Origin of the sequence: Halococcus saccharolyticus DSM 5350 (genome assembly GCF_000336915.1) — an archaeon.
In the GTDB taxonomy this organism is placed as follows: domain Archaea; phylum Halobacteriota; class Halobacteria; order Halobacteriales; family Halococcaceae; genus Halococcus; species Halococcus saccharolyticus.
The window spans coordinates 1-56394 of record NZ_AOMD01000016.1 but is presented as its reverse complement, the minus strand read 5'-3'; the positions used below and the strand labels follow the sequence as shown (position 1 = coordinate 56394).

Below are 56394 nucleotides of genomic sequence, written 5' to 3'. Positions count from 1 at the left end.
GAACACTTTCTGCTCAGTCTTCCAGTCGCCGGTGCAGTACTCGCAGCGGTCGGCGATCGCTGTTCCTCGGGTCAACGAGCGGCGCTCGCTGGCTACGGGCTGAGTCTCGGCGTGCTGATCGACCTCGATCACTTCCTGCTCGCACGACTCCGTGTCGGCGACTGGCGACACGTCCGGAACTGTCTCCGGGACCCAAAGCGTGTGTTCTTCGATCAGAAGAACCTGTTCGAGGGCACCGGCGGGATGGCGAACCTCCGACTGCTGAGCCACGTCTTCATCGCTGGTCCCCTCACCGTGCTCACAGGATTGATCGATCGGCGACTCGGTATCATGACCGGTGCGGTGCTCTACGTCCACGTTCTCGCCGATCTCCTCCGAGACAACGAGATCGTTTAAGCGGCGATCGCGTCAAGCAGCAGGTTCGCACCGAGGTCTATCTCGCGCTCGGTGACGTCGAGCGGCGGGAGGACCCGGAGCGTCTTGTGACCACAGGCGAGCGTGAGCAGGCCGCGTTCGAACGCACGTTCGAGTGCGGCGTCGCGGGCCTCCGGCGTGTCGAATTCGAGCGCCAGCATCAGGCCCTTGCCGCGCACGTCGACCACTGGCTCGGGGTCGGCGTCGACGACGCGCTCGGTGAACTGACGGCCGCGTTCGGTCGCGTTCGCGAGGAGATCGTGTTCTTGGATGGCGTCGATCGTGAGCGCCCCCTGCATCGAGGAGAGGATGTCGCCCGCGCCCCACGTCGAGGAGAGCCGGCCTTCCTCCTCGGGGAACACGTCCGACCGCGAGATCGTCGCCCCGACTCGGAGTCCTTTCGCTGCGGTGATGACGTCGGGCTCGATCGGGTAGTGGTCCGCACCCCACCATTCGCCCGTTCGTCCCATTCCCGACTGGATCTCGTCGGCCACGAGCGCGATGTCGTACTCCTCACAGACCGCGGCGACTTCGGTCATGAACGCCTCGCTCGGTGGGTGATACCCCCCTTCGCCCTGGATCGGTTCCATGATGAGATAGGCGACCTCGTCGGGCGCGACCGAGCCGGCCGCTTCGCTCAGCATCCGACGGAGCTGTGATGTGTCCCCGGCGAAAAAGCCACACGAGCAGGAGTCGGCGTCACAGGATCGATCTCGGCAGAACGGCACGTCGTGGATCCCCGAAACTTCGGGAAAGTCGCGGCGGTACACCTGCTTCGATCGATTGAGCGAGAGCGCACCGAGCGTTCGGCCGTGGAACGCGCCTTCGAAGGTGATCCCATACGAGCCACCGCCGTCGTAGCAGATCTTGATCGCGTTCTCGACCGCCTCCGCACCGGAGTTCGAGAGAAAGACGCTATCCATCCCGTACTCGCCGGTGATGTCGGTCAGTCGCTCCATCAACCCTGCCGGCCCCGGGAAGTCGGGATCGTCGGCCGGTCCCGATCCCACATAAAAGTCGTGACCCGCGATCTTCAGCGGATCCACGAGATCGAACTCCGCCATCGGCTCCATGATCTTGGGGTTGTTGTACCCGAGCGGTGCGGCCCCGACGTGGCAGGTGAAATCCATCAGAACGTTGCCGTCGACGTCGGTGCAGAACGGGCCGTCAGCGGGGGCGGTCGGGTCCCAGACGAACTCGTAGACGTGGGTGCTCGGCGCGGCGACACGGTGCTGGCGATCGACCCACTCCGTGGCTCGCTCGCCCGGGAACCCCCGGACGCGTGGCTCCGCAGTATCACGGTCCATGTAGCCGTCGGACGGGCCGGGGTCTTAACTAATTCGTTGTGGTTCGGTCAATACTTGCATCAGACGTCGACGTACTGCGATTCCCACTCGCGGCGCGCGTCGATCTCGCGGCGGCCGCGGCGAGTGAGATCGTAGTAGTTGGTCCGCCGGTCGAGCTGACCCTTTTCGACCAGTCCCTTCTCGACCAGCGTATCGAGATTCGGATACAGCCGCCCGTGGTGTATCTCGGACTCGTAGTACTCCTCGAGCTCTTCTTTGACTGCCAGACCGTGTGGTTCGTCCTGGCCCGCGATGGTGTACAACAGGTCGCGCTGAAAGCCGGTGAGATCGTGCATGATATGATTCACCAATATGTGTTTGATTATCATAAATATGTCGGAACTGTCCACCGCCGGGAACGACGGTACCGAGCACAATACGTGATCCACATCGGATTTACGAGGGTTTCATCCGTCACTCGGTTCGATCGTATCAACCACTCACCAGCATCACCGTCACGATATATGAGAAGTCATGTCAGTGACGATCGATCGCAAGCGTCGCCACTTGGTTTCGTAGATCATAGGAAAGCAGCCGGCGCGGGAGAAAAGCCCGCGTCGGCGGCTTGCCGCCCTGAATTGGTCCCCGCTGACGCTTCGGCCCTCCAAGCGAAGCGTCACTCATACCCAACGGACAGTCACACTTAACGCTATCGGCCAGTGCTCACATATGCTCCTCTTCGAGCGCCCACCCGAGGGCGCGGCGGTAGTAGGTGAACATCTGCCTGACGCCCTCGTGGTTCATCTCCTCGTCGTCCAACTCCTCCATGAGAAACTCGTACTGGTCGCGAATCTCCTCTTCGGAGCGCATATCCCGAGTACGGGCGAGCGCGTCAAGAACCTTGACCCGTCGGTCGCAGCCGAACTACTCGCGCCGCGAGTGCTCGATGCCTCGTCGGGAATCTACACCAGTGGCCGGCGGTGACGCGCGGGAGCGCGCCCACGGCGCGCGACTCGCGCGAGGGATGAGCGAGTGAGCGCAGCGAACGAAGGAGTCGGCTGGGGAGGGTGTGGCTCGCGGTCTCTCACTAGTGTCGTGATCGTCGCGGACGAATCGGTATCGTCGTCAGATGTCGCGTCGGGTTGTCGAATTTGCCCGATGAACGACATTACGCTCGGTCGAGCCGCGAGAGGCCGTGCCAGACAGCGTTCACGAGACGCGTCTCGTCCTTCCCCTCGGCATCGTTCCAACCGTGGGCGAGCGCGTCCTCGATGACGTCGTGCGAGTGGTTCTCGAAGTTGTTCGCTCCTCGAAACGCTTCGAGCGCTTCGCGATCGGTCTCGTCGAACGATCCATCAGGCGTCGCACCGTCGAATCCTGCCGCGCCGAGCGCCGCCGCGACCGCTTCGGCAGTTTCGCCGTCGAGATTTCGGGTTTCGGCTGGCGGTTCGCGTTCGAGCAGCGTGACGTCGTACAGCCGGAAGACACGTTCGAGTTCGTCGATCGGGTGCTCGTGGTCGTCGACACGGACATCGATCCAGCGGTCGTTGCCGCCGTCGTACCCCCCGTCAGGTTTCACCACGTAGAGCGCCGCGCTCTGTTCGCCGCGCTTGTCGCCGCCGGCCTCGTTGCCCGCCTGCAGCGCGGCGATGAGTTTCTCGGGCAGACCACCCTCGGTGGTTTCGTAGGTCTCGGCCATCGCTTCGAGGGTGTCGGGGTTTTCGAGAATGTTGCCCTGGACGGTATAGGAGTCGCCCTGGATGTCGCCCGCGTACGCGAAGCAGTCCTCGCCGGTGAACGCCGCGACCGAGCCGTCCTGGCCCACGACGCCTGCCTGGCGATCGGGCGCGTCCTCGTCGGCTTCGGTCAGTCGCTCGACGACCTCGCTCGCCGAGTGGCCCTCGCGCAGCAGATCGAGTCCGTCGGGGCCGTAGGCGACGTTCGCGAAGCTCTGGGTCGCGATCGCGCCCGCGTCGGCGCTCGCGAACGGGACCACGGAGCCCACGCTGACGAACTTCGACTGGACCGCGACGCCCACCGCATTCTGGTCGGGATCTCGCGCGACGATCGAGAACGTGCTCGGCCGGGGAGTCGGCATACCACCGCGAGGCAGGCCACCGGCAAAAGTGTGGTTCCCGGTGGCTATCTCGGCTGTGCTGCTGCTGGGCAGAAGCGGTCGGCGCGCGGGAGCGCCGGAGGCGCGACTCGCGCGAGGGATGACTGAGCGAGCGCAGCGAGCGAAGGAATCGGTTGGGGAGGAGCGTGGCGTGGTGTGGAACGGTTGCTGGGATGGCTACTATCCGCGCGAGTGGAGCGAGCGGGAGTTTTTAGTCCAGGTTTTTGGACGGGGTCGGCGGAACCGGGAAGCGGTTCCGCCTGCTCGTGGGACGCGAAGCGTCCCACGCTGTTCGACCGAGCGTCATCAGAACGCTTCGCGTTCTGATTGGCAGTCAGAAATCTTCGATTTCTGACGACGCCCGGAGGCGCGAGGGAGGACCCCGTGTAAAAAAGTGGGTCGAAAGCGATTAACCGCCCCCGCGCACACCGCCGATGAATGGTCGGCAGCGTCGACGAGTCGGAGTCGCTGTTCTCTCTGCGCGAGATCCTCGTAATCGGGTGGATTGGGCTCACGTCGGTCGTCGCTGCCAACGTCATCATCAGATGGACCAACGGCGGATTGATCGAGAAGATTCAGGGCGCGACACCCACGTACTGGCCGATCAGTATTTTCACGTTCCGGCTGGGCCGTCTTCGACCGGCGTGGGCGATCGGCGCGACGGTTGCCGCGATCGTCGTGTTCGTCGTGACTGGTGCGTACTGCTGCCGGCGGAAGAACCGGCTCGCGCCGGTGATCGTGACGGGTCTCGTCCTGCTCGGCCTCTCGAATCTCGTCCACGGGTTCGACCACGGGTTCGTTGCCCCGCTCGCTACTCGCGAAGGATACTACCAGATGGCACCCGGTATCGCCGATCCGCTCGCGTTCATCCGGGACTACGAGGCGAATCAGCTCTCGTACGTCGTTCACGCGCGCACGCACCCGCCCGGATCGGTGCTCACGTTCACGCTGTTCGACCGGGTGTTCGGCTCACGCGCGCTCATTTCGGCCGCCATCGCGCTCGTCTCGCTGCCGACCTCCGCCGTCCTCCTCTACCGGCTCGTCGGGACGTATTACGAGCGCGACGTCGCGTGGTACGTCACCGTCCTGTTCGTCCTCCTGCCCGCGGTCCAGATCTACTATCTCGCCTCGCTCGACGCGATCATCGCCACGCTCATGCTGGGTGCCGTGTACTTCTTCACCCGCAAATCGTGGTTCGCGACCCTCGGAACGTTTGCGTGTCTGCTCGTGGTGTCGTTCCAGATGTTCCTGTTCGTCTTCCTCTTGCCCGTGTTGGCCGCTATCGCCCTCGATCGCCGCGAGAAGCGCGTCCCGTTCGTGGCGATCCTCATCGGTCTCGTCGGATGGTACGCCCTCGTCGACGTCGCGCTCGGCTACGACTACCTCCACTCGTTTCTGCTCGCCTCGAACCAGCAGAACCCCGAGGGATTCCTGCTCACGGCCAAACCGGCGTGGTACGTCTACAGCCGCTTGGAGGACATCGCCGAGCTCGCGCTCTTTTTCACACCCTTCCTTTGCCTGCTCGCGATCCGCGGCGCGCGGGCGCTCCGACGGGATGTGCTCGGCAGCGGCGGATGGCTCCCGGCGAACGCATCCGAGCGCGAACCCGTGCTGATCGCCGGGGTCGCCATCGGGTCGTTCGCCGCGCTGCTCGCGGCAGGGGTCTATCACACCGGCGAGACCGCCCGGGGTGCGATGTATCTCTATCCGTTCCTGTTGCTGCCGGTTGCGGCCGCGGTGAAGCGGACCGCCCCCGCCGAGCGCGAGCGGTGGCTGCTCGCTGCGGCGGTGTTCGGGCAGTCACTCCTGATGCAGCTCGTCGGCGGTTACCTATGGTGAACCTCCTCGATCGTTTCGATCTCTTCCCCCGGACGATCGCTTTTCGGCCGTGAGCGGTTGGCGAGCAGTGAGGGTACAGTCGAAGGCAGGATGTTCGACGACGTGGCGCATGAGTAGGTGGCGTCGGCCGCCGGTCACGCCGGGCACGTCGACGTCCGCCGCGGTGAACGTCGCCGGTAGCGTCGCGTACTGCTCCCGGAGCGCTGCAAACCCGTCGAACACCTTTCGATGGCCCGACGAATCCGCACCACGGCGCGAGACGACGTAGCTCCCGTCGGCCCGGTGGGTCCCGACCGTGTGGACGTACTCACAGCGCTCGGTTAGCGCCTCACCAAGCTCCGCACGGAGCGCGGCGGCTGCATCCCTGTCTACGGTGTGTGTCCGTCCGGGAAGCGAGACGACGACACGATCGCCGTCGGATCGAACCGATACTTCATCGCCGGAGAATTTCTCGATCAGGAGCGTGATCACTCCATGACATACGACTCGGAATTCCCCGTCGATCACAATAAACCCTCGTGGTCGTGCAGACGTTGGCCCACCGTTCCGTGGATGCCGTCCGTCGGGCATCACACTGCGATGAGCCAGTTTTTCACCCCCGCAGCCAAAGGAGCGGTATGCGCATCCGCGGGGAACGCGAGTGCAAAGACTGCGGGACGCGATGGTCGTACTACGAGACCGGGAACGTGAGCTGTCCAGACTGCGGCAGCCGTCGGAGCGTCGGCGTCGGCGACCGCACCCGTCACACTGCGAGCGCGGCGACGCTCGATCTCTCCGGCGCGCGCGACCGCCTCGACGCGAGCGTCAGTGACGATGCCGACGTCCGCGCGGCGGCCGAACGCGCAGTCGAGACGTGCCGGGCGTTCGTCCGCCAGCACGGGTTCATCGCTGCCGGCGAGTTCGAGCCGCTCGACGCGACGTATCTCGCCGCGCTCGAACTTCGCTATGTCGCCGAAGAGCTCTCGCGCACGATGCGGACCGACGACGCAGTAGAGCGATACTTCCTCTCGTTGCTGGACGGGGCCGATCGGGGCGAACGCCCGCCACCCGAAGACGTGCCGAAATCACTCCGCGTGGCCCGTGGGCTGGCGGCCGCCGAGGCCGTCGCGGCGTACCGCCGCGAGGCGGGGACGTATCTCGACGACCACCCCGACGAGGCTGCGAGTGCGGCGTTCGGGACGCTAACGGAACATCGAAAGCGCATCGCGGCGCTCGACGGTGACGTGACCCCCGAAACCGCCGAGCAACTCGTTCGGGCTGCACGCGACCTCGGTCGATATCTCCGAGAAGGCGACGAGAACGCGCTCGTGACCGCACGCGATCGGCTCGATCGACTTCGCGACGATATCTGACCCGCGACCCAGCAGGTGTCGGCAACAGCGTTTATTCGTTCGCCGTCGACCCCGCGGACGTATGACCGCGAAACGCCCACGTCGGAGGTACGGATCGTGACGCAGCTCGGCTACACCCTGTCGAGCGAGGAGTTCGGCCCGAACGAGTTGGTACAGCAGGCCGAGCGCGCCGAAGAGGCGGGCTTCGACTTCGTCAGTATCTCGGACCACTACCACCCGTGGCTCGAAGCCCAGGGCGAGTCACCGTTCGTCTGGAGTTCGCTCGGCGGGATCGCGGCGTCGGTCGAGGAGGTCGACGTTGCGGTCGGGGTGACCTGCCCCACGATCAAGACCCACCCCGCGATCATCGCCCAGGCGGTCGCCACGACGGCGGCGATGGTCCCCGAGGAGTTCTACTTCGGCGTCGGCACCGGCGAACTCCTGAACGAGCACGTCCTCGGCGATCACTGGCCCGAGCACCGCGTCAGAATGGAGATGCTCGAAGAGGCCGTCGCGGTGATGCGGAAGCTCTGGACCGGCGACCAGGTGAGCCACCACGGCGAGCACTACGACGTCCAGAACGCCCGGCTGTTCACCCTTCCCGACGAGATTCCACCCGTGTGCGTCTCGGCTTTTGGAGAACGTGCCGCGAAGGGGGCCGCCGAGTTCGGCGACGGGTTCTGGTCGGTCGGACCGCAAGACGTCCTCACTGACTGGGAGGCGGCGGGTGGCGAGGGTCCACGACTCACCCAGCTTCACGCCTGCGTCGCCGACAGTGAGGACGAGGCGGTGGCGACCGCTCACGAGCAGTGGGCGAACTCCGGGCTCCCCGGCGAACTCGCCGCCGAACTCCCGACGACGGCACACTTCGAGCAGGCCACGGAGATGGTGACCGAGGAGGACATCCACGAGGGCTCGATCATCACCGAGGAGGACATCCACGAGGGCTCGATCATCACCGAGCAGAACCCCGACGCCCACATCGAGAGTTTCCAACAGGCGATCGATGCGGGCTACGATCACGTCTACATCCACCAGATCGGCGACGATCAGGAAACCGCGCTCAATCTCTACGAGAACGAGGTGCTTCCGAGTTTCGACTGAGCCACGTCGCGGAACGACCGCGGCCCCCTCAGCCGAGTTCGCCGTCAAGCAGCCGAGTATAGAGGTCGCGGTCGAACGTGTTCTCGGGGAGCGAGTCGTGCCACGCGACGTCGTCGATCGCCTCGTCGGCGAGACCGGGATCGTCCGTCAGGGCCGTACTCTCGGGAGTCGCGTCGAACACCGCGAAATGGAAGACGAACGCATCGTCGCCGTCGGTGAACGTCTGTTCGGCGATCGCCGCGAGCCCGTCGATCCGTACCTCGACACCGGTTTCCTCGTACGTCTCGCGGACCGCACCAGCCGCCGGTGTCTCGTGAGCTTCGAGCATTCCGCCGGGGAGGAGCCACTGATCGTCGTGATGGACGAGCAGGAGTCGGCTATCGTGGACCGCGAGCGCGCCGACGCCCCAGCCCCGCTCGGCGCGAGCGCGTGCCGACGCTACCCCTTCGGCGTCGACCTCGAAGGTGTTCTCACTCCGGAACACGTCACCGTAGTCAGCAGCGAGCGCGTCGGGAGCCGGATCGGGTTCGATCATCGTCACAGCCGCTCGACTGCGATCGTGGCCACTCCTGAGATGTGACTCACTCGTACAGCGGGTGTCGGTCGGTGAGTGCGTCGACGTCGGCCGCAACCTCCTCACGCACGCTCTCGTCGTCGGGGGCGTCAACGACGCGCGCGATGCAGTCGGCGACCTCCTGGCAGGCATCCTCGTCGAAGCCCCGAGTCGTGAGGCCGGGCGTCCCGGCGCGGATGCCGCTGGCGACGAACGGCGAGCGGGTCTCGCCCGGCACGGTGTTCGCGTTCAGCACGATACCGGCCTCCTCCAGCGCCTCTTCGACTTCCTTGCCCGTGGTATCGGGATGCGAATCGCGGAGATCGACGAGGACGAGGTGGGTGTCGGTTCCACCGGAGACCAGCGAGAGACCGTGTTCGGCGAGGCGATCGCCGAGCGCCGCGGCGTTGTCGACGACCTGCTGGGCGTACGCCTCGAACTCGGGGTCGAGTGCTTCCCCGAAGCCGACCGCCTTCCCGGCGATGTTGTGCATCAGCGGCCCGCCCTGCATCCCTGGGATAATCGCGGAGTCGATCGCGTCAGCGTGTTCGTCGCTCGACATGATGATCCCGCCCCGCCCCGATCGGATGGTCTTGTGCGTCGAGCCGGTGACGAAGTCGGTGATTCCCACGGGTGAGGGGTGGATGCCAGCCGCGACGAGGCCAGTGATGTGGGCGATGTCCGCGAGGTGGTACGCCCCGACCGACTCGGCGGTGTCCTGGATGCGCTCCCACTCGACCTCTCGGGGGTACGCCGAGTAGCCCGAAACGATCATGTCGGGTTCGAACGCCTCGGCGTGGTCGGCGAGCGCCTCGTAGTCGATGTATCCCGTCTCGGGATCGGCCTCGTAGTTCTCGACCTCGTAGACCTGGCCCGCGAAGTTCTTCGGATGCCCGTGGGAGAGATGGCCACCGTGGGTGAGGTCGAGCGAGAGGATCTTGTCGCCGGGATCGAGCACGGCGAGGTACACCCCCATGTTGGCCTGGGAGCCGCTGTGGGGCTGGACGTTGACGTATTCGGCCCCCCAGAGCTCCTTCGCGCGGTCGATGGCGAGCCCCTCGACGTCGTCGGCGTACTCACAGCCACCGTAGTAGCGCTCGCCGGGATACCCCTCGGCGTACTTGTTGGTGAGCTCGCTGCTCTGGGCCTCCATCACCGCTTCGCTAACGTGGTTCTCGCTCGCGATCATCATCAGCGTCTCGCGCTGGCGGTCGAGTTCGCCGTCGAGCGCGTCGGCGACCGACGGATCGACCTCCCGAACACGGTCGTAGTCCATGACCGCACTCTCACCCCCAGGGTCAATATACTGTCGAAGGGAACAAGATTCAGCCTCTGCCTCTCCCAATCGACGACGAACCGATCGGCATCCCGCGCTTTCGCCGCCGATCTCGTAGGTCGCGCCACGACGACGAACCCCGCGGTGTCGCCGCTATCGCGCCGCTTATTCGGGTTGCGGTCGTACGCTCGTCCATGACCGAACTGAACGATCAGGTGTTCGCGGCGGCCCGACAGCGAGGACGTACCCTGCTGACCGAAGAACTCGTCGCGCTGATCGAGCGCCACCATCCCCACGACCGGCCGGGCGTCGCGCGCGAGGTCATGACGCAGTATTCCGACGCGCTCGCCGACGAGACGTCCTACGACTTCGACCGCGAGACGTTCGTCAATGAAGTCGACGGCCGCCTTGTCGACACCGAAACATGGCGGGACACCGACGCACTCTACGCGCTCGGGGACGACCGGGTGAGCCGGTATCCAGCGAGGTGGCACGACGCGCTCGGCGGATCGACGGACGTCCCCGAGTACGTCGAGTTCCTGCTGGAGGAAACCGACGGCTACCTCGACGACCTCGAATCGGGTGCGGCAGGTCGGGGTATCCCCGAGGACGAACTGCTCGATGTCGTGAGTGTGGTCGGTCGAACCGACCGCGAGACCGCGAAGGCAGCAGTCGAAAAGGGCCGGGAAGCAGGCGAACTTGCAGAGGATGCCGACCAGCATCCCGATGCACGCGTCCGACCCGCCGAATAGGGACTCTTTTGCGCCGGGAGCCGCTGGACCGCGCATGAACGTCGGTATCGTCGGCACCGGAGCCGTCGCGGACGCGGTTCGCGCGGCACTCGCCGACGCTGACGCCACGGTCGAAGCGATCGAACCCGATACGATCGGCACGACCGATCTCGGGATCGTGATCGATGAGGTGGGAGCCACCGTTTTCGAGCGCGCGAACGATCACGCCCGCGAGAGCGAAACACCGTGGCTCGTGGTCGAGCGTGGCGGCGTCGGCGACCGGGAAGTCTGCGAGGCGTCCGTCGCGGGATTCGGCCCCGAGACGGCTTGCTATGAGTGTCTATGTCGTCGTGTCGAAGCGAACGCCGACGACGAGTCGTCTGAAGACGATCCCGGCGAGAGCGAGGCGAACGAGTCCGGACTCGACGCCACGACGGCGTGGTTCGCGGGTGCGCTCGCTGGTACCGAGGCACGCCGGCTGTGTGCGGGCGAGCCCTCGCGAGTGCTCGGCGGCGTGATCGAGGTTCCTCACGCCGAACGCCGCGTGCTCCCGGTACCGAACTGCGGCTGTACGGGCGAGGAGGACCGGGACCGCGCGCTCGTACGCGATTTCGAGGAGCGCGCTCTCGACGACGCGCTGGCGCGTGCCGAGCGCGCGCTCGACGACCAGGTGGGGATCGTCCGCGAGGTCGGCGAGGCTGCCTCCTTCCCCGCGCCGTACTACCTCGCACGCACGGGAGAGACGGCGGGATTCAGCGACGCGAGCGCCGCGAGCGAGGCCGCTGGCGTCGCCGGCGACTGGGATCGAGCGTTCATGAAAGCGCTCGGCGAGGCGCTCGAACGCTACAGCGCCGGGATCTACCGCGACGCGGCGTTCACGCACGCAACGGCGGACGATCTCGACGATCCGATCCCGCCCGACACGTTCGTGTTGCCGGGCGATTCCACCGCAGAGCCCGCGACCGATGACGGCGAGGAACTCCCCTGGATTTCTGGCGAGCACCTCGACAGCGGTGCGTCGGTCCACCTCCCGGCGGAGTTCGTCGGGTTCCCGCCACCCGAGCGTCGTCACGGATCGCCGATCACCACCGGGCTGGGGCTCGGAAACTCGGGTTCGGAGGCGCTGTGCTCGGGGTTGTACGAGGTGATCGAGCGCGACGCCGCGATGGTGTCGTGGTACTCGACGTTCTCGCCGCTCGGTCTGGCAGTCGACGACGAGGCGTTCGCGACGCTCACCGCGCGGGCACGCTCGGAGGGGCTGAGCGTGCAGCCGGTCTTGTTGACCCAGGACGTCGACGTGCCGGTGGTAGCGGTCGCGATCGAGCGCGAGGAGTGGCCGCGCTTTGCGGTCGGCTCCGCCGCCGATCTCGATCCCGCCGCGGCCGCACGGTCGGCGCTCGCCGAGGCGCTCCAGAGCTGGATGGAGCTGCGCGCGATGGGACCCGACGCCGCCAACGCCGCCGAGGGAGCCATCGGTGAGTATGCGGAGTCGCCGGGCGTCGCGGCCGAGTTCTTCGACACGACACAGCACGTGCCAGCAGCGAGCGTCGGTCCCGATCCGGCCCCCACCGGAGCCGACGAACTCGGAGCGCTCGTCGAGCGCGTGACCGACGCGGGCCTCGATCCCTACGCCGCGCGGCTCACCCCACGAGACATCGAACAGCTCGGCTTCGAGGCGGTCCGCGTGCTCGTTCCGTCATCACAGCCGCTGTTCACCGACGAGGCGTACTTCGGCGAGCGCGCGCAGCGGGTGCCGCGCGAGTCGGGGTTCGAACCGCAGCTCGACCGCGAGTTCCACCCGTATCCGTGAGGTGCGTGGCGACTGCGGTGCGGGGCCTGGTGGATGAAGGGCGAGCGAACGAAGTGAGCGAGGGCTTCGGCGGTGCTGCACGGTGCAGAAAGCGCCAGCAGTTCTACTGCGAGTGAGCGCGGAGCGCGAACGAGCGGGGGTTTTTACTCCAGATTTTTGCAAGCGAGGGTTGGGCGAGCGAAGCGAGCGCAATCCCCCGCAGTGAAAAAGTGGGGTTCGTTAGATCCCGAACGTCGCCCGAAGCATGTCCCGGGTTCCGGGACCGAGACCGACGACGATGACGGCGAGCAGGAGCAGCAGCGAGTAGCGCGGGCTCTCCTCAATGATCCGGTCGTCGAACAGCCAAAGGATACCGACCGCGAGCGCGACCTTCACGACGAGAAACGGCCACGAGTCGCCGACTGCCTCGACGAACGACGGCGGAAAGACCGTCTCGGTGAAGCCGACGATGATCGCGTTGGCCGGGTGTTTCGCAGTGTACTGGAAGGGGAGCCCGATGACGTCCCACCAATCGGAGGCGAGGACGTTCGCCACACCGTCGACCGCCTGGGCCCAGAGGACGGCGAGACCGACGAACCCGGTCCCGGCGTTGATCGCGGGTTCGATCCGGTCGATGGCGAGATAGACCCCACCAGCGATCAGGGCTGCAAGACCGAGCGTGAGCACGAGCATCTGTGGGTAGAACCCCACGAACTCGGTAGCGGTGGCGAGGTACGTGAGGTAGCCGAGGACGGCCACGAGTGCGAGCGTCCCGAAGGCCGCGAGCGCACCGTAATACTCCTCAACGATGTCACGGCGGGAGAGCCAAAGCGCCGCGAGCAGCGCGACGAGCGTGACGAGAAACACCGTCACGTAGATGATCGGACTGATGATCAGCGTGTTCGTAGGGTAGGAGATCGCGGCGGTCGCGTCCGCCGGGACGGCGTCGTTCGCGTCCTCGACCACTCGGAGCGCGCCACCGAACAGCGTGAACGGCAACAGTGCGTACAGCAGCCGGCGGTCGGTCCCGACACCGAGACGTTTGATGAGCAGGAGCACGCCGATCAGCATGAACAGCAGGGTGAGCGCGTAGCCGATCTCGGAAATGATCGTGTAGCCCGGCTCGGCGACGACGGCTCCCTGCGCCGCGGCGGCCTGACACGCGTTCGCCTCGCCGAGTCGACTGACGACGCCATCGACGCGGACGGAACAGACGGCGTTGTGTGCGTCGGCGTCGATCGGGCCCCAGAAGTACTGCCAGAGGAACTCGGTGTACACCCGCTGTGGGAACGTGACTGCGCTCCCTGCGACGACGAGCACCACCGCGAGCGCCGCCGCGATCCACCCCCGAACGGGATCGACACGGTCCGCTATCGCTGCCATACCTGAGGCGGTTTCGCCGGCGGTTTCACGGTTCCGGTTACGCGCGTCGCAGACGCACAGCTTGTCGGGATGTGTTCGTCAGTAATGTTGCGAGGGCAAGATGCTCCATCTTGCCCGCACTTTCGTGCCGCAGCACGGCACGCAGTGCGAGGGACAGGATTTGAACCCGTGGACCTCTACAGGAGCGGAGCTTGAATCCGCCGCCGTTTCCAGACTTGGCTACCCTCGCACGCGCTCGCCTCTCGCCCGGCCGAGCGCTAAAGCGTTGCGGACGCCGGCCATGGCTCGGTCTTCGGGCGTCGGCTTCAAGCAACCGGAGTCGGTACTCGGAGTATGGACGATCACACCCGCGACCCGTCGGTGAGGCCGCCTCGCGGAAATCCGACGGGCTGGCGGGCGGACAGTCAGTGGGAGCACGCGACTCTTCGGCGGGCGGTCGGCCACGGTGTCAGACTCTACAACTCCGGAAAGTACCACGCCTCACACGATTGTTTCGAAGACGAGTGGTACAACTACGGCCGCGGGAACACGGAATCGAAGTTCTGTCACGGGATGGTCCAGGTCGCGGCCGGCGCGTACAAACACCACGATTTCGAGGACGACGCGGGGATGCGTTCGCTCTTTCGAACTGCGCTCGACTATCTCCGTGACGTGCCCCGAGATTTCTACGGCGTCGATCTGCTCGATGTCCGAACCGTCCTGACGAACGCACTCGACGATCCGACGGCGTTGCACGGCTGGACGATACGTCTTGACGGGAAATCGCCCGAGGCACGCCCGGAGGACATCGAGTACGCGTCGGCGCTCGACTGAACTACCAATCGAGTACGCGGCGGCGCTCGTCGGCCAGCGTCAGGAACTCCGCCGTCCACGGTGGTATCGCCGACCGATCCAGCACCGCGTCGATCGACAGCCACTCCACCGCGGCGACTTCTGCCGGGGCGGCGACCCGTGCCTCACCATCGTCGTGCCGGCACAGGAACACCACGTTCACACAGGACGTTCCGTCGTCGGTCGTGAACGCGTTACTCTGGACGTACTGGGGGTCCGTTATCGCGATAGCGACTTCCTCGCGGACTTCACGTCGGAGCGTGGCTTCGAGGGCGTCGCCGGTGTCGGTCGCCTCAACCGTCCCGCCGACGAGCGCGAGCGTACCCGCAGCGTGGTCCTCGGCGGCCGCGCGCTCGACGAGCAGATACTCACCGTCGCGATAGATCGCAGCCTCCACGTTCACGACATATCGGTCGTCGCTGTCAGTCATGCGGCTGTCTCCAAAAAAAACAGTTCGTGGTCACGGTACGGTCCGGACCAGTACCGGACCACTCAAAAAGGCGGGGTCGTTAGGGATCGTAGATGCGAATCGAGCAGTTGGGCGACGGTGAGCCCGAAATCGCCGTCGTCGGCGGGATTCATGGCGACGAGCCGTGCGGTGTGCGCGCGGTCGAACACCTCATCGACACCCAGCCGGACGTCAAGCGCCCGGTGAAGTGTATCGTGGCGAACGAGGAGGCGCTGGATCAAGGAACCAGATACGTCGACGACGATCTCAACCGGGTGTTTCCCGGTGATCCCGACAGCGCCTCGCACGAGCGACGCCTCGCCAGCCGTCTCCTCGCGGAACTCCGGGGCTGTCGGGTCCTCTCGATGCACTCGACGCAGTCGTACGCGAACCCGTTCGCCGTCGTCGCCGACGACGGACTCGCCGTCGCGGAGTCGATCTGTCCGTATCTCACGCTCGATGCGGTGATCGACGCGGGCGCGTTCACCGAGGGACGACTCGTGAGCTACGCCGAGGTGGTGGAAGTCGAGTGTGGCTACCAAGGCTCCGAGGAGGCTGCGGCGAACGCCGTCGCTATCTGTCAGGAGTTTCTCGCCGCGGTCGGCGCGCTCCCCGGCGGCGAGCCACGCACCAGCGACGTCCCGCTCTACCGACTCCAACACCTCATCCCGAAAGGGCCGGCGTCGGGCTACGAGGTCTTCGTCACCAACTTCGAGCGCGTCGCGGCGGGGGAAGCCTACGCGGCCGCCGGCGACGAGACGCTCATCGCCGAGAAACCCTTCTATCCCGTGTTGATGTCGCCGTACGGCTACGAGGACGAGTTCGGCTACGCCGCCGAACTCGCCGGCAAACTCGGCGGCGAGCCGACGCGACCCGACCCTGAACAGCGACCGTCGGGCGCAACCGAGTCGTGACCAGCTTGGTCACCAGCCGGGAGTAAGACTGTCGGAGAGGCGAGTGGACAAGTGTGACCACCCGTCACTAGATCGGGATGACGGATAAACGTCTATCGCACCCCTTATGACGATATCGCTCAACGGATCGAGCGAGATGAACGCACTCCTGCACCTCGGTCTCGAACATCCGAACTTCGTCTGGATCGCCGTCACTGCCGTCCTCGCGTTCGCCGCCGGGCTCGGCGTCGCCACGCTCCGTGTTTTCACAGACGAGGAAACGACCGCCGAGACCGAATCCGCCGACGAGCTACGATAACGGTAGCCGGCTCGTTCAGGGACTGGATCGCTCCGTTCCGTATCGATCGCTGGCAGCGATACTGAGGAATTCGTGGAGTGAGTCGCGGATGAACTCTGGGTTATCGACGTGGGAGTTGTGGCCGGCGTTCGGGATCTGCCGGGTTTCAGCGACGGGAATCACATCGGCCATGTACGCTGCGTGGCGAGCCTGCATCGCTCTTTCGAGCTCACCGTACAGCAGCAGCGATGGCACGGTGATCGAGGCGTGGTCGATCGAGTCGGACGGGTACGACGTGATGACGTCGTCGATTTTCTCCAATTCCTCGTCGAGTACCTCGGGCACGTCCGCAGCGTGATCGTTCTTGATTCGTTCAGCTTTTTCGAGATCACCGAGCCCCTCCTCGTCGAACCACCACTCGTGGAATTGAAACATCATTGACATTACACGGTCCGGATCGACAGCCGGCGACAGGAACTCCGCAACCGTCGGGAACAGCCGGCGCTCGACCCACTCGCTTCGCGACAGGATTTCGGGAGTCATCGTACCGATCGTACAGAGGGCCGCGATCGTCGACGGTGATTCAGCCGCGTACCGCTGGGCAATCATGCCGCCCATCGAGAGGCCACAGATAACCGGCCGATCGAGATCGAGACCGCTGATGAGAGCGCCGAGGTCGTCAGCATACAGTCCCATCGTGTACGAGGCACGCTCGGAACCGCCGGTTCGACCGTGACCACGGAGATCGTACACGATGACCCGATAGTCGCTGGCGAGCGGTTTGGCCTGTTCGGCCCAGAGTCGGTGATCGGCCGTCGCACCGTGGAGGAACACGATCGGTGGTCCCTCCCCGTACTCCTCGTAGTACATCTGGATCTCGTTCGTCTGGACGGTTGGCATACTGTGACTACCAAACAACCCGTTGTTTGTGTTTCTATTTCGATATCAGGGAAGGTAGATTTCGACGAGGTAGCGGATCGATCTTCCGGACGGCTGCACGGAGTTGCACGGACCGAAATCAGCGGACCCGCTTTCGCACACGGAACCGCCGAGCTGCTGTCCGAAAGCCCTCGTTCGAAACGCAGTTCGTGGAGCGATTCAGGTGTCCAGCGGGGCGAACTCGACGAGCGTCAGTTCGCGGTCGAGGTGGCAGTAGTCGTGCGGCGGATCCCCGATCACCTCCCGGATGCGGTACTCGGCGTCGAAGTCGACCCCGGCTGGTTCGCAGTACTCGTGGCTCGGACACTCGGTGTGCGGGCACGGCCCCTCCAACCGCGCTTTGCTGCCGGCGTACGCACTTTTCGGGGATACGTTCGCCATCACGGGCGCGGGTTCGACGTCGACCGCCCGAACGCCGGTGTCGTGGACACCACATTCGAGCGTCTGGGCGTTCTCCCGAACTCCGGTGATGCGATACCTGACGCCCTCGCGGAGATTGAGACACTGATCGCGGTAGGGACAGCCCTCACACGCGCTCGCCTCGCCCTGGTAGACGAACTCGGTGCCGACGTCCGCGAGCCGCGTTCCGACGAGTGTGATCTGTGACATGCCTGGAGCTACATCACGTACGCGAATAAAAAACACGGCTCCGACGGGAGCCAGTAGAATCCCGCACACGAACAGCGATTCACTGCTCCCCCGATGAGGTCATGTGGAACGGTCCCGTACAGAATCACATGAGCGATCGAATCCCCGTGACGGTCGTCGTGGACGACGAGGAAACGACCATCGAAGTCGACCGGGGTGACACCCTGCGCGATGCATCACTCGAACACGAACTGCCGGTCTACGGAACGCTCTCGCAGTACGCCAACTGCGGCGGTCGGGGCCTGTGTTCGACGTGCACCGTCGAAGTCGATCCCGCCCCGGAGCCGACCCACTGGCACGACGCCGCAGCCGTCCGATTCGGGTATCCACGACTCTCGTGCTGTATCGAGGTCGAGGAGCCGCTGACGGTCGGTCTCCTCGACAAACACGTCTGGGGACAGGTGCTCCCCCGCCACGTGACGCCGGAGTGAGACGCCTCCAGAGCCGCAGCCGATAGCGCCAGCGCTGGTCGTTCGACCGGCGTCCACGTCGACGTTCGGATGGAGTTCTGCAACGACCGCTGTGATCGATCGCTATTCGTGTCCGGTCAACTCGTCGAGCTTCTCGAAGTACTCCTCGCGAGGGACCTGATAGAGTCCCCGGTAGTCGATTGCTCCGTCGGCGAAACGCTTCGCGAGATCGATCGCTCCCGCGACGGCCGCCTCGTGGTCCGCGAACCGATCGGCGTCGCGGTCGACATCGGGTTCGAGATATAGCGTGACGTACCACGAGTCGCCGGTGGTCGATCGACGGTCGGTCCCGGGGCGGCGCGATCGCCGACCGTGAGTGAGGTAGATCGTCGGGAGGCACGGGGCCGGGAACTCGTGGCTGTCGAACACGTCCGGCCGGTAGACCAGTACGCACCGTTCTTCGGACTCGTTCCAGACGGTCCATCCATCCGGGAGCGCGTCGAAGTCGGTCATGTGTGGTCGTCGGGGCCCGCTTCCCATAGCCCTCGCGATCGGCAGACAGTCCACCGAAACGGAGTTTTTGGCAAGAGTAGGGACAACGGTTTTACGCATCCAACCCCTCCTATATGATAGTATCGGTGGGACGTCCTACCATGCTACGCCGCCCCGAAGCGCTCCGCGGACCAGCTGTCCCGACACCGTCGACCGCGTCGTTCGCCGACGAGAACGCCACGCGTGAACATATGGCACGACAATGGCGCGCGCCGGTCCCCGCCGGCGCGCACGCGCAGCCAGCAGCCAACCCCCGCGCGAGCGGGGCGACGAGGTAACACAATGTCAGGCGATACCGAAACACTCGAAAGCCTCAGCGAGGAGTACCGGGCATCGATTCCGACGGACCTCCGCACGACCCGGCCGTTCCAGTGGTATCTCGACGAGGTCCACGACGAGCCACGGGTCGCACGCAACGCCCACCAACGCGTGGCGGACATGTTCGACTTCTACGGGACCGAATACGACGAGGACGACGGCGTCGTGGAGTACCACCTCGCCAGCGAAGATCCCCTCTTCGAGGGCGAGAACACCTTCTACGGCCGGGAGATCCACGAGGCGATCCACGAGTTCGTCAACAAGGTCAAATCCGGCGCGCGCGGGCTCGGTCCCGAGCGCCGGATCAAACTCCTCCTCGGTCCCGTGGGATCGGGCAAATCCGACTTCGACAGGCAAGTACGGCGGTACTTCGAGGACTACACTGCGCGCGAGGACGGGCGGCTGTACACCTTCCGATGGACCAACCTGTGTGACGTGATCGCCGATCAGGACCCCGCCGACGACGTGGTTCGGTCGCCGATGAACCAGGACCCGCTCGTACTCTTGCCGCTCGATCAGCGGGCCCGCGTGGTCGAGACGCTGAACGACCGCCTCGACGCACCCTACACCATCCGGAACGAGCAGGCGCTCGATCCCGCCTCGGAGTTCTACATGGATCGCCTGCTCGAATACTACGACGACGACCTCCAGCAGGTGCTGGAGAACCACGTCGAGGTCGTCCGTCTGGTGATCGACGAGAACAAGCGCCGCGGGATCGAGACGTTCGAGCCCAAAGACAAGAAAAACCAGGACGAGACCGAACTCACCGGCGACGTCAACTACTCGAAGATCGCGGTCTACGGCGAGAGCGACCCGCGCGCGTTCGACTATTCGGGCGCGTTCTGTAACGCGAACCGGGGGATATTCTCGGGCGAAGAGTTGTTGAAACTCCAGCGGGAGTTCCTCTACGACTTCCTGCACGCGACCCAGGAGATGACGATCAAGCCGAAGAACAACCCCCGAATGGACATCGACCAGGTGATCGTCGGCCGGACGAACATGCCCGAGTACAAGGAGAAGAAGGGCGACGAGAAGATGGAAGCGTTCAACGACCGGACGAAGCGGATCGACTTCCCTTACGTGCTCCAGTACGGCGAGGAGGCCAACATCTACCGGAAGATGCTGAAAAACGCCGATGTGCCCGACGTCAACGTCGAGCCCCATACGTTGGAAATGGCGGGTCTCTTCGGTGTACTCACGCGGATCGAGGAACCCGATTCGGGGACCGTCGACCTCCTCCAGAAGGCGAAGGCGTACAACGGCGAGATCGACGAGGCCGAGGACGTCGACGTGAAGAAGCTCCGGGAAGAGGCCACTGAAACTGCGGAAATCGGCGAAGGGATGGAAGGAGTTAGTCCGCGATTTATCGGCGACGAGATCGCGGAGGCGATCATGGACTCGATGCATAGGGAGCGAAACTTCCTCTCGCCGCTGACCACGTTCAACCACCTCGAAGAGAACCTCGAAAACCACGGCTCGATCGCAGCCGATCTCTTCGACACCTACTACCGCTACCTCGAACTCGTCCGCGAGGAGTACCGAGAGCGCGCGATCGAGGACGTCCGCCACGCGTTGGCGTACGACTTGGACGAAATCCAGCGCCAGGGCGAGAAGTACATGGACCACGTGATGGCGTACATCGACGATGATACCGTGGAAGACGAACTCACCGGACGCGAACAGGGTCCCGACGAAACGTTCCTTCGCTCCGTGGAGGAGAAACTCGACGTGCCCGAGGACCGGAAAGACGACTTCCGTCAGGAGGTGTCGAACTGGGTCTCCAGGAGAGCGCGTGAGGGAGACACGTTCAACCCTCAGGACAACGACCGACTCCGGCGCGCGCTGGAACGCAAGCTCTGGGAGGACAAGAAACACAACATCAACTTCTCGGCGTTGGTGTCGAGCGGCGAGATGGACGACGATGAACGGAGCGCATGGATCGACGCGCTGCGCGAGCAGGGCTACTCCCGTGGGGGAGCCAAGGAGGTGCTCGAGTTCGCCGGCGCGGAGGTCGCCAAAGCCGAGATGGAGGAGTGATGGCCGACCACGACCCGACTCGTGAGGAGTCCATCCCGACCGACGACGATCCCACCACGACGGACGGAGCGGCGGGTGAAGACTACGTCACGGCCGCCGACCGCGCGCTCCGGGCGACCTACGAGGAGCCGATGAGCCTCGCGGAGTACGTGGACAGAGCGCTCGAAGAGCCCGCAATCGCCGCCCACGCCGCGAAGTACCTCGTGAGCGCGATCGAGTCGATGGGCACCCGAACCGTGATCGAGGAGGGCGAGGAGAAGGAGCGCTACCGCTTCTTCGACGATCCACACAACCACGGCGAGCACGCGATTTTAGGGAACACGGAACTCCTGAACGCGTTCGTCGACGACCTCCGGTCGATCGCGGCCAGGCGTGGAAAGGAGGAGAAGATCATCTGGTTCGCGGGCCCCACGGCAACGGGAAAATCCGAGCTGAAGCGGTGTCTCATCAACGGCCTGCGCGAGTACTCGAAGACCGACGCCGGCCGGCGCTACACTGTCGAGTGGAATGTCGCGGGGGCGGGCGACGGACCAGGCCTGACCTACGGCGACAAATACCAGGACGACGAGGACGACTGGTACGAGAGCCCGGTTCAATCGCATCCCCTCTCGGTGTTCCCACCCGAAATCCGCGCGGAGATCGTCGCCGCGATCAACGACCACCGTGACGACCACATCCCGGTCGTGGCCGAGGGCCGGCTCGACCCGTTCTGCCGGGAGGCCTACGAGTATCTCGAGGACCGGTATCGTCGCGAGGGCGTCGAGGATCGGTTCTCGGCGATCACGGATCCGCGCCATCTCCGGGTGAAGAACTACGTCGTGGACGTCGGCCGCGGGATCGGCGTGCTCCACTCGGAGGACTCGGGCAGCCCGAAGGAACGCCTCGTTGGGTCGTGGATGGCGGGGATGCTCCGCGAGCTCGAATCGCGAGGGCGGAAGAACCCCCAAGCGTTCAGCTACGACGGCGTCCTCTCGCAGGGCAACGGCCTTCTCACGATCGTGGAGGACGCTGCTCAGCACGCCGATCTCCTCCGGAAACTGCTGAACGTGCCCGATGAGGGGAGCGTGAAGCTCGACAAGGGGATCGGGATGGACGTCGACACCCAGCTGATGATCATCTCGAACCCCGATCTCGAAGCCCAGCTGAACCAACACGCCGAGCGCAACGATCAGGACCCGCTGAAGGCGCTCAAGCGCCGGCTCGACAGGCGGGAGTTCCGGTATCTCACCAACCTCTCGCTCGAAGCCGAGCTGATCCGGCGCGAACTCACGAACGAGACCGAGATCTGGCAGGCCGAGTCGTACGGCGAACTGGCGGCGAAGATCCGCGAACCGCTCACCGTCGACGTGCGCGACGAACACCGGGTCAAAACGGTAGAGCTCGCGCCTCATACGGTGGCGGCGGCGGCGCTGTACAGCGTCGTGACGCGGCTCGATGACGACCTTCCGGCGGGGCTCGATCTCGTCGACAAAGCGCTACTCTTCGATCAGGGATACCTCCAGCGCGGCGACGAGCGCGTCGACGGCGACGAGTTCGACTTCGACGACGGGAGGGATGGTGAAGCCGGTATTCCGGTCACGTACACCCGCGACGTACTCGCGGACCTGTTCTACGCCGAACGCGACCGCCACCACCCCGATCTCGCCGTGGAGGACGTCGTTCTGCCCCAGGACGTGCTCGACACGATGGCCGAAGGGCTCGCGGATGCGCCGGTGTTCTCGGCGGACGAGCGTGGCGAGTTCGAGAGCCGAGTCGTGACAGTGAAAAATGAAGTGTTCGACCGACAGGAGGACGACGTGCTCGAAGCGATGATGCGAGACAAGCGCGTCGACGAATGCACCGTCGCGGAGTACGTCGAGCACGTCTACGCGTGGGCGACCGACGAACAGGTCGCAAACGACCGGGGCGAGCGCGTCGATCCCGACCCGCTGAAGATGAAGGTGTTCGAAACCGAGCATCTGGGCCGGTTCGACCCCGAGAGCTACGACGGCAACGAGCCCTCGCCGGCGGTTCGGGAGTTCCGCACGGAGAACATCATCACCGCGCTGAATCGCCACGCGTGGCACAACCGCGACGAGGAGTTCCGGGCGAGCGACGTCGCGCTGACCGAGATCCCCGTGATCGAGTCGGTGTTGGGAAGCTACGACTGGGACGACGTCCGCCGGACGTTCGAGGACTTCGACCCGCGCCAGTGGGACGACCCGCCGAGCGGGACCGAGACCGCGCGCTGCAAGGAGACGACGATCGACAACATGATCGACCTGTTCGGTTACACCGAGGCGTCGGCGGAGCTGACGAGCCGCCACGTCATGAGCCAGATGAGCTATCAGTGGTCACGGAGGGGCTGAGATGGGACTCCAGGACGACCTCGAACGCTACCAGGAAGTCGGCGAGGAGCGCCGCGAGGACCTCGCGGAGTTCATTCAGTACGGCGACCTCGGCGGGAGCCGCCCGGACTCGGTCCGGATCCCGATCAAGATCGTCGACCTTCCGGGGTTCGAGTACGATCAGCGCGATCAGGGCGGGGTTGGCCAGGGCGACGGCGACACGCCCGAGCCGGGCCAACCAGTAGGAGAGCCACAACCGGGCGACGAGGACGGCGACCCCGGCGAGGAGGGCGGCGAGCACGAGTACTACGAGATGGATCCCGAGGAGTTCGCTCAGGAGCTGGACGAGCGGCTCGGACTCGATCTCGAACCCAAGGGCAAGCAGGTCGCCGAGGAGGTCGAGGGCGATTACACCGACATCACGAACACCGGCCCCGACTCGACGCTCGACTTCGAGCGACTGTTCAAAAAGGGACTGAAGCGAAAGCTCGCGATGGACTTCGATGGGGAGTACGTCCGCGAGGCGCTCCGGGTCGACGGGATGGGGCCACAGGCGGTCTTCGAGTGGGCGCGCGCGAAACACCTCCCGGTCTCGCGGGCGTGGATCGACGACGCCTACGCGAGCCTGCCGGCGGCCGAGCGTACGAGATGGGCGAGCATCGAGGAAATGGAGGCAGAGGTCGAAGAAACCGACACCGCGACCCGCATCCGCCGGGAGGGGATCGATCACGTTCCCTTCCGCCGGGAGGACGAACGCTACCGCTACCCCGAGATCGTCGAGGAGTACGAGAAGAACGTCGTGGTCGTCAACATCCGGGACGTCTCAGGATCGATGCGCGAGGGCAAACGCGAGCTCGTCGAGCGCACGTTCACGCCGCTGGATTGGTATCTCACCGGGAAGTACGACCACGCCGAGTTCGTCTACATCGCTCACGACGCCGACGCGTGGCGGGTCGACCGCGACGACTTCTTCGGCATCCGTTCCGGTGGCGGAACCAAGATCTCCTCGGCGTACGAACTCGCGAAGGAAGTCCTCGAAGAGGAGTACCCGTGGGGCGACTGGAACCGGTACGTGTTCGCGGCAGGCGACTCAGAGAACTCCTCGAACGACACTGAAGAACGGGTCGTCCCGCTAATGGAGGAGATCCCGGCGAACCTCCACGCGTACGTCGAGACCCAGCCCTCGGGCAACGCGATCAACGCGACCCACGCCGAGGAGATCGAGCGCAGCTTCGCCGACGCGGGCGACGTCGTGGTGGCGTACGTCTCCTCGCCCGACGACGTGGTCGACGCGATCTACCGCGTACTCAGCACGGAGGACAACGATGAGTGACCGCATCACTTCCCAACGCATCGCGCGCGAACTCGAAGAACCAGTCGAGGAAGCCGCGAACCTCGCGAAGAAGCTCGGGCTGGATCCCTACCCGGTGAACTACTGGATCGTCGATCACGACGAGATGAACCAGCTGATCGCCTACGACGGGTTCCAGACCAGGTACCCTCACTGGCGCTGGGGGATGAAGTACGACCGCCAGCGGAAACAGACCCAGTTCCTCGGCGGGAAGGCGTTCGAGATCGTCAACAATGACGATCCCGCCCACGCCTTCCTCCAGGAGTCGAACTCGTTGGCCGACCAGAAGGCGGTCATCACCCACGTCGAGGCCCACGCCGACTTCTTCGCGCACAACCAGTGGTTCGGGCTGTTCACAGGGGGCGAGACCCCGAACGCCGCAGCGATGCTCGCGCGCCATGCCGACACCATCGACGAGTACATGAGCGATCCGGAGATCGATCGCGAGGATGTCGAGAAGTGGATCGATACGGTCCAGTGTCTCGATACGAATATCGACCGCCATCAGGCGTTTTCGAGCGCGACCCAGGAGGAAAGCGAGTCCGTCGAACTCGACGACATCGCCGATCAACTCGACGAGCTCGATCTCGGGGCGGACGTCGTCGACGAGGTGTTCGACGAGGAGTGGCTCGAATCCCAGCGCGACGACGACGAAACCGCCACGATCCCAGCCGAGCCCGAACAGGACCTGCTCGCCTTTTTCTGGCGACACGGGATGGCGTACGACGACGAGGCAGGGAAGGCGGTCGAGATGACCGAATGGCAGCGCGACGTCCTCGAAATCCTCCGCCGGGAGGCGTACTACTTCGCCGCCCAGCGGATGACGAAGGTGATGAACGAGGGATGGGCAGCGTACTGGGAGTCGATGATGATGGGCGAGGAGACCTTCGCCGGGGCCGACGAGTTCCTGAACTACGCCGACCACCAGGCGCGCGTGCTCGGCTCGCCAGGATTGAATCCCTACAAGCTCGGCAAGGAGCTCTGGGAGTATATCGAGAACTCCGTGAATCGCCGCGAGGTGATCGAACGCCTGCTCCGAGTCGAGGGAATCACGTGGCGGAACTTCCACGACGTGATCGACTTCGACGCCGTGCAGGAACATCTCGCGCCCGATTCGATGGTCAACGTAATTTCGTCGGACCGACTCGCTTCGCTCGATCCCGACGATCCCCGAATCGACGGCGAAGCCCTCGAACGCGCACGGGCGGGCGAGATCGATGTCGGTAGCTACCCGTGGAAGGTGTTGACCGAGGCGGGAATGGCCGAGCGCCACTACTCGCTCGCAAAGCCCCAAAACAGAGGATTCCTCCGTCGCACGGGCCGCGAGGAGCTCGAACGCGTCTCGCGCTACCTGTTCGACGGGGCGCGGTACGCGAACGTCGAGGAGGCGCTCGCCGAGGTCAATCACTCGGCGGGCTGGGACCGGATGTTCGAGATCCGCGAGAGCCACAACGACGTCACCTTCATCGACGAGTTCCTGACTCAGGAGTTCGTCGACGACAACGACTACTTCACCTACGAGTACACCCAGGCGACGCGGGACTTCCGCGCGACCTCGACGGACTACGAGGACGTCAAGAAGAAGCTCCTGCTCCAGTTCACCAACTTCGGCAAACCCACTATTACTGTCCACGACGGCAACTACAACAACCGCAACGAGCTCCTGTTGGCCCACCACTACAACGGCGTGATGCTCGACGTCGAGCAGGCGAAACAGACCTTAGAGCGTGTCTACGACCTCTGGGGGCGGCCCGTGAACCTCAAAACCGTCGTGAAGGAGATCGACGAACACGATCTCGAGGTCGCGAAGCGCCGCGAGCGCGAACCCGACCCTGAGGAGCGCGGGAAGCTCATCCGCTACGACGGCGAGACCTTCACCACGGAGGACCTGGCGTGGGAGGCGGTCGAGGAGATCGCCGCGACGGACATCGATTACGACACGAAACCCGACGAGTGGCTCGCCTGAAGACGGGGGGTCTTGTGGCTCCATCGCGTAGGAATTGCGATGACCGACACCGCCGTCGTCTGGTTTCGGACCGATCTCCGGACCCACGACAACGAGGCACTCGTGCGCGCCGTCGACGAGTACGATACTGTCCTTCCGGTGTACTGCTTCGATCCGCGCGAGTTCGGCGAGGCGACGTTCGGCCTGGCGAAGACCGGACCCTACCGAGCACAGTTCCTTATCGAAAGCGTCCGCGACCTCCGGGGATCGCTGCGCGAGGCAGGCAGCGATCTCTTCGTTCGCCAAGGAAAACCCGAGAACGTCGTCTCGGAACTCGCCGCCGAACACGGAGCCGACATCGTCCATTACCACACGACGCCGGCGACCGAGGAGCGCGCCGTCGAGGCCAGCGTGACCGACGGGCTGGACGAACACGGGATCAGTAGTCGAGGGTTCTGGGGCAAGACGCTGTATCACATCGAAGACCTCCCGACGCGCGTCGAACGGATCGACGACACGTTCACGCCGTGGCGACGGACCGTCGAGGACGGCGCGACGGTGCGCGATCCTCTCGACGCACCCACGTCGGTCACGCTTCCCGAGACGGTTTCGGATGCCGAGGGCGCTGGCGACGAACCGGGCACGATTCCGACACCAGGCGACCTCGGGATCGAGGAGCACGAACCGGACGAGCGGGCGGCGATCGATTTCGCCGGCGGCGAGTCCGCCGGCCTCCGACGGCTGACGGAGTACGTCTGGGAGGGCGATCACCTCCGCGAGTACAAGGAGACTCGGAACGGACTGTTGGATGCGGACTACTCCTCGAAGTTCTCGGCGTGGCTCGCGCTCGGCTGTCTCTCCCCCCGGCTGATCCACGAGCACGTCGAACGCTACGAGTGCGAGCGGATTTCGAATGACTCGACGTACTGGCTCGTCTTCGAGCTTCTCTGGCGCGATTTCATGACGTTCCAGTTCGAAAAGCACGGTTCGGATTTCTTCATGCCGACGGGAATTAGGGACATCGAGAAGAGCTGGCAGCGCGACGAGGCGGCGTTCGAGCGGTGGGCGGCGGGCGAAACGGGCGTCCCGTTCGTCGACGCGAACATGCGCGAGCTGAACGAGACGGGGTTCATGTCGAACCGCGGTCGCCAGAACGTCGCGAGTTTCCTCGCCGACGCGCTCGGGATCGACTGGCGGCTGGGGGCGGCGTACTTCGAGTCACGGCTCGTCGATTACGACGTGTGCTCGAACTGGGGGAACTGGGCGTACCAAGCGGGCGTCGGCAACGACTCCCGCGACGGCTATTTCGACGTGCTCGACCAGGGCAAGCGCTACGATCCGAATGCAGCGTACATCAGACACTGGCTGCCCGAACTCGACGCGCTCCCAGCCGACGCCTGTCACGAACCCTGGCAGCTCTCGCCGGGACAACAGGAGATGTATGATGTGGAACTCGATGAAGACTACCCGGAGCCGATGATCAACGTCGAAGCGGTGTACGACCAACTGGACGGCTGATGCCGTTTTGCGAGCGCGGCCGAACGGTTGTTAGTCGTCGACCGCGGTGTCCGGCGCGCCCGTCCGCCCGTGCTGTTCGGTGAGGTCGGCCGAGCGCCACCCGCCACGGCGGAACCACAGGTACGCGATCACCGCGCCGGCGACGTTCGAGATCCCGAAGGAGAGCCAGACGCCCGGTGGGCCGAGCGGGCCGGCGACGAGCCACGCGAACGGGACCCGGATCACTCCGAGCATGAGGATCGAGATCGCGGCGGCGACGGTGGTCTGGCCGGTGCCGCGAAAGCCGCCGGTATAGGCGTACATGATTCCGATGAACCCGAACGTCGGTGCGACGTAGCGGAGGAATCGCGCGCCGATGTCGATCACCGCCGCGTCGGACGTGAACACCGCCACGATCGGGTCAGCTGCGATCCACGAGACGATCCCGAGGACGGTGAGACCGACGAACATCGCTCTCGCTGCGAGCCGGTTGGTCTGTGCAGCGCGGTCGGGCTTGCCAGCGCCCACGTTCTGTCCCGTCATCGTCTCGACGCCCTGCGAGAGCGCGATCGCGGGCAGGAACACGACCGAGAACACCCGCGTCCCGATCCCGTAGGCGGCGACCACCGACGTCGAGAACGTCGCGATGATCACCAGCATCAGGTTGATCGAGATCGCCCGGCCGGTACCCTCGATCGACGCCGGGACACCGATCCGGAAGAGCGTCCTGGCGAACGCCGGGTCTGGAACCATGTCGCGGAGATTGATCGTCACGCCGCGCGAGCCACGGACCATGATCACGAACCCGACGACGAACGCGACCGCGCGCGAGAACACCGTCGCGATCGCTGCGCCTTCGACCCCGAGTTCGGGGACCGGTCCCCAACCGAGGATCAAGATCGGATCGATCGCGACGTTGAGTACGACCGTCCCGGCCATCACGAGCATCGGCGTGATCGTGTCGCCGTAGCCTCTCATTAGCGAGACGAACATGAAAAAGCCGAACACGAACACGAGTCCGAGGGCGTACACTCGCATATACTCGGTCACGAGCACCGCGACGGCGGGCGACGCGCCGAGCAGCCGGACGAACTCGTCGACGAACGGGTAGCTGAGCACACCCAACACGATCGAGCCGATGATCGCGATCGAGACCGTCTGGGAGGCGGCGTAGGCCGCTCGCTCCTCGTTGCCGGCACCCGTGTGCTGGGCGACGAGGACGCTACCGGCGACCGACAGCCCGAGCGCGAGCGAGATGAGGAAGAACACCATCGGGAACGCGAAGCTGATCGCGGCGAGGGCGTCCGTGCTGTACTGGCCGAGCCAGAACGTGTCCGCGAGATTGTAGGCTGTCTGGAGCAGGTTCGTGATCACGAGCGGCAGCGAGAGATAGAACAGCGGCTTCGCGATCCCACCGGAGGTAAGATCGAACTCCTCCTTGGACTTGAACACGCTTGCGAGTCGTTCCCTGATCCTCATTCGGCGGTGACCTCCCCGTCGACGAGCAGCTGGCTCCGGACGTACTCGACGAACAGCTCTCGGGTGACGTCGGCCGACTGCCCCTCAGTCACCCAGCGGACGTGTGCGCCATTAAATAGCGTCACGAGGAAGGTTGCGACCCGATCGGGATCGACGTCGCGGAAGACACCCTGCTCGATCCCCTCGGTCACGATTGCCCGGCACTGGTCGTGAACGAACGCGTCGAACTCCGCGATCCGCTCGCCAAACGCGTCGTCGTAGGGGACCTGGGCCTTGATCGCGAGGATCGCGGTCTGGAACGCGCGCTGGTCGTCGCGCTCCGGCGGCGTCAGCGCCCTATCGATGAACGCCACGAGCCGCGCCGTGGGATCGTCGTCCTCCGGAATCAGGAGTCGCTCGGTGAAATCCTCGTAAAGTGCGGCGAGAAAGGCGAGCAGGAGGTCCTGTTTCGTATCGTAGTGGTAGTGAAGCGCAGCCTTGCTTTTGCTCGACTCGTCCGCAATGTCCTGCATCGTGAGATCCGCATAGCCGTATTTGCAGAGCGCGGTGTAGGTCGCGTGGATGAGTTCGTCGGTCATTACTCGTTGCTGCTAACTGGCCAGTCAGTCAAGTAAGGGTTTCGGAACATGTCGGTTCGCTATGGTCGGATGATCGGTCGCAACGCTCGTAGCCACGGACAGCTATTCGGGATCGTCGTGGCTACCGGAGTAGTTCGCGAAAACGAGTGTAACGTCGTTTGTTCGTGCGACCGCCAGCCGACTTACTGTCGGCTGAGGTTGGTCGCTCGAGGTCCTTTGTCTGCCTGTTCGATGTCGAATTCGACTTCCGTACCCTCTTCGAGATCCGGGCCGCCAACGTCTTCCATGTGGAAGAACACGTCCTCCTCGGAGTCCTCAGAGTCAATGAAACCGTAGCCGCCAGTGTCGTTGAAGAAGTCGACCGTACCAGTTGCCATTGCGAGTAAACACAACCCCCATGCAGGGATAAGCGTTCCGCGAGAGGCGGTATCAGACCCCCAGGCGCAAATTGACGCCTCAGAAGTGTGTCACCACTCTTCGATCAGTGGATATCGTCGACCGATCTCTCGGAAAACGGCAGATCGTTCTCCGCACTGATTCGATCGAAAAGTGCTCCGTCTGGGATTTGAACCCAGGTCGTGGGCTCGAAAGGCCCGCATGATTGGCCGGGCTACACCAACGGAGCTAACTGCAATATTTCGTTCCCGATACCGAACTTTAAGCGTTCCGTTCCGGGCTTACTTCCCCTCGAACTCGGGCTCGGAGTCACCCATGAACGCCGTGACGCCCTCCATCAGGTCGTCGGTGTTGACGAGGTGACCGAACGCCTGGGACTCGATTTCGAGGCCTGCGTCGGTGTCCTCCCAGCCGCGGAGCATGGCGCGCTTGGTGAATTTCTGGGCGATCGGCGGGCCGGCGGCGAGGGCGGCCGCCTGGTCGAACGCCGCGGATTCGAGATCTCCGTCGACCACTTCGTTCACGAACCCGAACTCCGCCATCTCTTCGGCTTCGTAGCGTTCGGCGGTCAGGATGATCTCCTTCGCCCGGCCCATCCCCACGATCTGCTGGAGGCGCTGGGTGCCGCCCCAGCCCGGCAGGAGGCCGAGGTCGAGTTCGGGCTGACCGAACTCCGCACGCTCGGTCGCGATCCGGAGATCCGCACACGTCGCGAGCTCCATCCCGCCGCCGAGACAGTAGCCGTCGATGCCCGCCACGACCGGCATGTCGCACTCCTGGAGTTTGCCGAACGTCTGCTGGCCCTTCTTCGAGAGTTCGATCGCGTCGAGCGGGGCAGCGCTCGCGGCCATCGACTGGACATCCGCGCCCGCCGAGAACGCCTGGTCGCCAGCGCCGACGAGCAAGATTGCGCGCACGTCGTCGTCGGCCTCCAGCCGGTCGATCGCGGCCGAGAGCTCGTCGAGGAGGTCGAGATCGATGGTGTTCATCCGGTGGGTTCGATCGAGCGCAACCCGCCCGACCTGCTCGCCGGGATAGCTTACCTCGATGTTCTCGAAGGCGACCTCGTCGCCGTCACCGTTGCGGTCGTAGAACCCGCCCGATTGGGCGGCCTCGCCGAGGTAGTCGGCGGGTGCGTACCGCGCCGCACCGGTCTCGTCGTGGAGGTCGTCGAGGGTGGCGTGGAGATCGTCGAGCCCGCGTTCGTCCGCGAGCTTCGCCGGCCCACTCGGGAAGCCCGCACCGAGCATCACGGCCTCGTCGATGTCGCTCGCCGGCGCGACATCGTTGCCGATCAGCTTCGCGACCTCGTTCGCCATTACTGCCAGCAGCCGGGACTCGATTTCCTCGGTCCCGGCGTCCGTCGGAACGTCGGCACCCTTGCCGTTCTCGTAGTCGTAGAACCCCTTTCCGGTCTTCTTCCCGAGCTCCTCGGCCTCGACCTTCTCGGCGAGCAACGGACACGGCTCGTAGGCTTCACCGAGGGTCTCGTGCATGTATTCGAGGACGTGATAGCCGACGTCGATCCCGACCTGGTCCGCGAGTTCGAAGCTCCCCATCGGCAGCCCCATATCGAACTTGGTCGCGCTGTCGACTTCGGCGATCGTGGCGACGTCCTCTTCGACCAGCCACGCGGCCTCGTTCATCAGCGGCACGAGGACTCTGTTGACGATGAACCCTGGACTGTCCTTTCGGACGCGCACGGGCGTCTTGCCGAACCCCTCGGCGAGCGCCTCGACGGTGTCGAGGGTCTCCTCTGCGGTTTCGGCCCCAGCAATGACCTCGACGAGCTGCATTCTCACAGGAGGATTGAAGAAGTGCATCCCGCAGAACCGCTCGGGTCGGTCGGTGACCTCGGCAAGGTCGGTGATCGAGAGCGAGGAGGTGTTCGTGACGAACAGCGCCTCGTCAGGGGCGTGTTCCTCGACCTCCCGGTAGACGTCCTGTTTGATGTCCATCTTCTCGGGGACGACCTCGATCACGAAGTCGACGTCCGCGACCGCCTCTTCGAGCTCGACCACCGGCGTCACGCGGTCGAGCGCGGCGTCGGCCTCCTCTTCGCTCAACTGGTCGCGCTCTTCGAGCTTGCCGAGGCTCCACTCGATGTCGTCGTAGCCGCTTTCAACCAACTCCTCGTTGATGTCACGCAGCCTGACTTCGTATCCCGCGAGCGCTGCGACCTCGGCGATGCCGTGTCCCATGTTCCCCGCACCCAGCACCGCGATGGTTTCGATGTCCTCGGCGTTCATGACTCACTAGTTGGTCTCGCCCGTGTGGTTTCAACGTTTCCCTCCCGTCGCTTCACGGCGGAACGACGCCACCGATCGTTGCTCCGATCGCCGAGTTTAGAAACTTTCTATAAGTTTATTTTTGGGTACGAAGGTACTTGTCGTCGGAGTTTGTAATGACCGATCATGGACTACGCGCTTTCGGACGAACAACGACAGATCCGCGACGAGGTTCGGCGGTTCGCGGAGAACGAGATCGCACCGATCGCGGGCGAGTACGACCGCGAGGAGAAGTACCCCCACGACCTGATCGACACCGCCGCCGAGATGGGGATGCTCGGCGCGAGTATCCCCGTCGAGTACGGCGGCGCGGGCTACTCGACCCTCGAAACTGCCCTCGTCATCGAGGAGCTGTTCGCGGTCGATCCGGGGATCGGCCTCTGTGTGTCGAGCACTGGCTTCGGCAGCGAGGCGATCAGGGAGTTCGGGACCGACGAGCAGAAAGAGGAGTATCTGACACCGCTCGCGAACGGCGACGCGATCATGGGCGCGGCGATCTCCGAACCCGACACCGGCTCGGACGTGTCCTCGGTCTCGACCCGCGCGGAGAAGGAGGGCGACGAGTGGGTGATCGACGGCAACAAGATGTGGATCACCAACGGCTCCGTCGGCGATTTCTTCGTCGTGCTCTGCAAGACCGATCCCGACGCCGAGGGCCGCTACAACGGGTTCAGCCAGATCATCGTCGAGGCCGACCGGGACGGGTTCACCGCCGAGAAGATCACCGGTAAGCTCGGCATTCGGGCATCAGACACCGCCGAACTTCTCCTCGACGGAGTTCGCGTCCCCGAAGAGAACCTCCTCGGCACCCGCGGTGCGGGCTTCCTCCAGCAGATGCAGTTCTTCGACGAGACCCGTACTGGGGTCGCCGCCCAGGGCGTCGGGATCGCCAAGGGCGCGCTCGAACGCGCCCTCGACTACGCCAAGGAACGCGAGCAGTTCGGCCGGCCGATCGGCGACTTCCAGGCGATCCAACACAAGCTCGCCGACATGCACACCACGACCGAGGCCGCCCGCCAGCTCACCTACAAGTCGGCGTGGAGCGTCGAGAACACCGACGAGCAGCTCACCACGCTCGCCTCGATGGCGAAGGAGTACGCCTCGAAGGTCGCGGTCGACGTGGCCGACGAGGCGGTCCAGATTCACGGCGGGTCGGGCTACGTCGACGACTTCGACGTCGAACGGTTCTACCGCGACGCCAAGATCACCCAGATCTACGAGGGGACGAGCGAGATCCAGAAGAACGTGATCGCGCGCGAACTCCTCGGTAAAGGGTTCTAACCCCACCGGTCCTCCTCGCGGAGGCGCTCGTTGCGTCTCGATCGGTGTTTACGTGCCAGCCTCCAACCCACCGGCGATGAGACACGGAGGTGCTCGGGACGACCCACGAGATCGGGCCGCGATCGCCGTCGGAATCGACGCCACACCGTCACGTCGGACGATCGGCGGTGATGTGACGGACCCACAGTCCGAGACGGGAGTGCACCGATGACGACGGTGCTCGATGCGGTCATGACCGTCCACACCGTCTTTGCGGCCCTCTGGACCGGTGGCACGCTCGTGATCGCCGGGATGGTGATCCCCGCAGCGCGCCGGGAGTTGCTCGGGGAAAAGGCGGTCTCGCTCATCACCCGGCGGTTCGGGTATCTCACGATCGCCTCGGTGCTTCTCTTGCTGTTCTCGGGTGGACACCTCGCCGGCACGCTGTACACCGCCGAGTCGCTCACGGCGACAGGGCGTGGCCATCTCGTCCTGTCGATGGTGGGACTGTGGTTCGTCCTCGCGATCGTGCTGTTCGTCGGGTTCCGTCGGTTCAGCTCGTCTTCTGGATCGTCAACCGCGACCGCGGCGACGGCGGCGCGGCCGTGGTTTCTCGTCGGAAGCGTCGTCTCGCTCGCGTTGCTCGTCGTTGCCGGACTGCTGTGAGGTGGCGAGCAGATAGCTGCTGTGAGAGATGAGACGCAGCGAGTGCGCCCGCCACTGTTTCGTTGGTCGACATCGGTCAGATAGCAACCGGATTGGCGAACAACGCCACCGTCAAACGCACAGCGGACGAGTGATCGATATGGACGAACTCAGGGAGGATCCGGTGATGGCCGAGTTGATCGACGAGTTCGGACCGCTCGAACTCGAACCCGCCGACAACGAGTTCAGACGGCTCGTGGTCACCATCATCAACCAGTCGATCTCGACGGCCTCCGCAACCGCGGTGCGCGAACGCGTCTTCGATCTGTTCGACGAAGTCACACCCGAGGCGATACTGGCGGCCGACCCAGACGCGCTCCGGGACGCGGGCCTCGGCGAGACGAAGACCGAATACGTCAGAAACGCGGCGCGGGCGTTTCAGGAACACGACCTCACCCGAGCGGGCCTCGCGGACGAGAGCGACGAGGCGGTGATCGACCACCTCACCGAAATCCGTGGCGTCGGGGCGTGGACCGGTCGGATGTACCTGATCTTCGTCCTCGGCCGCGAGGACGTGTTCCCGATCGGCGATCTCGCGGTGCGCCGCGGGATCGAATCGCTCTACGGGGAGATGACTCGCGAGGAGATGCACGACCTCGCCGAACGATGGCGGCCGTATCGGTCGATCGCCACCCGCTACCTCTGGGCACACTACGAATCCTGATCGGCCGACAGGTTTTTTACTCCGACAATCGAACGAACACATCCCGACTGACCCGCCACCACCCAGTCGGGACGTGGGAGGTGCGATGATCGTCTGTCCGTCCCCTCCTGCGTTCGCGTCGCTTTCTCGGTGCAGCGACCGACGACGATCCAGTTACTTCGACACGGTATCGCCAGCCGCTGACATCCAGTTTCATCGGGGTGGGTGGATACTACTCCTCGAGACGCTCCGCCTCTGCGGTCTCGTCGCTGTCGGCACGCCGCCTGACGTCGACCTGGTAGTGCTGGAGGATGTCCCGACCGAGGAGGAGCGGATAGCTCATGTGACTTCGATCCTCGACGCTCGCGGTCACAGTGTGTTGGGTGCCGCCGATCCCCACTACGAGATCGACCACCGGCCGCGCCTTCCCGGACTTCGAGCTTCCCGACCTGACACGAGTCATGCTCTTGATCGGTCCGGCACCGATCTCGGCCGCGAGCGAGGTGTCGATGCTGGTTCGCGTCGCCCCCGTGTCGGATTTGGCGAGCGCCGATCGCGACCCGCTGGTACCGCTCACAACCACGTCCTCGATGTAGCCGATCAGCGGGGTCTGGCCGGGTGCGGGTCGTTCAGGTCGTGGCATGCTGGAGGGTCGGGAGTCGTCGAGCGTCGTCGCGATCTCCGCCACGCGGTCGTCGTCGACCTCCCCGCCGACGCGCTCGATCGCGAGCTTCGCGATGTAGGGCGCGGGACTCTTTCCGGTGGCTTCGTAGAGCCCCTTGAACCCCGCGGTCGGGTTCATTTCGAGGACGTGCCAGCCATCCGTTCCTTCGATGAGATCGACGCCCACGTAATCGAGATCCATCACGTCGGCAGCGTAGAGCGCGGTCTCTCTGGCTTCGTCCGGAATGTCGTCGGTGACGTTCTCGACCGCCCCGCCGAGAGCGACGTTGGTCCGCCAGTCGCCCTCGGGTGCGTAGCGGTGCATCGCGCCCACCATCCGGTCGTCGACGACGTACACCCGGAGGTCGCGGTGTTCGGTCGCGTCGCGTTCGATGAGTTCCTGAAGGAACGCCTGGCGATTCCCGACTTTGGGGTTTACGGGTTCGTCGAGATCGACCTTCCACGTCCCGCCGCCGTGGGTGCCGATAGCGGTCTTGTACACCCCGACGTCGCCGAACTGTTCGCGGCCGCGATTCAGCCGATCGTTCGAGAGCGCGAGCAGCGCATCGGGCACTCTGACGTTCCAGTCGGCGAGCCGCGCGGCGGTGGCGAACTTGTGGATCGCGGTGAGCGTGGGTCCCGGACGATTCAGCATCGGGCGGATCCGCTCGAACGTCGCCGCGAGCCCGAGCCCCTCGGCGGGCTCCTCGGTGTTCGAGAGCAGGAGCCGGTTCGCGACCACGTCGATTTCGGGCTCGACGCCGACTTCGCTGTCGCGGATGGAAACTGCGGTGTTCTCCCGCCGGAGCCACACCGGCGTGTGGCCGAGGTCCTCGACTGCGTTCAGGATGGCCTTCGTCTCCTTGCTGTTGTGGAGGCTCAACACCCCCACCCGGACGGGATCGTCGGCGTTCGTCATGGCCTTCGATCGCCGCGCTCCGCTGAAAGCTGTGGCGTTTCGTCGTGCGAGGGGTGACGGTCGACGAACGGCGATCTGTGGCCATGATCGGCGACCTGTGGCCAGTGGTTGGCGGCGGACGGCGGGGACGCGGGGGTTTTATCCTCGGCTGACGGAGCGAGGGTGATGAGTCACGAGGGGGCCTTCACCTACGACGGCGGGAAGGTCGCGCCTGGCGAAACCCAGAACATCAGGTACGGTATCAGCGAGACCTACATGGGCGATCCAGTCCGGATCCCGGTCACCGTCGTCAACGGAACGGAGCCGGGACCGACCGCGGTGTTGACCGCGGCGGCCCACGGCGACGAACTCAACGGCGTCGAGGTCGTCAGGACCGTGGCCCACGAGTGGGATCACACCGATCTCCACGGAACACTGGTCTGTCTCCCAGTGTTGAACGTCCCCGGATTCCTCGCCCAGCAACGGTATCTCCCGATCTACGACCGCGACCTCAATCGGTCGTTCCCCGGGAGCGAGACCGGGACCAGTGCCCGCCGAATGGCCAATCGGATCTTCGAAAACTTCGTCGAGCCGGGCGATTTCGGCCTGGACTTCCACACCTCGACCCGAGGCCGGACCAACATGCTCCACGTCCGGGCCGACACCGATAGCGAAGGCGTCGAACGGGTGGCGAAAGCGTTCGGTTCGAACGTCGTGATCGACGGAGCCGGTCCGGAGGGAACCCTGCGACGCGAGGCGTCCGAGCGGGAGACGGCCACGGTCACGGTCGAGATGGGCGAAGCCCACCGGTTCCAGCGCGAACTGATCGACCGCGCACTCGCGGGCGTCGAGAGCGTGTTCGCGGAGTTCGGGCTCCGGCGGACGGACGCGGTCCGGTGGCCCGGTTGGCGCACCGTCATCGACGGGGCGTCCGAAAAGACGTGGCTCCGGGCCGACGTCGGTGGGCTCGTCGACATGCACTACGACGGCGGCGACCTCGTGCGGGAAGGCGAATCGGTCTGTACGATCACCGATCCGTTCAAGACCGAGAGCGAAACCGTGATAGCACCGTTCACGGGACTGCTGGTCGGCGTACTCGAAAACCCGCTCGTGTACCCGGGCAACCCGGTGTGTCACCTCGTCGAACTCGACGCCTCGACCCGGCGCGCGCTCGAACGCGAGCAGTCGTGACGAGAGAACCACGCCGACTGATGGTCTGAACAGCCACCAGCAGGGAGAAACGTCGGTCAGACGACGGCACGTGCGTCCGGGTACGTAACGACTATACCGGATCGGTCCTACGCTCCGAGTACATGAGTCAGTCGTACGAGCGGGGTCTCGTCGAGGACTTCGGTCGGTGGCGGGAGTTCTCGGCCGGGATGTGGGCGTGGATCTTTCACAAGTTCACCGGTTGGGTGCTGATCGGCTACCTGTTCACCCATATCGCGGTCCTGAGCACGGCGATTTCGGGCGCGTCGATGTACAACCAGACGCTCGGCGGACTCGAAGCACTCCTGCTCGTTCGCATCCTCGAAGTCGGCCTGCTCGCGGTCGCAGTCTTTCACATCCTCAACGGGATCCGGCTCCTGTTCGTGGATCTCGGGGTGGGCCTCGACGCGCAGGACAAGAGTTTCTACGCATCGCTCGTGATCACGGGCGCGATCGCCATCGCGAGCGTCCCGACGTTCCTCACGGGGGCGTTCTGAGATGGCCGAGCGCTACTCCTCGTTCGACCGGCGCGGCTGGCGGTGGTTCGCCCAGCGCGTGACCGCGGCGTTCCTGATCGTGGTGCTTGCCTTCCACTTCATGCTGCTGCACTTCGTGAACCACGCCTACGAGATCACCCTCGCCGGGACGACCGCGCGAATGAGCCAGGTCGGCTACTTCACCACGATGGTGCTCTTCCTCGTGACCGCGACCTTCCACGGCGTCAACGGCGTCTACAACGCCCTCGTGAACCAGGGTCTCGACGGCACCCAGAAGAAGGCCGTGGCGGCGGTGCTCGTCGCCGCCAGCGTACTCCTCGTCGTTCAGGGCATCCGCGTTGCGCTGGCGATGAATGGCATGGACGTGAGTTTCTAACCGACAATGAGCACGCAAATCCCACAGCAGGAGACCGAGAGCGAGACCGAACCCGAAGCCGAATCAACCGAAGGGACAGCCCAGGACCGACGGCTCGAACGCAAACGCGCCGCCGAGGCCGAACGCCAGCAGCGCTCCGAGGCGGCCGCGAGCGAGGACGAGGACCGGATCACCCTCAAGGTGTTCCGGTACGATCCCGAGGTCGAGGCCAAGCAAGAACCACGGTTCGACGACTTCCAGATCCCCTTCGAGCAGGGGATGACGGTGCTCGACGCGCTGATGTACGCGCGCGATCACTACGACTCCTCGCTCACCTTCCGGCACTCGTGTCGTCAGGCGGTCTGTGGCTCCGACGCCCTGTTCATCAACGGCTCACAGCGGCTGGGGTGTCAGACCCAGGTCGCGGACCTCGACACCCCGGTGCGAGTCGAGCCACTGCCCCACCAGGAGGTCGAGAAGGACCTCGTGGTCGACATGGAGCACTTCTACGACCAGATGCACGCGGTCGAGCCGTACTTCCAGGGCGACACCCCCGACGACGAGGAACAGCGCCAGAGTCGGGAGAACCGCGAGAAGATCAAGATGAGTACGCGATGCATCTGGTGTGGCGCGTGTCAGTCCTCCTGTAACATCGCGGCGGGCGACAACCAGTATCTCGGCCCGGCGGCGATCAACAAGGCCTACCGGTTCGCGATGGACGAGCGCGAGGAGGAAGACCTGAAAAAACACCGGATGGACATCCTCGAGCAGGAACACGGGGTCTGGCGGTGTCAGACCCAGTTCTCGTGTACCGACGTCTGCCCGAAGGACATTCCCCTTACTGAGCATATTCAGGAGATGAAGCGCGAAGCGGTCAAAGACAACCTGAAGTTCTGGTAACGAAGACGACCGTTCGGTTGTTCGATTTTCAGTTCGACACGTCGTAGCGTTCAGCAACGAGATCAACACACCGGCCAGAGACGACCTCGAAGCAAACCCTCATAGGGGGATGGGTCAAAGGGGAGTACAAGAGCGAGCAATGTACGAACACGACGTCATCGTGGTCGGCGCGGGCGGTGCCGGCCTTCGCGCGGCGATCGCGGCACACGAGGAGGGCGCGGACGTCGCGCTCGTCTCGAAACTCCACCCCGTACGGAGCCACACCGGGGCCGCCGAAGGCGGGATCAACGCCGCGCTTCGGGACGGCGACTCGTGGGAGGATCACGCCTACGACACGATGAAGGGGTCGGACTATCTCGGGGACGCCCCGGCGATCGAGACCCTCTGCCAGCAGAGCCCGAGCGAGGTCATCCAGCTCGAACACTGGGGGATGGCGTTCTCCCGCGAGGACGACGGTCGGATGAGCCAGCGTCCCTTCGGGGGACTTTCGTTCCCTCGGACGACCTACGCCGGCGCGGAGACGGGCCATCACCTGCTCCACACGATGTACGAGCAGGTCGTCAAACGTGGCATTCAGGTTTACGACGAGTGGTACGTCACCCAGCTCGCCGTCACCGATCACGACGATCCCGAGGAGCGAGTCTGTCACGGTGCGATCGCCTACGACGTCCAGACTGGCGAGGTCGAGGGATTCAAAGCCCGCAACGGCGTGATCCTCGCGACCGGCGGGCCGGGCCAGGTCTACGATCACACCACCAACGCGGTCGCGAACACCGGCGACGGCCAGGCGATGGCCTACCGTGCGGGCGTCCCCCTCGAAGACATGGAGTTCGTCCAGTTCCACCCCACCACGCTGCCCTCGACTGGCGTGCTCATCACCGAGGGAGTCCGTGGCGAGGGCGGGATCCTCTACAACACAGAGGGCGAGCGCTTCATGTTCGAAGAGGGGTACGCGAACAACGACGGCGAACTCGCCAGCCGGGACGTCGTGGCCCGCGCCGAGCTCACCGAGGTCAACGAGGGTCGCGGGTTCGACGACGACCACGTCATGCTCGACATGCGCCATCTCGGCGAGGAGCGCATCACCGACAGGTTGGAGAACATCATCCACCTCTCGGAGGACTTCGAGGGCGTGAATCCGCTCGACGACCCGATGCCGGTCAAACCCGGCCAGCACTACGAGATGGGCGGGATCGAAGTCTCGGAGAACGGCGAGACCTGTATCTCGGGCCTCTACGCCGCCGGCGAGTGCGCCTGCGTCTCGGTCCACGGCTCGAACCGACTCGGCGGGAACGCACTGCCCGAACTCATCATCTTCGGGGCGCGCGCGGGTCGCCACGCCGCGGGCAAGGAGATGGAGCCCGCCGAGATCGAGACCGGCCCCTCGGCGAGTATCGAGCGCGCCGAGTACGACAGCCCGGTGTCACCCGGCGCGCTCGACACGCCCGACGATGTCGCAGCTGACGGCGGCCGAACCTCGGACGACGGCTCGACCGCGACCGACAGCGGTCGGGCGTCCGATGACGCCCGATCTCGTCAGACGGAGTCTGACGGCGGCGCAGCGCTCGTCGGGATCGACGAGACTGTCGAGCGTGCACTTGATGCCGAGCGCGCTCGCATCGAGCATCTGATGGAGAAAGACGAGGGTCGCCAGCACGCCGAAATCCGTGCCGACCTCCAGAAGGCGATGACCGAGAACGTCAACGTCTTCCGGAACGAGGAGGGCCTGAAACAGGCGCTCCAGGACATCCGCGCGGCGCGGGAGGCCTACGACGACGTCTACGTCGACGATCCCTCTCGCACGTTCAACACCGACCTCCAGCACACCATCGAGACCAGAAACCTGATCGACCTCGCCGAGGCCATCACCCTCTCGGCGCTCGCCCGCACCGAGTTCCGGGGCGCACACTGGCGCGAAGGCTATCAGGACCGCAACGACGAGGAGTGGATCAAACACTCGATGCTCGCGTGGAACGGTGGCGCGCCCGACCTCTACTACAAGCCGGTGATCCTCGAAGGCGAGGAGAAAGAGTACGAGCCGAAGGTTCGCAGTTACTAACACCCACCTTTTGCTGCGCTCCGCTCGCTACCGCTCGCTCCGCTGGCAGAATGTGGATCAAAAGCCATCGTCACCCCCTTTGGGGGTTCCTCGGCCCGCTCACTCGCTCCGCTCGTTCGCGGTAGGGCTGCTAGCGTTCTCCGCAACCGCACAGCACCGCCGAAGCCCTCGACCCGCTCCGCGGGCCTCGCCCTTCATCCACCAGGCCCGCACCGCCACCGCCCCGCTATCGCCCCACTGTCAGGGTCGAGACTCCGACATCGAGACGCGAGCGGTGGGTTGATACGGACCACGCCGATAGAGGAGGTATGCGCGTTCGCGACTGGCAGGACATCCTGGAGGAGGTGACTGATTCGGGGGCCGACCCCGGCGGCTGGCGGGCGATCGCGGGCGATCGCGACCGGGGGATCGGCGAGGACATGTATCTCGGCCACCCCTCGGCGGGCGCCTTTCAGCTCAAGACCTACGCCAAGAACCCCTTCGAGGTGCAGGGCGTTGGCACTCGACTCGCCCGACGGATCGACGACGGTCTCGATCCCCTCTTTCCTGAGGGCGATGCGGGCCGGTTCGGCGTCCAGTCACCGATGGCGGACGAGGACGAAGCCGAGGAAGCGGCGACGAAGCTCGAAAGCGTGCTCGAAACGCACGCCGACGCGCCGACGACCCCCGACGCACTCTTCGAAGACGTGATGGGCGCGCTCGACAGCCCCGCCTACGGCCCGATGGAGTACGACCAGTACGACCGCCCCGACGGGCTGGACGACTTCGCCGACGAGTTCGAGGAGGCCGAACGCCTGCTCGACGCCGAACTCGACGATCTCGTCGACGAGAACGAAACCAACCACGGGTTCCAGTAGGCGTAAGTCCCACGACGGCGTCGGACCAGTATGACCGCCGAAGCCACGATCGAGGCGTACTACGACGCGCTCCGGGCGGGCGATCCACTGTATCCCTTCTTCGCCGCGTCGGAATCAATCGTCAAGTTCGGTATCACCGACCAGCTTGCGGGCTACGACGAAATCAGGGCGAGCCTCCGCGAGCAGACTGACACGACCGAGGACTGGACCGTCGAGAGCCGCCAACTCCGAGTGAGCGAACACGAGTCGACCGCGTGGTTCAGTGACGACGTACTGATGGCGTGGCGGAGCACCGAGGACGGCGAGCACCGTGAACACGAGACGCGGTGGAACGGCACGCTCCGCCGAGACGATGACGACTGGCAGTTCGTCGGAATGCACGTGAGCACCGCCGACGCCGATACGACGAGCGGTTCGGCCACCACGAGGGAATCGACCGCCACCGGCGGAACTGGAGAGCGGTGATGGTCGGCCCCGTCTCGCGGGAGGAACGACTCACTGCGTCGCGTCGCATCAAAATCGGATTTATCGTTCTCGTCGGGCTCTCTGCCGGTCTTATCACCCTTCAAGGCGATTCCTCTCTTCTTACTTTTGCGCTCGCGGTGTGTGTCGGACTCGTCGTCGGGGCTGTCGTAGTCTGGCTCGCCTTCCCCCGTGGTCTCGGGTTCCGGAGCTGAACATCGTCAGGCCCGACCGCGGACCGCGCTACTCAGGCACGCGATCGAGCCACTGCTCCGGCGTGTCGAGTTCCGCGTTCGTCGGCAGGTTTTCCGGTCGATCCCAGACGACGCTCGCCCCCTCAACGCCGCGGGCGTCGGCGACGGTCTCGAAGAAGGCTTTCCCGCGCTCGTACTGCCGTCGTTTCATCCCCAGTCCGAGGAGTCGTCGAACGAGCTGGGAGACCGGCCCACGGCCCCGCCGTCGCGCCTCGACTTTTTCGCGGAGATCCGCGTACTCGTCGTCGAACGCTCGATCCATCAGGAGTTCGGCGTATCCTTCGACCGCGGTCATCGCGGCGTCGAGTTCGCGGAACGCCTCGCGGTCGAGGCTCCCCTCACCGAGTGCGTCGACCGCCCGCTCCATCCTGGCTTCGAGGTGGTCGGAGAGCCACGGAGCCGCACCGAACTCCGCGGCGTGGGTCACTTCGTGAAAGGCGATCCAGCGTCGAAATCGTGCGTGCGAGACGTCGAGCTCCTCGGCGACCCGCTGGATGTTTGGATGGACGAAGTAGAGCGCGTGGTCGTCGGCGTCGCTCGATCCGTCTCCCGCACCCCGATCGTCGCCCTCCGCGAGGAGGAGTGGATCGTACTGGCCGAGCACGTTGTTGGCGAGGAAGGCGAGCGCGACGGTCATCGAACCGGTGTTCGCCACCCGCGCGAGACCGGGAGCCAGCGTCCGCCCCTTGATGTCGAGCGTTCCCATGATGCGCTCGAACGTCGCGATGTTCGCGTCGATCCAGTGATGGCGGTGCTGGACCTCGATGGTGTCGGGAAGATCGAAGGAGACGCCAGCGACCTCCCGAACCCGGGTTCGGGCGTCGCGGACGTCGGCCGCGTAGCCCGACCGCTCGTCGGCGGTGAGCGTGAGATCACCCGCATCGGTGGCGGCCCGTGCAGCCTCGGTGACGGCGGCCCAATCGATCAGTCCATCGCCGGAGGCCTCGGTCACCGCTCTGACGCTGCGCAGGAGGTTCATACCGAAGAATGTCGCCGACCGGGCAAAGGGTTTCGCCTCTACAGCTCCTCGAACTCGTTCTCGGAGTCGTCGACACCGAACTCGTCGTCGTCCATCGCGAACTCGTCCTCGAGGTCGTCGCCGCCGAGATACCACTTCGCAACCAGCGCGAGCCCAACGAGCAACCCGAGGACGAACAGTTTGCGCAGCGCGCTGCCCGAGGATTCGCCGTCTTCCTCGTCAGCCACGTCCTCGTCGATTTCGACGACCGTATCGCCCGTTTCCTCGTCGTCGGTCGCCTGAACCGCACCGCCGCTACCGCCGTCCGCGCCGAGCGGATCGACACCAGCGTCGGGCTCGCTCTCGAACGACGTGTCGGTGTCGACGTCAGTATCGGTCTCGAACGAAGTCTCGTCGTCGGCGTCGGTCGAGAACTCGGTGTCGGACTCCGAGTCACCGGTCCCGAACCCGAGACGGTCGCGCAGCAGCTCGCCGATGTCGGAGCTGAGCTGGACGTCGCTCGTGAACTCGTTGTCCTCGCTGTGCAGGTGGAGTTCGAGCAGGGTTAGCTTGTCTGCCATGCCCCGATCGTTCGCGGTCCGGTGGCTTATTCGTTTGGGCTTTCAGTGCCGGGTTCTCGTCTCGTCGTTCAGACTCTATCCCACGCCGAACGGTTCATACCCGGGGCGTCGATACGGTGGCTGTGAACGAGAACCAGCGTTCGTTCCTCGACGATCTGCTCGAAACACCGAGCCCGTCCGGGTACGAAACACGCGGCCAGCGCGTCTGGACCGAGTACGTCGCGGAGTTCGCCGACGAGGTCCGGACCGACGACTACGGCAACGCGATCGCGGTTCACGAGGGTGCAGCCGACGCGCCGACCGTTGCACTCACCGGCCACGCCGACGAGATCGGGTTCGTGATTCGCGACATCAACGAGGAGGGGTTCGTCCGCCTCGGTTCGATCGGCGGTGCGGATAAAACTGTGTCGCGCGGCCAGCACGTCACGATCCACACCGACGACGGGCCGGTGTCGGGCGTCATCGGGCAGACCGCGATCCACCTGCGTGACGACCACGAGATCGCCGACATCGACGAACAACACGTCGACGTCGGGGCCGTGAACGGTGACGAGGCGCGCGAGCTCGTCGAGATCGGTGATCCGATCACGATCGCGACCACGATCGAGGAGCTCCACGGAACGCGGCTCGCAGCCCGCGGGATGGACAACCGGATCGGGACGTGGGCCGCTGCGGAGGGTCTCCGCCGAGCGAGCGAGGCCGATGTCGACGCGACGGTGTACGCCGTCAGCACCGTCCAGGAGGAGGTCGGCCTCCAGGGCGCGCGGATGGTCGGGTTCGATCTCGCGCCCGACGCCGCGATCGTGGTCGACGTGACCCATGCCACCGACGATCCCGTGACGCCCGGGAAACGCAACAACGGCGTCGAGCTCGGCGAGGGACCGGTCGTCACCCGTGGCGGTGCGAGCCATCCCGTTCTGGTCGACGCGATCCGGGAGGCTGCCGACACTGGCAAGATCGCGATCCAACTCCAGGCGAACGGCTCGCGGACGGGGACCGACGCCGACGCCTTCTTCACCCAGCGCGGCGGCATTCCGTCGCTGAACCTCGGGCTGCCGAACCGATACATGCACACCCCTGTCGAAGTGATCGATACGGACGATCTCGACGCGCTCGCGGCGTTGCTGGGAGCGTTCGTCGAGCACATCGACGTCGACGAGTCGTTCGCGGTCGAGGTGTGAGATCGCTGTCGGAGTGAGTTCGTCGCCGGAGCGTGCGTTCACCGCCGGGGCGTCTTATCGACGCGATCGCGTGACGGTACGCTTAATAGTCGAACCGAACGAGGACGCAGTATGACCGAGGGACGTCCGCTCGACGTGCTCGAAGCGACGCTCGGCGATAGCGTCGCAGTGCGGCTGAAAGATGGCGAAATTTATACCGGGTCGCTCGCGGGCTACGACCAGCACATGAACGTGGTGCTCGAACCCGCGAGCGGCGACGCTGAACCGCCGACGCCCGGCGAAGTCGGTGTCGAGACGGTCGAGAGCACAACGATTATCCGCGGCGACAACGTCGTCACGATAACACCATGACTGGATCCGGAACGCCGAGCCAGGGGAAGAAGAACAAGACCGTTCACGTGAAATGCCGCCGCTGTGGCGAAGCCTCCTACCACAAAACGAAGAAAGTTTGCGCGTCGTGTGGGTTCGGGAAATCCGCGAAGCGACGTGACTACGCCTGGCAGGAGAAGGCCGGCGAGTAAATGGACGAGAAGTGCGGGGTCGTCGGGGTTTCGCTCGCCGACCGCGCCGCCGCGCGACCGATTTACTACGCACTCTACGCCCTCCAGCACCGCGGCCAGGAGTCGGCGGGGATCGTCACCCACGACGGGTTCCAGCAACACTCTCACGTCGAGATGGGTCTCGTGGGCGATGCGTTCTCCGAGGCCGACATCGCGGAGCTCAATGGCCCGAACGGGATCGGCCACGTCCGCTATCCGACGTCGGGCAGCGTCGACTCCTCCTGTGCCCAACCCTTTTCAGTCTCGTTCAAGAGCGGCTCGTTGGGGTTGAGCCACAACGGCAACCTCGTCAACGCGGGTGCGCTGCGGGACGAACTCGCCGGGCTGGGCCACGCCTTCACCTCCGACGGCGACACCGAGGTGATCGCTCACGACCTCGCGCGGAACCTCCTCGACGGCGATCTCGTGAGCGCGGTCGAGCGGACGATGGGCAAAATACATGGATCGTACTCGCTCGCCGTGATGCACGACGACCGGGTGCTCGGCCTCCGCGACCCGCAGGGTAATCGGCCACTCTGTCTCGGCGAGGTGGAAGACGGCTATGTGCTCGCGAGCGAGAGCGCAGCGATCGACGCGCTGGACGGTGAACTCATCAGGGACGTCGAGCCTGGCGAACTCGTGGTACTCGAACCCGACGGTGCAGGCTACGAGAGCCACCGACTCGTCGAACCGGATCACACTGCGCGGTGTTTCTTCGAACACGTCTACTTCGCCCGACCCGACTCGACGATCGACGGCGAGCTGGTCTACGAGGCGCGACGAGAACTCGGGCGGAAACTTTGGGACGAGAGTGGCATCGACACCGACGTCGTGATGCCGGTGCCCGACTCCGGCCGGGCGTTCGCCTCGGGCTACGCGGAGGCCGCGAACGAGGGCGACGGCAGTGTGGAGTTCGCGGAGGGCCTGATGAAGAACCGATACGTTGGCCGGACGTTCATCATGCCGACTCAGGACGAGCGCGAGCGTGCGGTCCGGCTGAAGCTCAACCCCATCAAATCGACCGTCGAAAACAAAACTGTGACCCTGATCGACGACTCGATCGTCCGAGGAACGACCTCGACACAGCTCGTCGAACTCCTTCGCGACGTCGGCGCGGCGGAGGTCCACCTCCGGATCGGCTCGCCGGCGATCGTCGCACCCTGTTACATGGGCATCGACATGGCGAGCCGCGAGGAGCTACTGGCCGCCAGCCGATCGACGGAGGAGGTCCGCGAGACGATCGGTGCCGACAGCCTCGCGTACATCTCACAGGATGCAGTCGCCGACGCGCTCGCGACCGATCGCGCCGATCTCTGTATGGGCTGTGTCACCGGCGAATATCCCTACGACATCGCGGGCGAGGCGACTGATCGTGAGGTCTCTCGTCCCGCCATCAACGGCAATCGCGCGAGCGCCGACGACTGATCGACTGCTGTTCGTTCCTGAGTTCGGCCACGGCCAACGAGACGCCGGCCGTTCCAAGGTCTCGGGCCACTCACTCAGACACACGCACCTATTCACAGGATCGAACAACGAACGGCTCCACGGACGAGTGAAACCGCAAAACGAGACGGTCGAGTCGATTCGACCGTTACTCCCGTCGCTGCTTCCGTAGCAACATTCCGCTGGCGGTCAGGCCGACCGCAGCGATGCCGAACGCTCCGACGGCGTCACCGAGGCTACTCGATCCGTTGCTACCGGTAGTCGTCGTGCTGGCGTTCGTCGTGTCTCCGATCTCGCCGGCCGTGGTGTTCGTCGCCGATGCGTTCTCACTGCCACTCGTGGCAGTTGCGTTCGTCGACGCTGCTTGCTCTGCGCCCAGTGGGAGGATGCCGCCGAGCAGCGAGTCGAGAGCATCCCCGAGTTGGTCGACAGTATTGTTGAGCAGGTCGTCGAGCTCTGCAGGCGTGACCTCGCCGCTCTCGAACGCCCGTGCGAGATCGATGATCTCTCGGTTCGAGATCTCGCCGGTGTCGACCGCCTCGTTCAGCAGTTCGATCTCGGTGTCGTCGAGTTCGGCGACGAGATCGGCGAGTGCAGTCGCGTTGGGATCGTCAAGATCGTCGAGTACGTCGGCATCGAGGAGCAGTCCCGTGTCGAGATCGACGAGTTCGATCCCGAGCAGGTCGACACACACGCCGAGATCGGCGGTCGTGTCGGTGTCGACAACGGTGCCGTCAGCATCGAGCAGCCGCGCTTCCTCGATGACTGCCGCGCTGAGATCGATGCTCGCCACCTCGTCGAGGCCGCTGACGGAGACGTTCTCGCTTCCGTCGATCGGGCCGATCGTGACGGTTTCGTTGTCGCCCGTGGCCACGTTGAGGAGGTCCAGCTCGACGGTTGCGTTGGTCAAGTTGCCCGTCACGAGCGCGTCACGGCAATCACTGACGTTGATTTCGCCGGTTTCGTTGCCGTCGCCGGGGTCCCCGGGTCCGCCGCCGAGGACGCTCACCAGCGTGACCTCCGTACTGCCGACGTCGTTGTCGGCGTTCGGATCGTCAGGAGTGACCGTCGCCAGTTCGGCCACGTTGGTCGCGTTGAGCTCCGCGAGCGGATCGTCGAGGAGCGTGGCGTCGGTCGAGACCGCGAGCGCGTCGAAGGTGAGCGTCGCGGACTCGTTCGGATCGAGCGATCCCACGTCGTACTCACCGGTGACGGCGTTGAAATCGCCCTGACTCGCGCTCGAACCGGTGACGAGGAACGCCGTCGTGTCAGTGAGTTCGTCGATGTCCGCGATGACGTCCTCGTCGTCGACGGTCACATCCGTCGCCGTGGCGGGCCCCTCGTTGGTCACGGTCACCGTGAACGTCACGGGTTCGTTCGCCTGAAGGATCCCGCCATCCTCCAGAAGACTCAGCTCGACTTCGTCCGTGTCCGCGCTCTTCGTCACGCTGATATCGGCGGTGGCGGGCGTCTCGTTGCCGTCACCCGGTGTTTCGTTCCCGTCGCCAGGTGTCTCGTTGCCATCACCGGGAGTTTCGTTCCCATCATCGGGAGTTTCATTGCCATCGCCAGGCGTCTCGTCGTCGGGATCATTGATAAAATCAATCAGATCACTGAGATCGATGTTGTTGATATCGGTGTTGTTGATGTTGTTCTCGTTGACGATCCGATTGATCGTCTCGGTGGTGACCGTCGTGTCGGTGTCGACGTTGTTCTGGACCTGAGTGATGATCTCCTGCACTCGTTCGTCACTGATGTCGTTGTCGACGGTGATTTCGCTGCCCTCAACGACGATGGTTCGCTCACCGCCGTCACCGTCCGACCCGTCGTCCCCATCCGCACCGTCCGTTCCGTCTCCACTGTCATCGCCATCCGTTCCGTCCGATCCGTCCCCACCGTCGCCCCCATCACTTCCGTCCGCTCCATCCGTACCATCAGTGCCGTCGGTACCATCCGCTCCGTCCGTTCCATCAGCGCCATCCGCTCCGTCCGTTCCATCAGCGCCATCCGCTCCGTCCGTTCCATCAGCGCCATCCGTTCCATCAGCGCCATCCGCTCCGTCCGTTCCATCAGCGCCATCCGCTCCATCCGTAGCATCCGCTCCGTCCGCTCCATCACTTCCATCCGTTCCGTCAGCTCCATCCGCACCATCCGTTCCGTCAGCTCCGTCGGTTCCGTCTGCACCATCCGCTCCGCCAGCGGTATCGGCCCCACCATCGGCGCTACCGTCAGTACCGCTACCGTCGTCGCCAGTCGTATCGCTCGCCCCGTCACTCCCTCCATCCGCGTCGTTGGTATCTGACGAATCGATATCGACGCGAACGGCGTTGCCATCGCCTTCGATATCGACGATATCGTTGTCGGCGTTCGTCGTACAGTCGCCGGTAGCCCCACCGACACTCGCTACGTCGGCGTTGACTCGCACCTGATTACGATCGCCATCGATATCGACGACATCGCTGTCCTTTTGACCCGTACAGCATGTATCGCTACAGTTCGCTGCCAGACTGTACTGGCTACTCAGATGGGTGGATTGTCGCTCCTCTTCCTCCTGTAGTGTCGTGCTGTCCGATCCGGTGGTGTCGTGCCCGACCGCGAGTGCGGCCCCCGTCGCTCCGAGTACCACGAACAAACAGACGACAAGTGCAATTCCGACCGTTTTTGTTGCGCCCTTCGGTTCCATGCCAGATATGGTGTCACTACCGACTCACTTAGATTTGTGTCTAAGGATATTTCTGAAAATTAGTATGGCACCATAATCAATCGTGTTTCCTAGAATAGATTATCTGATAGTGTAATAGTCGAATGATTTTTTCTCTGCAACCATTCGAATAAATCTACTTAGGAAAACACGACTGTGTGTCAACAACCGTAGCGATTAGATCGAGACTCTCTATTGCCGAAGAGTCCTCACTATCCACACCATGGCCGACAAACGACGGACGACAGCACCGGCTGCTCAGCCGGTGCTGTGAGACCAACAGCCATTGCGTGTGAGTCGCGGCCAGACGGTCGTCGAATGGAAGCGTTTTTACCCAATCAAGGGATACCAACGAACCGCGCGTGGGTAGCCAAGCTAGGCCAACGGCGCAGCGTTGAGGGCGCTGTCCTGTAGAGGTCCGCCGGTTCAAATCCGGTCCCACGCATCCACTTTTTGCTACGCTCAGTCGCTCCCTGTGGTCGCTCCTTCGCTTGCAAAAACGTGGGGAAAAAGCCAACGTCACCCCTTTCAGGGGTTCCTCGGCCCGCTCGCTCACTGCGTTCGCTCGCGGTACAACCACTATGACTACCGTACAGCACCGCCGAAGCCCTCGGCCGCGAAGCGGCCTCGCCCTTCATCCGCCAGGACCGCCCCGCCTCCGCCAACCGCACCGCCCGAGCCCACGTCCCAGTCGCTCAGACGTCGCGTTCGATGACGAACCGGGTGAATTCGGCGAGGTCGTCGGCGATCTCGTCGTCGATGTCGAGCTCGCGGAGGGCATCGCGGGCTTCGCCGGCGAGTTCGAGCGCGCGCTCGCGGGCGTAGGCCACGCTGTCGGTCTCGCGAAGGATTTCGATCGCCTCCCGGATCTCGTCATCGGAGTTCTCGTCGGCCCAGAGAAGTTCCTCGAGCCGCGCGGCCCGCTCGGGTGAGGCTTCGTTTGCGGCGTGGATCGCCATCAGGGTCTTCTTGCCCTCGCGGATGTCGTTGCCGACGGCCTTCCCGAACGCGCCGCCGTCCTCGTCGGCGTTCTCGATATCGAGGATGTCGTCGCCGATCTGGAACGCGATCGACATCCGCTCGGCGTAGCGCGCGGCGCAGCGTTCGGTTTCGTCGGATTGGTCCGTAATGAGTGCGGCGAGGCGTGCGACGATCCGGCCGAGACAGCCCGTTTTGCACGCACACATCTCGAGATACTGGGTCTCGCTCATCCGAATGGCCTGCTCGTTGTGCCAGTGGATGTCCATCCCCTGGCCGAGATGCGTCCGGTTGAGTTCGTACATCAGCATCTCGTAGATCGCGAGTCGGATTTCGGCGTCAAGATCGCCGGGGTTGTGCGCCACGATATTGAGGGGCAGAAAGTACATCGCGTTGCCGGCGTTGAGCGCGACGTCGGTCCCGGCCTCGCGGTGGAGCGCGGCCTCGCCACGGCGCATCGTCGCGCCGTCCTCGACGTCGTCGACGATGATCGTCCCGTTGTGGAGGATTTCGGGAATGCAGGCGTAGGGGAGATACTCGTGAGGGTCCGCGCCGAACCCGTCGATCAGGAGACAGCAGACCACCGCGCGCCAGCGTTTGCCGCCTCGATCGAGCAGGTTCCAGATCGGATCGGGGAGCGCGCGCTGGATAGCGACCGGGTCGTACTCGTAGGTCGGCTCGCCGAAGGCGCGGGCGACGTACTCGACGTCGATCTCGCGGGGGAGCAGCCGCTCGATCTCCCTATCGATGACCGGCCGCCACGCCGCGAGCACGTCGCGCATACGGTTGTGACCGGTGGCGGCGGGCTAAAAAGTCTCGTTCTCTGCCGGAGCCGGATCCGGGACCGACTTACTCGTCGTAGGGCCAATCGCCGATGATTTTCATCCCTGCCGCCTGATCTTCGGCTTCGAGCGCCGCCGCGATCGTCTCGGGCTCTTTGTGCTCGACCGCGAACTCGTCGTCCGCGAGACGAACGCACAGTTCGGTCAAGAGGATCGACTGTTCGCGGAGGTTCCGGACTTCGAGTTTGTCGAGCGTGTCCGCAAACGTGTGACCCCACCCGCGCCCTTCGTCGCCCGTCTCGCTCATCAGGTGGTAGCCGGGAACGCCCCACTGGACGTACGGCCAGTGGTCGCTGTGGGGGCCCTGTTCGGGTATCGTCGTGACTGGGTGATCGAAGTCGTCGGCCACCTCGGTGACGAGATCGTCGAGCCGGTCGAACCCGTGAGTGTGGGCGCTGAGGGTCCGTCCACGAACGACGCCGTCGTTGTTCACGATGGCTGTGATCGAATCGTGATCGCGCTCGGCGGCGTCGTGGGCCGATCCCACCAGGCCGACCTCCTCGGCACCGTAGACGACGAGGTGGACCCGGGTATCGAGCTCTGTCTCGCGGTCTGCGAGGGCGTTCGCCACTTCCACGACCACAGCCGTGCCAGCCCCGTTGTCCATCGCACCCTCGGCGATGTCGTGGGCGTCGACGTGACTCGTCAGCAACACCGCCTCGTCGGTGTCGGGACCGAGATCGGCGTGAACGTTCTGGCTGGTCGCGTCGTGGGTCTCGGCCTCGACAGCGACTTCGACCGTCTCGCCCTCACGACGCCGCGAGAGTCGCGACCCGACTTCCTTGCTCACCCCGATCGCGGGAATTTCGCCGATCGGCGATTCGGGGGTGCCGACGCTCCCGGTCGGCGGGAGGCAGCCCTCGACGTGATTCCGGAAGACGAACGCGGCCGCACCCCTATCGACGGCGTAGTAGTATTTCTCGCGGCGGTGGATGAACCGATCGTAGTGGTCGGGAACGTTCGATGCGACCATCACGACCTTTCCCTCGATGTCGGTCTCCTCGAAGTCGCTCGGGAGGCCGTACCCGAGGTCCACGAGCTCGCCCGTGACCTCGCCTGCGGGACTCCGCGGAAGTGCGATGGTCTCGCGGGTGCTGTCACCGGCACCGATCGTCGCGGAGCCGCGAGTCCACCCCTGAATGTCGAACTCTTCTAACTGTACGTTCCGCGCGCCGACGTCCGTCAGCACGTCGCGGGTCGCTTCCGCGGCGCGGCGTTCGCCGTCGCTCCCCGCCATCCGGTCGCCGATGTCGACCAGTGTTTCGAGGTGGTTCCAGCCGACATCGCTGGTGAACACGTCACCGATCCAGTGGGTCATGCGCTACCGATCGTTCCGTCCCTCGCTTGAGTGTTCGGGAAGCGGCCAATCGACTCGGGCGAACGGTGTGATGTCGACGACGGGTGCCGACCGTGGTTCGGCCGATCGCGTCGACCCCGCAGTCTTTTGGCCCGCCGTGTGCAACGGGAACCGATGAGCGATGGCGAGCCGGCGAGGCGTCGTGAGTCGACCAGCGTCGGTGTCTTCGCTCCCGAGACCGACGCAACCGAAATCGTCGACGCGGTCGACGCGGCCGGCGGGGTCGCCCCCGGTGCCGTCGATATCGCCGTCACCGAAACCGCCGGCACCGATCACGACGCGGTCGTTGCGGTCGGTGATGCGGGTCTCCGCGAGTGCGTCGCAACCGGCGTCGACGTTCCCGTCCTCCCGGTCGACGTCGACGGAATCGCATCGCTCGCCAGCGGCGACGATTCGGACGGGATCGAACGATTTCTCGCCGACGAGTATCCGATCCGCGAACGGCCGGTGGTGGCAGTCGATACGCCGACCACGAACGGGCGAGCGCTGCGTGATGTCGCCCTGATGACTGCCGCGCCCGCGAGTATCTCGGAGTTCGCGGTCGCCGCCGGGACCGAGGTGCTCGGTCACGATGCGGTGGCTGGCGGGAGTGCAAATCAACTCGCGAAGTTCCGCGCCGACGGCGTGGTGGTGGCGACGCCTGTCGGGAGCCACGGGTACGCGCGCGCTGCCGGCGGACCGGTAGTCGTCGACGGCACCGACGTGGGTGCGGTGGTGCCGATCTCGCCGTTCGCGACCGATCCCGATCACTGGGTGGTCCCGCTGTCGGGCGTGTCGCTCACCGTCGAGCGCGACGACGCCGATGTGGAACTGTTCGTCGACGGACACTCGCTCGGTCGCGTCAGGTCAGGCAGCCCGGTCCGGATCGGCCGCGATGGAACGCTCCGGCTCGCGTCCCCGCACCGTGTGTGAGCGGCGAGAAATGGGAAAGGCTCTAATGCGATCCCATCGGAAAGCCGATCATGCAACCCCTCTCGCTGTTCGGGCCGATCGACGCGGTCCTCGGGAGCGGTGAACGCCCGCTCATCCTGTACGTTCTTTTGATCCTCGCGATCGTCAACGTCCTCACGCGCGCGATCGCCCACCGATCGCACGTCAACGACGCACGCGAGCAGGGTGCGGACGCCATCGGTCAACATCCGGCCCACGTCGCTTCGACGATCCTGCTGATCCTCGCGTCGTTTTATCTCATGACGATCGAAGTCCACTCGGGCGTCGTTCTCTCGATCCTCGTGGTCGGGATGTTCATCACGGACTTCTTCGAGCTCGAAGCACTGCGCGTCGAGGCACGCAACGACCGCAGCCTCAGCCGTCCGAACGGAGCCATCGCCGCCTCGGTGCTCGTACTGCTGTACGCGGGCTTTCTCAGCGTCTTCTTCGTGGTCGCCCCGATCTGGAACGCGATCGTCTGAGCTGATTCCGATCGTTTTGCGGTCGTAGCGGACACATCTCCAGCAATGCCGCTAGGACGTCACCCAAATCACCCATCAATTGGAGTTGATAGAAATCAATCTTGAGGAGATAATAGAGTATGAACAGATACTGAGAAGAGTTTTAGTGAAACAGTAGTCGATTATTCTCCGATGGATGAAACGATATCAAGATGGTCTTTGCAGATCGGAACGGCGCGACCCCCAGTTCCGTCATGGAGAGAACGGCACGGGAGTGCAGCGAAATGATGAGCGATATCGACCGAGTGCCGACGGCGTCGTTCGCGACGGAGCCATCGGATCTCGCCGTCCGCCGGGAACGGATCGAGGAGTTCGTCACCGAGATCATCCGAGACGTGGCCGCGGACGGGGTCGTCGTCGGGATGAGCGGTGGCGTCGATTCGACGCTGGCGACGACGCTCGCGGTCGAGGCGCTCGGGCCGGAGCGCGTGACGCCGCTCGTGCTTCCGTCGTTGAAGAGCGCAGAATCACACGTTCGTGACGCGCGGATGGCCGCCGCCGATCTCGGTCTCGACCCCATCACGATCCAGCTTCGGCCCCTCGT

At 64.7% G+C, this 56394-nt stretch carries 53 protein-coding genes, 3 tRNA genes and 1 pseudogene (1 of these 57 only partly in view); 33 read left to right on the top strand and 24 right to left on the bottom strand.

Annotated features, from left to right (window positions below):
• Positions 1-396, top strand: partial view of a hypothetical protein gene (locus C449_RS05975; protein ID WP_006077073.1) — the 3' portion only. It extends 12 nt beyond the left edge of the window; 396 of the gene's 408 nt are visible here — the last part of the coding sequence; the start codon falls outside the window, past its left edge; its stop codon occupies positions 394-396.
• On the opposite strand, the gene C449_RS05970 is transcribed toward C449_RS05975, so the two are convergent.
• From C449_RS05970 to C449_RS05960, 4 genes are all read right to left on the bottom strand, one after another.
• Positions 393-1721 carry a class-III pyridoxal-phosphate-dependent aminotransferase gene (locus tag C449_RS05970; RefSeq protein WP_006077072.1) on the bottom strand — a complete coding sequence of 443 codons (1329 nt, stop codon included), beginning with the start codon at positions 1719-1721 and terminating at the stop codon, positions 393-395. The two genes, C449_RS05975 and C449_RS05970, sit on opposite strands and share 4 nt — an antisense overlap.
• Positions 1722-1780: 59 nt before the next feature.
• Complete coding sequence (locus tag C449_RS05965) at positions 1781-2056, bottom strand: PadR family transcriptional regulator (RefSeq protein ID WP_006077071.1); 276 nt, start codon at positions 2054-2056, stop codon at positions 1781-1783.
• Between the two features lie 367 nt (positions 2057-2423).
• Complete coding sequence (locus C449_RS18260) at positions 2424-2570, bottom strand: hypothetical protein (protein WP_005044493.1); 147 nt, start codon at positions 2568-2570, stop codon at positions 2424-2426.
• 298 nt (positions 2571-2868) lie between these two features.
• Positions 2869-3798, bottom strand: a complete 930-nt coding sequence (locus tag C449_RS05960; RefSeq protein WP_006077070.1) for a DUF1028 domain-containing protein — start codon at positions 3796-3798, stop codon at positions 2869-2871.
• Between the two features lie 456 nt (positions 3799-4254).
• On the opposite strand from C449_RS05960, the gene C449_RS05955 reads away from it, so the two are divergent.
• Entirely contained in the window at positions 4255-5655 is a 1401-nt protein-coding gene (locus tag C449_RS05955) for a hypothetical protein (protein ID WP_006077069.1), read from the top strand.
• Here C449_RS05955 and C449_RS05950 read toward each other — a convergent pair.
• Positions 5647-6126: a DUF7528 family protein gene (locus C449_RS05950; RefSeq protein WP_006077068.1), complete on the bottom strand. Its 480-nt coding sequence runs from the start codon at positions 6124-6126 to the stop codon at positions 5647-5649. The two genes, C449_RS05955 and C449_RS05950, sit on opposite strands and share 9 nt — an antisense overlap.
• Positions 6127-6272: 146 nt before the next feature.
• Between C449_RS05950 and C449_RS05945 the strand changes: the two genes are divergently transcribed.
• Together C449_RS05945 and C449_RS05940 are read left to right on the top strand one after the other, a co-directional pair.
• Entirely contained in the window at positions 6273-7007 is a 735-nt protein-coding gene (locus C449_RS05945) for a DUF7117 family protein (RefSeq protein ID WP_006077067.1), read from the top strand.
• 96 nt (positions 7008-7103) lie between these two features.
• On the top strand, positions 7104-8090 hold the full coding sequence (locus C449_RS05940) for a TIGR03557 family F420-dependent LLM class oxidoreductase (protein ID WP_049913938.1): 987 nt from the start codon (positions 7104-7106) through the stop codon (positions 8088-8090).
• A gap of 28 nt (positions 8091-8118) precedes the next feature.
• Here C449_RS05940 and C449_RS05935 read toward each other — a convergent pair whose 3' ends face one another.
• Positions 8119-8625, bottom strand: coding sequence for an NUDIX hydrolase (locus C449_RS05935; protein WP_080504903.1), 507 nt, complete (start codon positions 8623-8625; stop codon positions 8119-8121).
• Between the two features lie 46 nt (positions 8626-8671).
• Positions 8672-9919, bottom strand: coding sequence for a serine hydroxymethyltransferase (gene glyA / locus C449_RS05930; protein WP_006077064.1), 1248 nt, complete (start codon positions 9917-9919; stop codon positions 8672-8674).
• Positions 9920-10113: 194 nt separating this feature from the next.
• On the opposite strand from glyA, the gene C449_RS05925 reads away from it, so the two are divergent.
• Positions 10114-10671 (top strand): hypothetical protein, encoded by a 558-nt coding sequence (locus tag C449_RS05925; RefSeq protein WP_006077063.1) that lies wholly within the window; start codon positions 10114-10116, stop codon positions 10669-10671.
• Positions 10672-10705: 34 nt separating this feature from the next.
• Positions 10706-12460 (top strand): YcaO-like family protein, encoded by a 1755-nt coding sequence (locus tag C449_RS05920; RefSeq protein ID WP_006077062.1) that lies wholly within the window; start codon positions 10706-10708, stop codon positions 12458-12460.
• A 219-nt stretch (positions 12461-12679) separates the two neighbouring features.
• Here C449_RS05920 and C449_RS05915 read toward each other — a convergent pair whose 3' ends face one another.
• Positions 12680-13822: a DUF63 family protein gene (locus C449_RS05915; protein WP_006077061.1), complete on the bottom strand. Its 1143-nt coding sequence runs from the start codon at positions 13820-13822 to the stop codon at positions 12680-12682.
• Positions 13823-13967: 145 nt separating this feature from the next.
• A tRNA-Leu gene (locus C449_RS05910) sits at positions 13968-14051 on the bottom strand.
• A gap of 104 nt (positions 14052-14155) precedes the next feature.
• Here C449_RS05910 and C449_RS05905 point away from each other — a divergent pair.
• Complete coding sequence (locus C449_RS05905) at positions 14156-14635, top strand: DUF309 domain-containing protein (RefSeq protein ID WP_006077060.1); 480 nt, start codon at positions 14156-14158, stop codon at positions 14633-14635.
• Between the two features lies 1 nt (position 14636).
• On the opposite strand, the gene C449_RS05900 is transcribed toward C449_RS05905, so the two are convergent.
• Positions 14637-15083 carry an NUDIX hydrolase gene (locus C449_RS05900; RefSeq protein WP_006077059.1) on the bottom strand — a complete coding sequence of 149 codons (447 nt, stop codon included), beginning with the start codon at positions 15081-15083 and terminating at the stop codon, positions 14637-14639.
• A 92-nt stretch (positions 15084-15175) separates the two neighbouring features.
• On the opposite strand from C449_RS05900, the gene C449_RS05895 reads away from it, so the two are divergent.
• Both C449_RS05895 and C449_RS18255 read left to right on the top strand, forming a co-directional pair.
• Positions 15176-16015: a succinylglutamate desuccinylase/aspartoacylase domain-containing protein gene (locus tag C449_RS05895; protein ID WP_006077058.1), complete on the top strand. Its 840-nt coding sequence runs from the start codon at positions 15176-15178 to the stop codon at positions 16013-16015.
• A 136-nt stretch (positions 16016-16151) separates the two neighbouring features.
• Positions 16152-16313: a hypothetical protein gene (locus C449_RS18255; protein WP_169316461.1), complete on the top strand. Its 162-nt coding sequence runs from the start codon at positions 16152-16154 to the stop codon at positions 16311-16313.
• Between the two features lie 15 nt (positions 16314-16328).
• Here C449_RS18255 and C449_RS05885 read toward each other — a convergent pair whose 3' ends face one another.
• Together C449_RS05885 and C449_RS05880 are read right to left on the bottom strand one after the other, a co-directional pair.
• Positions 16329-17192: an alpha/beta fold hydrolase gene (locus C449_RS05885; RefSeq protein ID WP_006077056.1), complete on the bottom strand. Its 864-nt coding sequence runs from the start codon at positions 17190-17192 to the stop codon at positions 16329-16331.
• Between the two features lie 198 nt (positions 17193-17390).
• Positions 17391-17840, bottom strand: a complete 450-nt coding sequence (locus C449_RS05880) for a UPF0179 family protein (RefSeq protein WP_006077055.1) — start codon at positions 17838-17840, stop codon at positions 17391-17393.
• A 128-nt stretch (positions 17841-17968) separates the two neighbouring features.
• Here C449_RS05880 and C449_RS05875 point away from each other — a divergent pair, with 128 nt between their 5' ends.
• Positions 17969-18310 (top strand): 2Fe-2S iron-sulfur cluster-binding protein, encoded by a 342-nt coding sequence (locus tag C449_RS05875; RefSeq protein WP_049913937.1) that lies wholly within the window; start codon positions 17969-17971, stop codon positions 18308-18310.
• Positions 18311-18412: 102 nt separating this feature from the next.
• Here the strand turns inward: C449_RS05875 and C449_RS05870 are convergent, their stop codons facing one another.
• Complete coding sequence (locus C449_RS05870; protein ID WP_006077053.1) at positions 18413-18802, bottom strand: DUF5820 family protein; 390 nt, start codon at positions 18800-18802, stop codon at positions 18413-18415.
• 321 nt (positions 18803-19123) lie between these two features.
• On the opposite strand from C449_RS05870, the gene C449_RS05865 reads away from it, so the two are divergent.
• The 5 genes from C449_RS05865 to C449_RS05845 are packed head-to-tail and all read left to right on the top strand — an operon-like array spanning position 19124 to position 28337.
• The gene (locus tag C449_RS05865; RefSeq protein ID WP_006077052.1) at positions 19124-21196 is read left to right on the top strand and encodes a PrkA family serine protein kinase; all 2073 of its coding nucleotides are present in this window, start codon (positions 19124-19126) and stop codon (positions 21194-21196) included.
• Complete coding sequence (locus C449_RS05860; RefSeq protein WP_006077051.1) at positions 21196-23544, top strand: PrkA family serine protein kinase; 2349 nt, start codon at positions 21196-21198, stop codon at positions 23542-23544. The genes C449_RS05865 and C449_RS05860 overlap by 1 nt, the downstream gene beginning before the upstream one ends.
• Before the next feature lies 1 nt (position 23545).
• On the top strand, positions 23546-24856 hold the full coding sequence (locus C449_RS05855) for a YeaH/YhbH family protein (RefSeq protein WP_006077049.1): 1311 nt from the start codon (positions 23546-23548) through the stop codon (positions 24854-24856).
• Positions 24849-26840 carry a SpoVR family protein gene (locus tag C449_RS05850; protein ID WP_006077048.1) on the top strand — a complete coding sequence of 664 codons (1992 nt, stop codon included), beginning with the start codon at positions 24849-24851 and terminating at the stop codon, positions 26838-26840. Before C449_RS05855 ends, C449_RS05850 begins: the two co-directional genes overlap by 8 nt.
• Before the next feature lie 39 nt (positions 26841-26879).
• Positions 26880-28337: a DASH family cryptochrome gene (locus C449_RS05845; protein WP_006077047.1), complete on the top strand. Its 1458-nt coding sequence runs from the start codon at positions 26880-26882 to the stop codon at positions 28335-28337.
• A 30-nt stretch (positions 28338-28367) separates the two neighbouring features.
• On the opposite strand, the gene C449_RS05840 is transcribed toward C449_RS05845, so the two are convergent.
• From C449_RS05840 to C449_RS05820, 5 genes are all read right to left on the bottom strand, one after another.
• Positions 28368-29795: an MATE family efflux transporter gene (locus C449_RS05840; RefSeq protein WP_006077046.1), complete on the bottom strand. Its 1428-nt coding sequence runs from the start codon at positions 29793-29795 to the stop codon at positions 28368-28370.
• The gene (locus tag C449_RS05835; RefSeq protein WP_006077045.1) at positions 29792-30373 is read right to left on the bottom strand and encodes a TetR/AcrR family transcriptional regulator; all 582 of its coding nucleotides are present in this window, start codon (positions 30371-30373) and stop codon (positions 29792-29794) included. Before C449_RS05835 ends, C449_RS05840 begins: the two co-directional genes overlap by 4 nt.
• A 182-nt stretch (positions 30374-30555) precedes the next feature.
• Positions 30556-30750 (bottom strand): cold-shock protein, encoded by a 195-nt coding sequence (locus C449_RS05830; RefSeq protein WP_006077044.1) that lies wholly within the window; start codon positions 30748-30750, stop codon positions 30556-30558.
• A 173-nt stretch (positions 30751-30923) separates the two neighbouring features.
• Positions 30924-30998 (bottom strand) — tRNA-Glu (locus C449_RS05825).
• A 52-nt stretch (positions 30999-31050) separates the two neighbouring features.
• On the bottom strand, positions 31051-33018 hold the full coding sequence (locus C449_RS05820) for a 3-hydroxyacyl-CoA dehydrogenase/enoyl-CoA hydratase family protein (RefSeq protein ID WP_006077043.1): 1968 nt from the start codon (positions 33016-33018) through the stop codon (positions 31051-31053).
• 165 nt (positions 33019-33183) lie between these two features.
• Between C449_RS05820 and C449_RS05815 the strand changes: the two genes are divergently transcribed.
• The 3 genes from C449_RS05815 (at position 33184) to C449_RS05805 (ending at position 35686) form a co-directional block, all read left to right on the top strand.
• A complete protein-coding gene (locus C449_RS05815) occupies positions 33184-34338 on the top strand; it encodes an acyl-CoA dehydrogenase family protein (protein ID WP_006077042.1) in 1155 nt (384 codons plus the stop codon).
• Between the two features lie 207 nt (positions 34339-34545).
• On the top strand, positions 34546-34983 hold the full coding sequence (locus C449_RS05810; protein WP_006077041.1) for a hypothetical protein: 438 nt from the start codon (positions 34546-34548) through the stop codon (positions 34981-34983).
• 139 nt (positions 34984-35122) lie between these two features.
• Positions 35123-35686 carry a DNA-3-methyladenine glycosylase family protein gene (locus C449_RS05805; RefSeq protein WP_006077040.1) on the top strand — a complete coding sequence of 188 codons (564 nt, stop codon included), beginning with the start codon at positions 35123-35125 and terminating at the stop codon, positions 35684-35686.
• Between the two features lie 211 nt (positions 35687-35897).
• Here C449_RS05805 and C449_RS05800 read toward each other — a convergent pair whose 3' ends face one another.
• Positions 35898-37247, bottom strand: coding sequence for a putative ATP-dependent zinc protease (locus C449_RS05800; RefSeq protein ID WP_006077039.1), 1350 nt, complete (start codon positions 37245-37247; stop codon positions 35898-35900).
• A 165-nt stretch (positions 37248-37412) separates the two neighbouring features.
• On the opposite strand from C449_RS05800, the gene C449_RS05795 reads away from it, so the two are divergent.
• The 7 genes from C449_RS05795 (at position 37413) to C449_RS05765 (ending at position 43568) form a co-directional block, all read left to right on the top strand.
• A complete protein-coding gene (locus tag C449_RS05795; RefSeq protein ID WP_006077038.1) occupies positions 37413-38417 on the top strand; it encodes a succinylglutamate desuccinylase/aspartoacylase family protein in 1005 nt (334 codons plus the stop codon).
• A 122-nt stretch (positions 38418-38539) separates the two neighbouring features.
• Positions 38540-38932, top strand: coding sequence for a succinate dehydrogenase, cytochrome b556 subunit (gene sdhC / locus C449_RS05790; RefSeq protein ID WP_006077037.1), 393 nt, complete (start codon positions 38540-38542; stop codon positions 38930-38932).
• Position 38933: 1 nt separating this feature from the next.
• Complete coding sequence (locus C449_RS05785) at positions 38934-39308, top strand: succinate dehydrogenase subunit D (protein WP_006077035.1); 375 nt, start codon at positions 38934-38936, stop codon at positions 39306-39308.
• A 6-nt stretch (positions 39309-39314) separates the two neighbouring features.
• The gene (locus tag C449_RS05780) at positions 39315-40187 is read left to right on the top strand and encodes a succinate dehydrogenase/fumarate reductase iron-sulfur subunit (protein ID WP_006077034.1); all 873 of its coding nucleotides are present in this window, start codon (positions 39315-39317) and stop codon (positions 40185-40187) included.
• A 139-nt stretch (positions 40188-40326) separates the two neighbouring features.
• Entirely contained in the window at positions 40327-42246 is a 1920-nt protein-coding gene (locus C449_RS05775; protein WP_006077033.1) for an FAD-binding protein, read from the top strand.
• A gap of 308 nt (positions 42247-42554) precedes the next feature.
• On the top strand, positions 42555-43103 hold the full coding sequence (locus C449_RS05770) for a hypothetical protein (RefSeq protein ID WP_006077032.1): 549 nt from the start codon (positions 42555-42557) through the stop codon (positions 43101-43103).
• Positions 43104-43133: 30 nt separating this feature from the next.
• Entirely contained in the window at positions 43134-43568 is a 435-nt protein-coding gene (locus C449_RS05765; RefSeq protein ID WP_006077031.1) for a nuclear transport factor 2 family protein, read from the top strand.
• Positions 43569-43808: 240 nt separating this feature from the next.
• Here the strand turns inward: C449_RS05765 and C449_RS05755 are convergent, their stop codons facing one another.
• Both C449_RS05755 and C449_RS05750 read right to left on the bottom strand, forming a co-directional pair.
• On the bottom strand, positions 43809-44798 hold the full coding sequence (locus tag C449_RS05755) for a zinc-dependent metalloprotease (protein ID WP_006077029.1): 990 nt from the start codon (positions 44796-44798) through the stop codon (positions 43809-43811).
• 38 nt (positions 44799-44836) lie between these two features.
• The gene (locus C449_RS05750; RefSeq protein ID WP_006077028.1) at positions 44837-45358 is read right to left on the bottom strand and encodes a hypothetical protein; all 522 of its coding nucleotides are present in this window, start codon (positions 45356-45358) and stop codon (positions 44837-44839) included.
• A 122-nt stretch (positions 45359-45480) separates the two neighbouring features.
• Between C449_RS05750 and C449_RS05745 the strand changes: the two genes are divergently transcribed.
• The 4 genes from C449_RS05745 to purF all read left to right on the top strand — a co-directional run bounded on the left by C449_RS05745 (position 45481) and on the right by purF (position 48503).
• A complete protein-coding gene (locus C449_RS05745) occupies positions 45481-46539 on the top strand; it encodes a M20/M25/M40 family metallo-hydrolase (protein ID WP_006077027.1) in 1059 nt (352 codons plus the stop codon).
• Positions 46540-46650: 111 nt separating this feature from the next.
• On the top strand, positions 46651-46890 hold the full coding sequence (locus C449_RS05740) for an LSM domain-containing protein (protein ID WP_006077026.1): 240 nt from the start codon (positions 46651-46653) through the stop codon (positions 46888-46890).
• A complete protein-coding gene (locus C449_RS05735) occupies positions 46887-47060 on the top strand; it encodes a 50S ribosomal protein L37e (RefSeq protein WP_005044428.1) in 174 nt (57 codons plus the stop codon). Before C449_RS05740 ends, C449_RS05735 begins: the two co-directional genes overlap by 4 nt.
• Complete coding sequence (purF, locus tag C449_RS05730) at positions 47061-48503, top strand: amidophosphoribosyltransferase (protein ID WP_006077025.1); 1443 nt, start codon at positions 47061-47063, stop codon at positions 48501-48503. It abuts the gene before it with no gap.
• A 166-nt stretch (positions 48504-48669) separates the two neighbouring features.
• Here purF and C449_RS05725 read toward each other — a convergent pair whose 3' ends face one another.
• The gene (locus C449_RS05725; protein ID WP_241430084.1) at positions 48670-51147 is read right to left on the bottom strand and encodes a DUF11 domain-containing protein; all 2478 of its coding nucleotides are present in this window, start codon (positions 51145-51147) and stop codon (positions 48670-48672) included.
• A gap of 435 nt (positions 51148-51582) precedes the next feature.
• On the opposite strand from C449_RS05725, the gene C449_RS05720 reads away from it, so the two are divergent.
• A tRNA-Leu gene (locus tag C449_RS05720) sits at positions 51583-51667 on the top strand.
• A gap of 250 nt (positions 51668-51917) precedes the next feature.
• On the opposite strand, the gene C449_RS05715 is transcribed toward C449_RS05720, so the two are convergent.
• Together C449_RS05715 and C449_RS05710 are read right to left on the bottom strand one after the other, a co-directional pair.
• A complete protein-coding gene (locus tag C449_RS05715; protein WP_006077023.1) occupies positions 51918-52982 on the bottom strand; it encodes a polyprenyl synthetase family protein in 1065 nt (354 codons plus the stop codon).
• A gap of 67 nt (positions 52983-53049) precedes the next feature.
• On the bottom strand, positions 53050-54360 hold the full coding sequence (locus tag C449_RS05710) for a M28 family peptidase (protein ID WP_006077022.1): 1311 nt from the start codon (positions 54358-54360) through the stop codon (positions 53050-53052).
• A gap of 153 nt (positions 54361-54513) precedes the next feature.
• Between C449_RS05710 and C449_RS05705 the strand changes: the two genes are divergently transcribed.
• From C449_RS05705 to C449_RS05695, 3 genes and pseudogenes are all read left to right on the top strand, one after another.
• Complete coding sequence (locus C449_RS05705; RefSeq protein ID WP_006077021.1) at positions 54514-55311, top strand: NAD(+)/NADH kinase; 798 nt, start codon at positions 54514-54516, stop codon at positions 55309-55311.
• A 50-nt stretch (positions 55312-55361) separates the two neighbouring features.
• The gene (locus C449_RS05700) at positions 55362-55811 is read left to right on the top strand and encodes a DUF7313 family protein (RefSeq protein ID WP_006077020.1); all 450 of its coding nucleotides are present in this window, start codon (positions 55362-55364) and stop codon (positions 55809-55811) included.
• A 266-nt stretch (positions 55812-56077) separates the two neighbouring features.
• Positions 56078-56394, top strand: a pseudogene (locus C449_RS05695) (NAD(+) synthetase); the annotation flags it as partial.

Excerpts from the sequence above, each read along its gene's own strand:
- C449_RS05970 (WP_006077072.1), bottom strand. The coding sequence starts at position 1,721 with ATGGACCGTGATACTGCGGAGCCACGCGTCCGGGGGTTCCCGGGCGAG.
- C449_RS05965 (WP_006077071.1), bottom strand. The coding sequence starts at position 2,056 with ATGCACGATCTCACCGGCTTTCAGCGCGACCTGTTGTACACCATCGCG.
- C449_RS18260 (WP_005044493.1), bottom strand. The coding sequence starts at position 2,570 with ATGCGCTCCGAAGAGGAGATTCGCGACCAGTACGAGTTTCTCATGGAG.
- C449_RS05960 (WP_006077070.1), bottom strand. The coding sequence starts at position 3,798 with ATGCCGACTCCCCGGCCGAGCACGTTCTCGATCGTCGCGCGAGATCCC.
- C449_RS05955 (WP_006077069.1), top strand. The coding sequence starts at position 4,255 with ATGGTCGGCAGCGTCGACGAGTCGGAGTCGCTGTTCTCTCTGCGCGAG.
- C449_RS05945 (WP_006077067.1), top strand. The coding sequence starts at position 6,273 with ATGCGCATCCGCGGGGAACGCGAGTGCAAAGACTGCGGGACGCGATGG.
- C449_RS05935 (WP_080504903.1), bottom strand. The coding sequence starts at position 8,625 with ATGATCGAACCCGATCCGGCTCCCGACGCGCTCGCTGCTGACTACGGT.
- glyA (WP_006077064.1), bottom strand. The coding sequence starts at position 9,919 with ATGGACTACGACCGTGTTCGGGAGGTCGATCCGTCGGTCGCCGACGCG.
- C449_RS05925 (WP_006077063.1), top strand. The coding sequence starts at position 10,114 with ATGACCGAACTGAACGATCAGGTGTTCGCGGCGGCCCGACAGCGAGGA.
- C449_RS05920 (WP_006077062.1), top strand. The coding sequence starts at position 10,706 with ATGAACGTCGGTATCGTCGGCACCGGAGCCGTCGCGGACGCGGTTCGC.
- C449_RS05915 (WP_006077061.1), bottom strand. The coding sequence starts at position 13,822 with ATGGCAGCGATAGCGGACCGTGTCGATCCCGTTCGGGGGTGGATCGCG.
- C449_RS05905 (WP_006077060.1), top strand. The coding sequence starts at position 14,156 with ATGGACGATCACACCCGCGACCCGTCGGTGAGGCCGCCTCGCGGAAAT.
- C449_RS05900 (WP_006077059.1), bottom strand. The coding sequence starts at position 15,083 with ATGACTGACAGCGACGACCGATATGTCGTGAACGTGGAGGCTGCGATC.
- C449_RS05895 (WP_006077058.1), top strand. The coding sequence starts at position 15,176 with ATGCGAATCGAGCAGTTGGGCGACGGTGAGCCCGAAATCGCCGTCGTC.
- C449_RS18255 (WP_169316461.1), top strand. The coding sequence starts at position 16,152 with ATGAACGCACTCCTGCACCTCGGTCTCGAACATCCGAACTTCGTCTGG.
- C449_RS05885 (WP_006077056.1), bottom strand. The coding sequence starts at position 17,192 with ATGCCAACCGTCCAGACGAACGAGATCCAGATGTACTACGAGGAGTAC.
- C449_RS05880 (WP_006077055.1), bottom strand. The coding sequence starts at position 17,840 with ATGTCACAGATCACACTCGTCGGAACGCGGCTCGCGGACGTCGGCACC.
- C449_RS05875 (WP_049913937.1), top strand. The coding sequence starts at position 17,969 with ATGAGCGATCGAATCCCCGTGACGGTCGTCGTGGACGACGAGGAAACG.
- C449_RS05870 (WP_006077053.1), bottom strand. The coding sequence starts at position 18,802 with ATGACCGACTTCGACGCGCTCCCGGATGGATGGACCGTCTGGAACGAG.
- C449_RS05865 (WP_006077052.1), top strand. The coding sequence starts at position 19,124 with ATGTCAGGCGATACCGAAACACTCGAAAGCCTCAGCGAGGAGTACCGG.
- C449_RS05860 (WP_006077051.1), top strand. The coding sequence starts at position 21,196 with ATGGCCGACCACGACCCGACTCGTGAGGAGTCCATCCCGACCGACGAC.
- C449_RS05855 (WP_006077049.1), top strand. The coding sequence starts at position 23,546 with ATGGGACTCCAGGACGACCTCGAACGCTACCAGGAAGTCGGCGAGGAG.
- C449_RS05850 (WP_006077048.1), top strand. The coding sequence starts at position 24,849 with ATGAGTGACCGCATCACTTCCCAACGCATCGCGCGCGAACTCGAAGAA.
- C449_RS05845 (WP_006077047.1), top strand. The coding sequence starts at position 26,880 with ATGACCGACACCGCCGTCGTCTGGTTTCGGACCGATCTCCGGACCCAC.
- C449_RS05840 (WP_006077046.1), bottom strand. The coding sequence starts at position 29,795 with ATGAGGATCAGGGAACGACTCGCAAGCGTGTTCAAGTCCAAGGAGGAG.
- C449_RS05835 (WP_006077045.1), bottom strand. The coding sequence starts at position 30,373 with ATGACCGACGAACTCATCCACGCGACCTACACCGCGCTCTGCAAATAC.
- C449_RS05830 (WP_006077044.1), bottom strand. The coding sequence starts at position 30,750 with ATGGCAACTGGTACGGTCGACTTCTTCAACGACACTGGCGGCTACGGT.
- C449_RS05820 (WP_006077043.1), bottom strand. The coding sequence starts at position 33,018 with ATGAACGCCGAGGACATCGAAACCATCGCGGTGCTGGGTGCGGGGAAC.
- C449_RS05815 (WP_006077042.1), top strand. The coding sequence starts at position 33,184 with ATGGACTACGCGCTTTCGGACGAACAACGACAGATCCGCGACGAGGTT.
- C449_RS05810 (WP_006077041.1), top strand. The coding sequence starts at position 34,546 with ATGACGACGGTGCTCGATGCGGTCATGACCGTCCACACCGTCTTTGCG.
- C449_RS05805 (WP_006077040.1), top strand. The coding sequence starts at position 35,123 with ATGGACGAACTCAGGGAGGATCCGGTGATGGCCGAGTTGATCGACGAG.
- C449_RS05800 (WP_006077039.1), bottom strand. The coding sequence starts at position 37,247 with ATGACGAACGCCGACGATCCCGTCCGGGTGGGGGTGTTGAGCCTCCAC.
- C449_RS05795 (WP_006077038.1), top strand. The coding sequence starts at position 37,413 with ATGAGTCACGAGGGGGCCTTCACCTACGACGGCGGGAAGGTCGCGCCT.
- sdhC (WP_006077037.1), top strand. The coding sequence starts at position 38,540 with ATGAGTCAGTCGTACGAGCGGGGTCTCGTCGAGGACTTCGGTCGGTGG.
- C449_RS05785 (WP_006077035.1), top strand. The coding sequence starts at position 38,934 with ATGGCCGAGCGCTACTCCTCGTTCGACCGGCGCGGCTGGCGGTGGTTC.
- C449_RS05780 (WP_006077034.1), top strand. The coding sequence starts at position 39,315 with ATGAGCACGCAAATCCCACAGCAGGAGACCGAGAGCGAGACCGAACCC.
- C449_RS05775 (WP_006077033.1), top strand. The coding sequence starts at position 40,327 with ATGTACGAACACGACGTCATCGTGGTCGGCGCGGGCGGTGCCGGCCTT.
- C449_RS05770 (WP_006077032.1), top strand. The coding sequence starts at position 42,555 with ATGCGCGTTCGCGACTGGCAGGACATCCTGGAGGAGGTGACTGATTCG.
- C449_RS05765 (WP_006077031.1), top strand. The coding sequence starts at position 43,134 with ATGACCGCCGAAGCCACGATCGAGGCGTACTACGACGCGCTCCGGGCG.
- C449_RS05755 (WP_006077029.1), bottom strand. The coding sequence starts at position 44,798 with ATGAACCTCCTGCGCAGCGTCAGAGCGGTGACCGAGGCCTCCGGCGAT.
- C449_RS05750 (WP_006077028.1), bottom strand. The coding sequence starts at position 45,358 with ATGGCAGACAAGCTAACCCTGCTCGAACTCCACCTGCACAGCGAGGAC.
- C449_RS05740 (WP_006077026.1), top strand. The coding sequence starts at position 46,651 with ATGACCGAGGGACGTCCGCTCGACGTGCTCGAAGCGACGCTCGGCGAT.
- C449_RS05735 (WP_005044428.1), top strand. The coding sequence starts at position 46,887 with ATGACTGGATCCGGAACGCCGAGCCAGGGGAAGAAGAACAAGACCGTT.
- purF (WP_006077025.1), top strand. The coding sequence starts at position 47,061 with ATGGACGAGAAGTGCGGGGTCGTCGGGGTTTCGCTCGCCGACCGCGCC.
- C449_RS05715 (WP_006077023.1), bottom strand. The coding sequence starts at position 52,982 with ATGCGCGACGTGCTCGCGGCGTGGCGGCCGGTCATCGATAGGGAGATC.
- C449_RS05710 (WP_006077022.1), bottom strand. The coding sequence starts at position 54,360 with ATGACCCACTGGATCGGTGACGTGTTCACCAGCGATGTCGGCTGGAAC.
- C449_RS05705 (WP_006077021.1), top strand. The coding sequence starts at position 54,514 with ATGAGCGATGGCGAGCCGGCGAGGCGTCGTGAGTCGACCAGCGTCGGT.
- C449_RS05700 (WP_006077020.1), top strand. The coding sequence starts at position 55,362 with ATGCAACCCCTCTCGCTGTTCGGGCCGATCGACGCGGTCCTCGGGAGC.